Annotated in this window: 51 protein-coding genes and 1 pseudogene (2 of these 52 only partly in view); 26 read left to right on the top strand and 26 right to left on the bottom strand. The window is 54.4% G+C overall.

Features of this window, described 5'->3' with window-relative positions; translation table 11 throughout:
• Both METLA_RS0104315 and METLA_RS0104310 read right to left on the bottom strand, forming a co-directional pair.
• On the bottom strand, positions 1-411 hold the 5' end (the start) of the coding sequence (locus tag METLA_RS0104315) for an ISAs1 family transposase (protein ID WP_029646412.1). Its footprint begins 681 nt before the window's first position; the window shows 411 of its 1,092 coding nt (coding positions 1-411); the start codon lies at positions 409-411; the stop codon falls past the left edge of the window.
• An 84-nt stretch (positions 412-495) separates the two neighbouring features.
• Positions 496-930 carry an Hsp20/alpha crystallin family protein gene (locus METLA_RS0104310; protein WP_024297387.1) on the bottom strand — a complete coding sequence of 145 codons (435 nt, stop codon included), beginning with the start codon at positions 928-930 and terminating at the stop codon, positions 496-498.
• Between the two features lie 326 nt (positions 931-1,256).
• Between METLA_RS0104310 and METLA_RS0104305 the strand changes: the two genes are divergently transcribed.
• Positions 1,257-3,950, top strand: a complete 2,694-nt coding sequence (locus tag METLA_RS0104305; protein WP_024297386.1) for an MGH1-like glycoside hydrolase domain-containing protein — start codon at positions 1,257-1,259, stop codon at positions 3,948-3,950.
• Positions 3,951-4,167: 217 nt separating this feature from the next.
• Here the strand turns inward: METLA_RS0104305 and METLA_RS0104300 are convergent, their stop codons facing one another.
• The 4 genes from METLA_RS0104300 to METLA_RS0104285 form a co-directional block, all read right to left on the bottom strand.
• Positions 4,168-4,860, bottom strand: a complete 693-nt coding sequence (locus tag METLA_RS0104300; RefSeq protein ID WP_024297385.1) for a response regulator transcription factor — start codon at positions 4,858-4,860, stop codon at positions 4,168-4,170.
• On the bottom strand, positions 4,857-7,394 hold the full coding sequence (locus tag METLA_RS0104295) for a PAS domain-containing protein (RefSeq protein ID WP_161635382.1): 2,538 nt from the start codon (positions 7,392-7,394) through the stop codon (positions 4,857-4,859). The genes METLA_RS0104300 and METLA_RS0104295 overlap by 4 nt, the downstream gene beginning before the upstream one ends.
• Positions 7,395-7,961: 567 nt before the next feature.
• A complete protein-coding gene (locus METLA_RS0104290) occupies positions 7,962-9,476 on the bottom strand; it encodes a zinc-ribbon domain-containing transport protein (RefSeq protein ID WP_084480059.1) in 1,515 nt (504 codons plus the stop codon).
• Positions 9,473-10,096 carry a hypothetical protein gene (locus METLA_RS0104285; RefSeq protein WP_024297382.1) on the bottom strand — a complete coding sequence of 208 codons (624 nt, stop codon included), beginning with the start codon at positions 10,094-10,096 and terminating at the stop codon, positions 9,473-9,475. The genes METLA_RS0104290 and METLA_RS0104285 overlap by 4 nt, the downstream gene beginning before the upstream one ends.
• 64 nt (positions 10,097-10,160) lie before the next feature.
• On the opposite strand from METLA_RS0104285, the gene METLA_RS0104280 reads away from it, so the two are divergent.
• Complete coding sequence (locus tag METLA_RS0104280) at positions 10,161-11,156, top strand: SPFH domain-containing protein (RefSeq protein WP_024297381.1); 996 nt, start codon at positions 10,161-10,163, stop codon at positions 11,154-11,156.
• A gap of 90 nt (positions 11,157-11,246) precedes the next feature.
• Here METLA_RS0104280 and METLA_RS0104275 read toward each other — a convergent pair whose 3' ends face one another.
• On the bottom strand, positions 11,247-12,548 hold the full coding sequence (locus METLA_RS0104275; RefSeq protein WP_036281428.1) for a hypothetical protein: 1,302 nt from the start codon (positions 12,546-12,548) through the stop codon (positions 11,247-11,249).
• Positions 12,549-12,582: 34 nt separating this feature from the next.
• Positions 12,583-13,587, bottom strand: coding sequence for an Lnb N-terminal periplasmic domain-containing protein (locus tag METLA_RS0104270; RefSeq protein WP_024297379.1), 1,005 nt, complete (start codon positions 13,585-13,587; stop codon positions 12,583-12,585).
• 441 nt (positions 13,588-14,028) lie between these two features.
• Here METLA_RS0104270 and METLA_RS20550 point away from each other — a divergent pair, with 441 nt between their 5' ends.
• Both METLA_RS20550 and METLA_RS0104260 read left to right on the top strand, forming a co-directional pair.
• The gene (locus METLA_RS20550) at positions 14,029-15,888 is read left to right on the top strand and encodes a PAS domain-containing sensor histidine kinase (RefSeq protein WP_036281424.1); all 1,860 of its coding nucleotides are present in this window, start codon (positions 14,029-14,031) and stop codon (positions 15,886-15,888) included.
• Positions 15,885-16,532 (top strand): response regulator transcription factor, encoded by a 648-nt coding sequence (locus tag METLA_RS0104260; RefSeq protein ID WP_024297377.1) that lies wholly within the window; start codon positions 15,885-15,887, stop codon positions 16,530-16,532. Before METLA_RS20550 ends, METLA_RS0104260 begins: the two co-directional genes overlap by 4 nt.
• Positions 16,533-16,549: 17 nt before the next feature.
• Here the strand turns inward: METLA_RS0104260 and METLA_RS0104255 are convergent, their stop codons facing one another.
• The 8 genes from METLA_RS0104255 to METLA_RS0104220 all read right to left on the bottom strand — a co-directional run bounded on the left by METLA_RS0104255 (position 16,550) and on the right by METLA_RS0104220 (position 30,859).
• Positions 16,550-17,914, bottom strand: coding sequence for an FAD-dependent monooxygenase (locus tag METLA_RS0104255; RefSeq protein WP_245598727.1), 1,365 nt, complete (start codon positions 17,912-17,914; stop codon positions 16,550-16,552).
• Complete coding sequence (locus tag METLA_RS0104250) at positions 17,911-20,154, bottom strand: terpene cyclase/mutase family protein (RefSeq protein WP_024297375.1); 2,244 nt, start codon at positions 20,152-20,154, stop codon at positions 17,911-17,913. The genes METLA_RS0104255 and METLA_RS0104250 overlap by 4 nt, the downstream gene beginning before the upstream one ends.
• 79 nt (positions 20,155-20,233) lie before the next feature.
• Positions 20,234-20,803 carry a nuclear transport factor 2 family protein gene (locus tag METLA_RS0104245; protein ID WP_245598845.1) on the bottom strand — a complete coding sequence of 190 codons (570 nt, stop codon included), beginning with the start codon at positions 20,801-20,803 and terminating at the stop codon, positions 20,234-20,236.
• A 16-nt stretch (positions 20,804-20,819) separates the two neighbouring features.
• Entirely contained in the window at positions 20,820-22,487 is a 1,668-nt protein-coding gene (locus METLA_RS0104240) for a cytochrome P450 (RefSeq protein WP_024297373.1), read from the bottom strand.
• Between the two features lie 216 nt (positions 22,488-22,703).
• A complete protein-coding gene (locus METLA_RS0104235; RefSeq protein WP_024297372.1) occupies positions 22,704-25,085 on the bottom strand; it encodes a tetratricopeptide repeat protein in 2,382 nt (793 codons plus the stop codon).
• Positions 25,086-25,215: 130 nt separating this feature from the next.
• Entirely contained in the window at positions 25,216-26,661 is a 1,446-nt protein-coding gene (locus METLA_RS0104230; protein ID WP_084480058.1) for a carbohydrate porin, read from the bottom strand.
• Positions 26,662-26,751: 90 nt separating this feature from the next.
• Positions 26,752-28,284 (bottom strand): DUF1254 domain-containing protein, encoded by a 1,533-nt coding sequence (locus tag METLA_RS0104225; protein ID WP_198408445.1) that lies wholly within the window; start codon positions 28,282-28,284, stop codon positions 26,752-26,754.
• A 208-nt stretch (positions 28,285-28,492) separates the two neighbouring features.
• On the bottom strand, positions 28,493-30,859 hold the full coding sequence (locus METLA_RS0104220; RefSeq protein WP_024297369.1) for an arylsulfatase: 2,367 nt from the start codon (positions 30,857-30,859) through the stop codon (positions 28,493-28,495).
• 441 nt (positions 30,860-31,300) lie between these two features.
• Between METLA_RS0104220 and METLA_RS23900 the strand changes: the two are divergent.
• Positions 31,301-31,408 (top strand): annotated as a pseudogene (locus METLA_RS23900) (IS982 family transposase); the annotation flags it as partial.
• 49 nt (positions 31,409-31,457) lie between these two features.
• On the top strand, positions 31,458-32,006 hold the full coding sequence (locus tag METLA_RS0104210) for a hypothetical protein (protein WP_024297367.1): 549 nt from the start codon (positions 31,458-31,460) through the stop codon (positions 32,004-32,006).
• On the opposite strand, the gene METLA_RS0104205 is transcribed toward METLA_RS0104210, so the two are convergent.
• Positions 31,985-32,374, bottom strand: a complete 390-nt coding sequence (locus tag METLA_RS0104205) for a cupin domain-containing protein (RefSeq protein ID WP_024297366.1) — start codon at positions 32,372-32,374, stop codon at positions 31,985-31,987. The genes METLA_RS0104210 and METLA_RS0104205 overlap by 22 nt on opposite strands.
• Positions 32,375-32,571: 197 nt before the next feature.
• On the opposite strand from METLA_RS0104205, the gene METLA_RS0104200 reads away from it, so the two are divergent.
• Positions 32,572-33,921 (top strand): cyclic 2,3-diphosphoglycerate synthase, encoded by a 1,350-nt coding sequence (locus tag METLA_RS0104200; protein WP_024297365.1) that lies wholly within the window; start codon positions 32,572-32,574, stop codon positions 33,919-33,921.
• Between the two features lie 21 nt (positions 33,922-33,942).
• Here METLA_RS0104200 and arcC read toward each other — a convergent pair whose 3' ends face one another.
• Complete coding sequence (arcC, locus tag METLA_RS0104195; RefSeq protein WP_245598726.1) at positions 33,943-34,953, bottom strand: carbamate kinase; 1,011 nt, start codon at positions 34,951-34,953, stop codon at positions 33,943-33,945.
• 93 nt (positions 34,954-35,046) lie between these two features.
• Here arcC and METLA_RS0104190 point away from each other — a divergent pair, with 93 nt between their 5' ends.
• The 4 genes from METLA_RS0104190 (at position 35,047) to METLA_RS0104175 (ending at position 37,419) form a co-directional block, all read left to right on the top strand.
• A complete protein-coding gene (locus tag METLA_RS0104190) occupies positions 35,047-36,018 on the top strand; it encodes a protoglobin domain-containing protein (protein WP_024297363.1) in 972 nt (323 codons plus the stop codon).
• Positions 36,015-36,392, top strand: a complete 378-nt coding sequence (locus METLA_RS0104185; protein ID WP_024297362.1) for an STAS domain-containing protein — start codon at positions 36,015-36,017, stop codon at positions 36,390-36,392. Before METLA_RS0104190 ends, METLA_RS0104185 begins: the two co-directional genes overlap by 4 nt.
• Complete coding sequence (locus METLA_RS0104180; RefSeq protein WP_024297361.1) at positions 36,385-36,786, top strand: anti-sigma regulatory factor; 402 nt, start codon at positions 36,385-36,387, stop codon at positions 36,784-36,786. The genes METLA_RS0104185 and METLA_RS0104180 overlap by 8 nt, the downstream gene beginning before the upstream one ends.
• 114 nt (positions 36,787-36,900) lie before the next feature.
• Positions 36,901-37,419, top strand: a complete 519-nt coding sequence (locus tag METLA_RS0104175; RefSeq protein ID WP_024297360.1) for a PP2C family protein-serine/threonine phosphatase — start codon at positions 36,901-36,903, stop codon at positions 37,417-37,419.
• Between the two features lie 60 nt (positions 37,420-37,479).
• On the opposite strand, the gene uvrB is transcribed toward METLA_RS0104175, so the two are convergent.
• Positions 37,480-39,489, bottom strand: coding sequence for an excinuclease ABC subunit UvrB (gene uvrB, locus METLA_RS0104170; protein ID WP_024297359.1), 2,010 nt, complete (start codon positions 39,487-39,489; stop codon positions 37,480-37,482).
• 88 nt (positions 39,490-39,577) lie between these two features.
• Here uvrB and METLA_RS0104165 point away from each other — a divergent pair, with 88 nt between their 5' ends.
• The gene (locus tag METLA_RS0104165; RefSeq protein ID WP_024297358.1) at positions 39,578-40,759 is read left to right on the top strand and encodes a pyridoxal phosphate-dependent aminotransferase; all 1,182 of its coding nucleotides are present in this window, start codon (positions 39,578-39,580) and stop codon (positions 40,757-40,759) included.
• A 49-nt stretch (positions 40,760-40,808) separates the two neighbouring features.
• Here the strand turns inward: METLA_RS0104165 and METLA_RS0104160 are convergent, their stop codons facing one another.
• Both METLA_RS0104160 and METLA_RS22445 read right to left on the bottom strand, forming a co-directional pair.
• A complete protein-coding gene (locus METLA_RS0104160) occupies positions 40,809-41,783 on the bottom strand; it encodes a DUF3137 domain-containing protein (protein ID WP_245598725.1) in 975 nt (324 codons plus the stop codon).
• Positions 41,784-41,811: 28 nt separating this feature from the next.
• Positions 41,812-42,123 carry a hypothetical protein gene (locus METLA_RS22445; RefSeq protein WP_152539365.1) on the bottom strand — a complete coding sequence of 104 codons (312 nt, stop codon included), beginning with the start codon at positions 42,121-42,123 and terminating at the stop codon, positions 41,812-41,814.
• Here METLA_RS22445 and METLA_RS0104145 point away from each other — a divergent pair.
• Positions 42,115-42,558 carry a ferritin-like domain-containing protein gene (locus METLA_RS0104145; protein WP_024297356.1) on the top strand — a complete coding sequence of 148 codons (444 nt, stop codon included), beginning with the start codon at positions 42,115-42,117 and terminating at the stop codon, positions 42,556-42,558. The two genes, METLA_RS22445 and METLA_RS0104145, sit on opposite strands and share 9 nt — an antisense overlap.
• 64 nt (positions 42,559-42,622) lie before the next feature.
• On the opposite strand, the gene METLA_RS0104140 is transcribed toward METLA_RS0104145, so the two are convergent.
• From METLA_RS0104140 to METLA_RS21285, 5 genes are all read right to left on the bottom strand, one after another.
• Positions 42,623-43,432 carry a L,D-transpeptidase family protein gene (locus METLA_RS0104140; protein WP_245598724.1) on the bottom strand — a complete coding sequence of 270 codons (810 nt, stop codon included), beginning with the start codon at positions 43,430-43,432 and terminating at the stop codon, positions 42,623-42,625.
• A gap of 21 nt (positions 43,433-43,453) precedes the next feature.
• A complete protein-coding gene (locus tag METLA_RS0104135) occupies positions 43,454-44,299 on the bottom strand; it encodes a cytidylate kinase family protein (RefSeq protein WP_024297354.1) in 846 nt (281 codons plus the stop codon).
• A gap of 17 nt (positions 44,300-44,316) precedes the next feature.
• Positions 44,317-44,742: a protoporphyrinogen oxidase HemJ gene (hemJ, locus tag METLA_RS0104130; protein ID WP_024297353.1), complete on the bottom strand. Its 426-nt coding sequence runs from the start codon at positions 44,740-44,742 to the stop codon at positions 44,317-44,319.
• Positions 44,743-44,745: 3 nt separating this feature from the next.
• A complete protein-coding gene (locus tag METLA_RS0104125; protein ID WP_024297352.1) occupies positions 44,746-45,249 on the bottom strand; it encodes a peroxiredoxin family protein in 504 nt (167 codons plus the stop codon).
• 160 nt (positions 45,250-45,409) lie between these two features.
• Positions 45,410-46,075 carry a helix-turn-helix transcriptional regulator gene (locus METLA_RS21285; protein ID WP_024297351.1) on the bottom strand — a complete coding sequence of 222 codons (666 nt, stop codon included), beginning with the start codon at positions 46,073-46,075 and terminating at the stop codon, positions 45,410-45,412.
• Between the two features lie 397 nt (positions 46,076-46,472).
• Between METLA_RS21285 and serA the strand changes: the two genes are divergently transcribed.
• The 13 genes from serA to ybgF form a co-directional block, all read left to right on the top strand.
• Complete coding sequence (gene serA / locus METLA_RS0104115; protein WP_024297350.1) at positions 46,473-48,056, top strand: phosphoglycerate dehydrogenase; 1,584 nt, start codon at positions 46,473-46,475, stop codon at positions 48,054-48,056.
• Positions 48,053-48,694: an HAD-IB family phosphatase gene (locus METLA_RS0104110; RefSeq protein WP_024297349.1), complete on the top strand. Its 642-nt coding sequence runs from the start codon at positions 48,053-48,055 to the stop codon at positions 48,692-48,694. Before serA ends, METLA_RS0104110 begins: the two co-directional genes overlap by 4 nt.
• Positions 48,695-49,050: 356 nt before the next feature.
• Entirely contained in the window at positions 49,051-49,800 is a 750-nt protein-coding gene (locus METLA_RS0104105; RefSeq protein WP_024297348.1) for a YebC/PmpR family DNA-binding transcriptional regulator, read from the top strand.
• A gap of 15 nt (positions 49,801-49,815) precedes the next feature.
• Positions 49,816-50,334 (top strand): crossover junction endodeoxyribonuclease RuvC, encoded by a 519-nt coding sequence (gene ruvC, locus METLA_RS0104100; RefSeq protein WP_036282095.1) that lies wholly within the window; start codon positions 49,816-49,818, stop codon positions 50,332-50,334.
• Positions 50,331-50,930: a Holliday junction branch migration protein RuvA gene (gene ruvA, locus METLA_RS0104095; RefSeq protein ID WP_024297346.1), complete on the top strand. Its 600-nt coding sequence runs from the start codon at positions 50,331-50,333 to the stop codon at positions 50,928-50,930. Before ruvC ends, ruvA begins: the two co-directional genes overlap by 4 nt.
• The gene (gene ruvB / locus METLA_RS0104090) at positions 50,930-51,961 is read left to right on the top strand and encodes a Holliday junction branch migration DNA helicase RuvB (protein ID WP_220096017.1); all 1,032 of its coding nucleotides are present in this window, start codon (positions 50,930-50,932) and stop codon (positions 51,959-51,961) included. Before ruvA ends, ruvB begins: the two co-directional genes overlap by 1 nt.
• Before the next feature lie 42 nt (positions 51,962-52,003).
• A complete protein-coding gene (gene ybgC, locus METLA_RS0104085) occupies positions 52,004-52,429 on the top strand; it encodes a tol-pal system-associated acyl-CoA thioesterase (protein WP_029646400.1) in 426 nt (141 codons plus the stop codon).
• Positions 52,419-53,096 carry a protein TolQ gene (gene tolQ / locus METLA_RS0104080; RefSeq protein ID WP_024297343.1) on the top strand — a complete coding sequence of 226 codons (678 nt, stop codon included), beginning with the start codon at positions 52,419-52,421 and terminating at the stop codon, positions 53,094-53,096. Before ybgC ends, tolQ begins: the two co-directional genes overlap by 11 nt.
• On the top strand, positions 53,093-53,536 hold the full coding sequence (gene tolR, locus METLA_RS0104075; protein WP_024297342.1) for a protein TolR: 444 nt from the start codon (positions 53,093-53,095) through the stop codon (positions 53,534-53,536). The genes tolQ and tolR overlap by 4 nt, the downstream gene beginning before the upstream one ends.
• 5 nt (positions 53,537-53,541) lie before the next feature.
• Positions 53,542-55,212, top strand: a complete 1,671-nt coding sequence (locus METLA_RS0104070) for an energy transducer TonB (RefSeq protein WP_024297341.1) — start codon at positions 53,542-53,544, stop codon at positions 55,210-55,212.
• A 108-nt stretch (positions 55,213-55,320) separates the two neighbouring features.
• Complete coding sequence (tolB, locus tag METLA_RS0104065; protein ID WP_024297340.1) at positions 55,321-56,595, top strand: Tol-Pal system beta propeller repeat protein TolB; 1,275 nt, start codon at positions 55,321-55,323, stop codon at positions 56,593-56,595.
• Between the two features lie 107 nt (positions 56,596-56,702).
• A complete protein-coding gene (gene pal / locus METLA_RS0104060; protein WP_024297339.1) occupies positions 56,703-57,278 on the top strand; it encodes a peptidoglycan-associated lipoprotein Pal in 576 nt (191 codons plus the stop codon).
• On the top strand, positions 57,279-57,671 hold the beginning of the coding sequence (gene ybgF / locus METLA_RS0104055) for a tol-pal system protein YbgF (protein ID WP_024297338.1). 483 nt of this gene lie beyond the right edge of the window; only the first 393 of its 876 coding nucleotides appear in the window; it begins with the start codon at positions 57,279-57,281; its stop codon lies beyond the right edge, outside the window.

The following is a 57,671-nucleotide window of genomic DNA, read 5'->3' as shown; positions in this document are numbered from 1 at the left end:
CTGCCCTAAAACCAGGTTATTTTGTTGCGCCCATGCGCTGACCATATAGATCGCGGCTTTTTTTGAGGCTTTGTCCACGCTCCGCCTTAAGCACTTGCCGTCGATCGCAATGACTTCCCCGTCGGTGAGACGGGCTAAATCAGATACCCAACGGGAAAAGCAGTCGCTAAACTGGTCGGTATCAATGGCCGCATACACTTCACCGAAGGTGTCGTGCGAAGGGATGCCATGCTCTAATCCCAGCAATTCAGTGAACCAGTCCTCTTTGGCTAAGCCAAATTCTTCAATCGCAACCCAGTTATCCGCTCCGCAAATCACTGCGCAGAGGCTGATAAAGAATATATCTTGCAGTTGATGCTTCTTTTGCCGGTTAACCCTAGGGTCTTTAATGCTCGGAAAATGCGTTAAGATAGGCTTTGTACCCTCACGAAGCCTATCTAACCATCCTAAAGAGGCAAGCCGATTAAGCCAGAAAAAATTGGCTTGCCCGTTGCATCACTCAATAGCTTCAACACTGATTTTCTTTGGCTTGACTGCTTCACGCTTCGGAATCACAATCTCCAATACGCCGTTTTTCGATTTAGCACTGATCGCTTCGGCATTGGCGGTATCGGGTAGGCTGAAACGGCGGTAGAACGAGCCGTAGATCCGCTCGACGCGCTTATAACCTTCCTGTTCGGACTGGGTTTCGTTCTTTTTTTCGCCCTTGATCGTCAACACGCCGTTTTCCATGCTAATGTCGATGTCTTCCGGTTTGACGCCCGGAATATCTGCATAGAGCACGAATTTTTCATTGTCTTCTTTGATGTCGACCGCAGGCGTCCATTCGGCGGTCGCGATAGAACCCTCGCCTGCGCCGCCCTCATGCGCGCGCTCAAGCTCACGTTGCAATTGATTTAACAAACTCCAGGGTTGGTAATGGTAGGCCATCGTATTCTCCTCGTTAATTAATTAATCAAATTGATCTTGTCGATGATAAACCGGATGTCCGGTTTCATGCCCTTACAATAGGGTTAATCCGTTAGCTTTTCAAGTGGGCATCCTGTCATGCAAGAACAAAATAATATCCCTCATCTTCGATCACGTTTCACGCTCCGGTTACGGATATTGCCGGACCCATGATGATGGCGTCATGAACCATGGCGTTGAAAATTTGTCATGGGATAATCCTGGTGGCGTATTCGAGGAATATGGGCATGGTGCTCATGTGTTTAATAAGACTCTATTATTTGATAATAGATAAAAGGAGAGTTAGCATGATTGACGATAAAACCAATGCCGAACAACAACGGCTTGAGAATCAACGCCAACACAAAGAAAACTGGCGCTTGTGGGGGCCTTATCTATCCGAACGGGCCTGGGGCACGGTGCGCGAAGACTACAGCCCGGACGGACGCGCCTGGGAACATTTTTCGCATGAGCAGGCGCGCTCCCGCGTTTACCGCTGGAACGAAGACGGCCTGGGCGGCATTTCGGATGAAAAACAACGCCTGTGTTTTGCCTTGGCCTTATGGAACGGCAAGGACCCGATTCTAAAAGAACGCCTTTTCGGCCTGACCGGCAACGAGGGTAACCATGGCGAAGACGTCAAGGAATATTACTTTTATGACGATGCGACTCCGAGTCACAGCTACCTGAAATATCTCTACAAATATCCGCAAGCCGCTTTCCCCTATATCCGCCTGGTGGAGGAAAACGCAAAGCGCGGACGCGATCAGCCGCCTTACAATCTGTTGGATACCGGCGTCTTCGCCGACAAGCGTTACTGTGATATTGGCATCGAGTATGCCAAAGCCTCCACGAATAAAATCCATATCCGCATATCGGTTTGCAACCGGGGGCCCGATCAGACCACTGTTCATATTTTGCCGACGCTATGGTTTCGCAATACCTGGAACTGGAGCGGCGAGCATAGCGATAAACCCGTGCTGAAAAGAGAAAACGGGAGCCGATGCGGATGGGCTATCCAAACCTCTCATCCGGAGCTTGATCACTACCGTCTCCATGGCAGGCAAGGCGCGGAACTGTTATTTACTGAAAATGAAAGCAACAGCGCCCTCCTTTGGGGGGTTCCGAATGCCCTGCCCCACGTCAAGGACGGCTTTCACCGCTGGGTGATAGATCAGGACATCGCCGCGGTCAATCCCAAACAAACGGGCACCAAATGCGCCGCATGGTATGTGCTGACCGTTCCGGGCGGCGGCGAGCAGATCATCGAAATGGTGCTGACCGCACAGGACGAGGCCGATCCTTTCGCCGATTTCGATACCGTTCTTGCACAACGCCGACTGGAAGCCGATCGATTTTATGCCGATCTGCTGCCGAATGCCGACGCCGGCGATCTTCGAATTTTTCGTCAGGCCATGGCCGGCATGATCTGGTCCAAACAGTTTTTTCATTATGACGTGCTGCGCTGGCTGCAAGGCGATCAATTGCCGCCTCCGGAAATCCGCAAGGCCGGACGGAACGCGCGCTGGAAACATCTTCGGGCCGCCGAGGTGATCTCGATGCCGGATGCGTGGGAATATCCCTGGTTTGCGGCCTGGGATCTGGCCTTTCACTGCATCGCGTTTTGCTCGATCGACTCCGATTTTGCCAAGCATCAAATCGAAGTCTTGCTGAAAGAAACCTATTTTCATCCGAGCGGCCAGATTCCGGCTTGCGAATGGTCCTTCAGCGACGTGAATCCGCCCGTGCATGCCTTGGGCGCGTTGCAGGTTTTCAGGATGGAACGGCAACAGCGCGGCCATGGCGACCGCAATTTTCTGCAGCGCGTTTTTCACAAACTGTTGATGAATTATGCCTGGTGGATCACCAGCAAGGATCGCGACGGCCTGAACGTATTCGAAGGCGGTTTTTTGGGGCTCGACAACATTTCGGTGTTCGACCGCTCCGGGCGCTTACCGGAAGGCTATAAACTGAAACAGTCGGATGCGACGGGCTGGATGGCCATGTTTGCGCTGAACATGACCGTGATGGCGCTGGAGTTGGCGACCGAAGATCCCGATTATGAAAATGCGGCCATACAGATTTATACGCAGTTTCTGAATATCGCCAACACCCTCGCCGGCCATGCCGGAACCGGGGTTTCGCTTTGGGATCCGGAGGACGGTTTTTTCAAGGATTTGCTGGTGGAGCCCAACGGCAAGCACCATCGCGTGAACGTCTATTCCTGGGTCGGACTGATTCCTCTATTCGCCTGCGAAATCATCGACAATCGCTTGTTGAAGAACGTCCCTCGATTCCGCGCCTTGCTCAACCAGCATAGCGGCGGCGTGTTCCACGGAAATGCCATTTGCGCATGCCCCGCGCGTAAAAACGGCCGCGGCGAACACCTTTTGTCGCTGGTCGATCACACCATGCTGCCGGCGATCATTCGCCGCCTGTTCGACGAACAGGAGTTTCTCTCGCCTTACGGAATCAGGAGCGTCAGCCGCGTCCATGCCGAGCACCGCGATTTGGGCGTTTTGCCGGGCATCGGTCAGGCCATGATCGAGTACGTGCCGGGCGAGTCGAATTCCGGCTTATTCGGCGGCAATTCGAACTGGCGCGGCCCGATCTGGCTGCCGACCAATTACACGCTGATCCTGGCGCTGGAAAAATTCCACCGTTTTCTCGGCGACGCTTATACCGTTTCTGCGCCAGGACTCGGCGACAAGGCGTTGACCCTGAGCGAAATCGTCGGCTGCTTGTCCCGCCGGATGGCCAATCTTTACCGCCCCGATGCCGACGGCCGCCTGCCGGCCTTTGCGGCCGATAGCCCCTGGCAGTCCGATCCCGACTGGCGCGAACATCTGTTGTTCTTTGAATATTTTCACGGCGACAACGGCCAGGGGCTCGGCGCCGCGCATCAAACCGGCTGGACCGGACTGCTGGCCAATCTGGTCATGCGTTGTCACGGATATGATATCGCCGGTTTTGGTGTTGGGAGTGACGTCCCCCCCGTGTAGCGGGTTACGCTCTATCTTTTTGGTATTATTGACAAAATCCGAAGCATTAAGAAAATTTATGGCTCGTTGATTCGTTTCCAGTGGCGCTGGCGAAGCAATGCCGGTATCATCATTTTTTCGGTTACTGCCGACGGTTAGATGAAAGGCAACGACCAACCAAGCCTCCATATTTTTGGTTGACGATGACGAGGCCGTGCTTGACGCCCTCAGTACTTCGTTATCGTTGGATGGCTTTAACGTCGAGATTTATGTTTCCGGTCTGGATTTTCTGGCCGCCTACCACGGGAATCGCCCTATCGGAAGGCAACTTGCTCTGCTCGCAGAGCTGTGCAAGCTCAAGCAGATTGCCGGCGCCGGTCTTTTCCATTACCCGCGCGCGGTGAATTTCGACGGTACGGTGGCTGATACTCAATTGTCGGGCTATTTCCTTATTGGTAAAACCTGCCACAACCATTGACATCACTTCCCTCTCCCGTGGAGTCAAATCGTAAATTCGAACACAAAGTGGAGAATTTGGATTTACCTCGGCGCGCTTGAGCGAATCTTGCTGAAAGATAGATCTAATGCGCTCGATCAGTAGTCTACCTTTGATCGGCTTGATCATAAAATCGACCGCTCCGGCTTTGATCGTCTGAACCGTCATCGGAATATCGCCATATCCCGTCAGAAATATGATTGGCAACTGTATTTTTCGCCGGGCGAGTTCGACTTGTAGCTCCGGCCCGTTCATTCCCGGCATGTTGACATCAAGGATCAAACACCCCGGTTTTCCAGGGGAATACTGCTTTAGGAAAGCTTCGGCACTCTCATAAGTTTGAATAGGAAAGCCGATAGTCTCCATCAGTAAAGTTAAGCTTTCCCGTACCGACGGATCGTCGTCGATCAATAAAACGTTGGGTTGATTGTTCATGGCTCAAAAGGTAAGTTAATGTGAAAAAACAAACCGGAATCGTTGCTTTGTTCCGCCCATAGCTTTCCTCCATGCGCCTCGATCAAGGCTCGGCTAATCGCGAGCCCCATCCCCAATCCTTTGGATTTGGTTGAAACAAAAGGTTGAAAAATAACACTCAGTTTATCCGGATCGACGCCTTTGCCGCTGTCATGTACCGTGACTCGCGCCATGGTCTTATTGTCATCGGCAACACCGGTCGTTATCGTCAGCGTACCGGAAGTCATGCCGGCGCCTTGCATGGCGTCCAGGCCATTGCGCAATAAGTTAACGAACACTTTTTCGACTTGCAGCGTGTTGGCCTGGACCGGAGGCAGCTGGGGAGCGAGACACAGCTCGATGTTGAAATCGCCCAGATTAGATTCGGCCCTGATGAGGTCGCAGGCTTCATGAACCACGTCATCGAGAACCACTGGCTCGCTGGTTATTTCATCCTTTTGCAGCATATTCATTAACTGCCGTATGATCTGGCCGGCACGCTCTACTTGCTCAGAACTTTTATTCAGCACATGGGCGAGTTTCTCAGGACTCGGGTTGCCAACCTCCTCCACCAAATGCAGCGCAATGTCGGTATAGGATGCAACAGCCATAAGCGGCTGATTAACTTCGTGAACGAACGCGGCGGCCGTCTGAATGGCGATTTGATGCCGGGTTGCTTCATCCATTTTGTTGCGCCGTTCGTTAAGTTCCACGGCTTTTTTATAGCAGGTGATATCCAGATTCAACCCCAGTAACCGGCAAGGCTGGCCTTTGGCGTCATATAACAACGCTCCCCGCGTATGGATCCAGCGATACGATCCGTTCTTGTGCCGCAGGCGATATTCCAGCTCATAAGTCGGCAGCCGTTCTTCAAAACAGTCACGGGTCATGGTCAGGACGCGTTCCCTATCGTCGGGATGCAAACGCGTCTCCCATTCCTCCCAGTGATTCGACAACTCGTCAGGCAAGTAGCCGATTTGCCGTTTCCATTCAAGCGAGAAATACACAGTGCCAGTGCTCAGATCGTGATCCCAAAGCGCGGCGGCGGCGGCTTCAACGGCTAGCTTAAGGTGCTGAGAGATTTTGCGATGCGCATTTTCAGCTACTTTTCGCGCCGTGATGTCGCGGCTCACGGTGGCAAGTCCTATCGGCGCGCCTTGGGTATCTTTAATATGGAACACATTGTGGATCACCCATAAGGCGGCCCCGCTTTTGAAATGGCGCAGACGGATTTCCATTTCGGCACTGCCCTCGCGGATCACCCTGGGCAAAAAATGTTCCGAAATGTAATCTTGGTCTTCCGGAAAAAAGAATTGCTGAGCGGGGATTTGCAAGGCTTGCTCAAGGCTGTCGAGCCCAACCATTTGCATGCCGGCAGGATTCATATAAAAGGGCATTAAATTCATATCGCACATGCCGATAAACTCCTTGCTGTTGTTGGCCAGCATGACGAATTTTTGCCGTTCCGCCTCGGTTTTTTTACAGTTGGAGATATCGATATTCACTCCCGCCGCCATCAGCGGTTCGCCTTGGCTGTCGCGTTGATAAACCTGGCCGCAATTCAATACCCAGATCCATTCTCCATTTTTCTTCTGTAGGCGATGTTCGCTCCGATAAAGCGGGGTCTGCCCCCTCAGATGATTGGCAAGAGCCGCCTTAACTTGCGGCAAATCGTCAGGGTGGACGCGTTTTTCCCAAGCACTGATATGCGGTTCGATTTGCTCGGGCCGGCAGCCCAGCATCGAAGCCCATAGATCATTGAAATCGGCCGCCCCTGTTTGCACGTTCCAATGCCAGGAGCCCAGCTCGGCGCTGCGCAGAATCAGCAAAAGCCTTTCCTCGCTGGCCGCCAGCGCGGTTTCAGCCTGCTTGCGCTCGGTAATATCCTGCGCGGTTCCGAACCAGCTCAACGGCTTTCCATTGCCGTCGACTTGCAGCTCGGCCCTGGCGCGCAGCCATTTGATCTTTTCCTCCACGATCACCCTGTGTTCGATATCGTAAGGCTCTCCACGCAGACCTGCCCGCCACATCCGGTCAACGTATTCCCTGTCTTCAGGATGGACGCAGGAAAGAAAAGTCTGGTAGGTCAGCGGCGTTCCTTTGGGAATACCGAATATCAGAAAATTCTGTTCTGACCAGTGCAATTCGTTTTTTTGCACATTTAGAACCCAACTGCCGATTTGTCCGATAGCCTGGGCGTGATTCAAGTCCTTTCGGCTTTCCCACAGCGCCAGAGTAAGCTTGCGATGAGAGGCCGTGGCATAAATGAGGATACCCGACGCTGCAACTAATCCGACGTTTAATAGAAAGACGTCATGAAGCCTGTAATCCTCGCCCGGAAATAACATTGGAGCATTGAGGGCAAGCAGCGATACGATCGCAGCGCAATAACCTGGAGCGCGGCCGAATAGCAACGTCGCGTAAAAAACAGCGAGCAAAAACAAAAAGCCCCTGCCTTCCTCGCCGATTACTTGAATATATTTTGTCGCAAAAGCGGCAATCACGACCAATAACACCGACGCGCCGTATCTCAATAAAGGCGGCGAAAGTGCGCTTAAAAATAAGGCATTCTGTTCTATTTTGAATTCTGTCTGCATGATCACTCCCGAATTCAACTTTCAGGGCGCTGAAAAAAATCCATCGCACGATCTCATTTTTTCTTCGCGGTCTTGATCCTGTCGGCGGATTCTGCATCGGCCTGGAGAACTGCGGCCATCTACAGAAATATTTTTCTTAATATTACCATAAGACTGCGAATCTAGAACTCAAAAACTCCAAATAAAATTTGTTAGGGTGAGAGCGCCTCCTGCCTATCTACAATAAGATCTAGTCAAAAACCTGAAGAAAAGCCATTATGCCTTATCAAAAACACCGATAATAATCAGTTATTTATATCTTAACATTGAATAGCGATTGAACTGGGCAGTAGGCATACCGAATGGCGGTATCGAAGTCACATAAGCCTAAGCCATAGCATTCTTCAGTGCGGTTGCAAACATAATAGGACTCGCTAAAACCCAACGCGCGCCTATGGGAAACGGATGCGCTAAGCGGCTGCTCGGGGCAGAGAAAGCCTCGCCGGCTTATCCCTCATAAGCCTCATCCTGCATCATCAAAAATAACACCCAAGAAAACTCGCCGGTGCTGATTTTGGCGCCGCAATAGCCGCAGACCGCGGTTTGACCGATATTATCGGCGGGCGCGCCGCATTGCGGACATTGGTTGATGCTATAAGGCGCGCTGCTTTTTTCGGCGCCGATGCGGCGCACGAAGGTCCAGTATTCGCTGTAACGGCGCAGAGAACGTTTGGAACCGCCGATCAATTTTCCGCCGGCGTCCTCGGTGTAGTCGTAGCAGGATGCAAATATCCGTACCGTGATTGCCTCGTAAAACGGGTCGAGCTCGATTTTTACCACTTCGGCCAGCCCGATATTTAAATCGTCCAGGCGGTTGAACCAATTTTGTTCGGCATACAATTGCTGCCAGAATAAATTGGCTTCAAAAAGCCTGTCCGACAACAAATGCCGCGCCCCCTGCCAATCGCGATGACTCCAGGCACTGTAAATGGAGATGAAATAAGCCCTCACGACATCGTCCACAAACGGCCGCCAAAAATCCTCCCAGTCCGATAGGCCATGCTGTTGCTGAAAGCGCAGCATTTGCTCGGGCAAGTCGGCCTGTTTGATTGTCTCCAGATGGGTGCCCTGCTCTTCCGCGTAAGAGACGGCATCGGCGGCGGCAAGCGCTGTGGTCTCCAGCACCGCGCGCCGGGCCAAATACCACTGCCTGTCGCCTTGATGAATCACCCGGGCGCAGTATTCGCATAAGCCGGCATCGGTGAATTGCGCCGGCGCGCCGCAGTGCGGACAACAGAGCGATTGCATCTTCTCCGGTTCCGGAGAACGCAGGCCTTTCTTGCGTTTGAACTGCCAACGTTCGGTGACCGCGTAACGGGTCCGTTTGCCTCGCAGGTCCAGGGTGTAATTCGCATCGATCACCAGACAAATCGTCTCGCCGTTAGGATCTTCGGTATTGATCTCCTGCCACTTGATGCCGTTGATCACGACCTCGGTGATCGTCCACGGTCCGGCCCGATCGAAATGCCGTTGCAGATCGGCACCCAGAAACGGGCTCAGGTAGCGAAATTCGGGATGCGTGGAATAGCTGTAGAACTTGCTGTACAACGAATGCACGAAATCCAGGAACAAGATGCCTGAAAAATTCGGATCGCTTTGTTTGAGCAGCGCCAACTGCTGTTTGACTTGATCCTGCCGTCTGGCGCGGATGACCGGCGTCGGCATCGAGGCCAGCGACGAGTCCGCATTTCGCCTTTTTTCCATCATTTTAATGAGGATGAAGACAATCACGATGATCAGAAAAATCACCAGTTCCTCATTGCTCATCGGACGGGAACTATGCGAAGAGGAACCGTGCGATGAGTAAGAGCCGTGCGAAAACGAACCATGTGACGATGAACTGTGCGATGAAGACGAGTGGTGCCCGGAACTCGAATGCCCGCCGCCGGGTCTCGCCTCCGCCGAATTCAACCACGATAGACTGACGATCGATAATGCCAAAAGCAGAATGAACGCCCTCATAAGTCGATTTCCACGTTGTCCGGCAGTTCATTCATGTCGCGCGCGACAGGAGGCAGATAGCGATTGAAAAGCGGGCGAGCTTGATGCAATTGCTCGAGCAGCCTTTCTCGCGGCTCGCCGCCTGAAAAAACGGATTGCAAGCCGGCGCGTAAGGTCTGCCACTCCTCCGCGGGCAACGCCATTTCGGCGCCTCGGTCGGGCAGGATGTAAACCATTTTTTCGAGCCATGAACAGTAGATCAAAACCCCGGTTTTGGCCCGCGTGTGCTGAATGCCGCCCTTTTGAAACAAGGCTCTCGCGATGATTTCAACATTCCTTCGAAGTCGCGCTTGCGGTATGCTGAGCCGTGTCAAGCATGGGATATTCGCGATCAAATAGCCGACCACAAACGCGAACAGCGGCGCATCGTAAATCAGCCAGTCCTCGAACAGTTCGGGCGCAAACATCAGATAAGTAAAACTGAGCCACGCGGCGACAATGCCCCAGAGCAACGCAATGTCGCGGTAATGCTCCGAGCGCGGTCGAATGACCACCACCACTTCCACCCGTGAATCCTGCTCGATCGCATTAACGGCTTCCCATAGCCGTGTTTGAAATTCAGTCGTCGATTTTTTTCTCATAAGCCGGTCCAGCCATCATATATAATCATTACAATCCCTCATCCCAGCAACACGGAGCAACACCATGGCACTTTTTGACGGTTTAAAACGCCAACTGCGTTCGGTCATCGAATGGGAAAATCCTAGTCCAAATGCGCTGTTCGAGCAATGGACCGATAACGGCGACGAAATCAAAAATGCCTCCAAGCTGATCGTAGGTCCCGGGCAGGGCTGCATCTTCGTCTATCAAGGCAAGGTGCAGGCCGTTTACGAAGACGAAGGCCTGGTCGATCTGAAAACCGACAACATCCCGTTTTGGACCACGATCAGCAAATTCATGCAGTTTTTCGAGAGCGAGCATAAGGTCGGGATCTATTTTTTCCGAAAGACCGTGATCCTCGACCAAAAATGGGGGACCACATCGGTCATCAAATACCTGGACCCGCTCTATAAATTTCCGGTCGGCCTGAAAGCGTTCGGTAATTATAGTTACCGGATCCACGAGCCCGGCAACTTTTTTGTGAATGTGGTCGGCAGCCAAAACAGTTTTTTGATTGACGACTTGAGACAGGTGATCGGCGCGCGGCTCGGCCAACCGCTGGGCGATTTTTTGGCGACCAGCCGCTTCGGCTATGTTGATATCGACGCGAACCGGGAAGAAATCGCGGCTGGAGTCCGCGAAAAATTGACTACTCTGTTCGCCGAACTCGGTTTCCAAATCACCGATTTTCGGATAGAAGGCACCGATTTCGATGAGGATACCTCAAGACGCATCAACCGGATCGCCGACATGACCGCCGAGGCGCAAGCCGCCAAGGAAGTCGGACTGGATTATGCGAAGATTCAGCAGCTCGAAGCGCTGCGCGAAGCGGCAAGGAACGAAGGCGGCGGCGCGGGAATGGGCATGGGACTGGGCGCCGGCATCAGCTTCGGCCAAAACATCGCGCAGGCGATGAACAGCAACAATGCAGCCGCCGGCCCCGTCGAAAAGCTCGCGCAACTGAAAAATATGCTCGACGCCGAATTAATCTCGGCTGAAGACTATGCGGCAAAAAAGCAGGCGATTCTGGATGCATTTTAACAAAAATGGCATTCGTCAGCGTTGAACAGCCGTCTCGCATCGGCGAGGCTGCACCGCAGCCTTGCCTCGCACCCCGCCGGTTTCAGTCGTTCATTTAACCGTTTTGGTAAATTCACAGCGCTGCTTAATCAGCGGTGATGTTTGCTGATTGCCAATGCCATGGGCAATCAGCGCAATCACCCGATCATCCTGACCGTAGCCCACATGCGCTTCCAGGGGATTGGCGACATCGGTGAGGCCAAAGGCATCCATCACTTTGGCGACATTGATATTCACATTGGTGATACTGGCGCATAATCTCGAATCCAGATATTTGTCGCTATAGCCGGGAGGTATGCCGTAACTTAACAGGTCATTGGGATCGCTGAAGGCGATGAGCGACGTTTCGCTGACCATACGCTTGTGATAATTAGTGCCTTTAGGATCACAATAACTGGCTTGCTGTCCAGCCACTTCCGGAAGCTCCCGGCCCATTTGCAGCATCGGCAGCTGGTTGGACAACATGAAAATGGGAATGCGCTTGTTCTGGAGCGCCGCCATGGATTTTTCCGTGGCCGCCACTTTTATAGTTGCCGTGGCATATTTTGATTGATTGGCCAGAAGATGCGCAATGCGCTGCATGCCGTCAATCACGATACGACTGCCCAGGCTATGAGAGATCACCACATAATCATCATTCGCGATATGGTCAATGGCGGAATCATCCAGGCCCAAACAAACATGTTCTCCGCTGCTGGGAAGCTCTTCCCAATCGCGGCTAGCCATCCAGCAAAATGACTGCGCGTAGGCCGCCAGAATCGCCTCTCTGCTTTGCCCCAAGTAAATAATCGGATCTGGGCCGGTATCATTGCTGAACCTTTTCAGCATGCTGTTGACCCTGGCCCGCCGGAAGTCATATTCTCCGGAATTATCGAAGTCAAGCAACGCTTTTTCTTGCCGGGTAATTTCGGACCAGGTGAGCTCATAAAACGTCAGCTCTTTGCCGTTTTCTTCGTTCAAAAGATGAGCGATACGCAAATTGCCAAGCTTCTTGCCAGGAACCAAAGGCGCAGCCAGTTCAATATTTTTCTGGCTTTCCGAACGCACACTCAAGTTTAACGCTTTGGCCAATTTCTCCAGGAATTCTGTGGTATAACCTGGAATGTGATCGCCGACGCCATGCACAAACAGCATCTTGGTTTTACCTTTACTCTTGACCAGATTCACATCGATGCCGGCAAAAGGTTTTCCCCAAACCTGGCACACTCGGGTATCTTCCTGTTCGGTTTTTTCCAGAATGGCTTCGGTCACGCCTTTACCAATGCCGGCGCACCCTGATAATAAAACGGCTATTGACAGAGATGACAGTAAGCATCCGGTTTTGATCGTGCAGCATTGAGTAAAAATATTCATGATATAGTTATCCCCGGTATTTTATAAAAGAGAATTACCTTATAGGCACACGGATACGCGTTGAAAAATCAGACGCCAGATCGGCAGCCTGAGCCCGGCTATTGATATGGGCCCGCTGCTGTAATTCGGAAAAAGGAATGCGTGAATCGAGCCTATGGAATTCGTACAGGTATTCCGGCAGGTAACCGCTCAGCAGAATTTTCCAGGAAAACGGCAGGTGTTCCGGATTGATCCTTGTATTAAGCCAGATCACCGTGGTGCAATTATCCAGCAAGGTATTGTAGAATTCCGGCTCGACATTCAACGCATTGATCTTTCTCATATACTCCAGAAACAGGCGCCTGGCGTTTTCAAGCGGCCCCTGTAATCGATAAAGATAAACCTGCTCCGGAGGGTCCTTACGATAGTTGGTACGCAGGCGTATCACATCGCGTTCATCGGCCACGATGTAGATCAATTCAAACTGACGGAAAAAACCTTTGATCGTCGAATAACCTTCATTCTGCTCTTTACGCGCTTCGATCGAAACGGCCAGATGTTCATTGCCGCCGAAACAGAAACTCAGAATCGTATGCGCAATGGCGGGGCCCATCCAATAAACCGCAATCAGGTCCATACCCTCCAGCCTGTTCAAGTCATAAGTTTTGGTGTAATAGGCAGGCTGATAATCAAACTCGCTCCGGTAGGCAAAATTGCGGATATTATGCACCGTGATTTTGTCGCCATTGAAAGTGGCATAGGCCAACTTGGCGACATCCGGTTGCCATAAGCGTTCATTGGAAGGGCGAATCAAAACCCACCACGTCAGAATGGACCCGAACAGAATCGCATAAGCCGGTAATACTCGCGGGCGCCAATGCGGAAATCCCAAACAGATCAACGTCGCCAACCCGCACAATAAAAACACTAATGCTACGGCAGTCTGGGCAATGCCGTTGCCGGAATCGCCAAAATAGACGGCAAAGGCTCCCCATAGGGTGGTTCCTAACAGGGTCAATCCCATCAATATCGTCTTGATCCACTTCCCCATACGATTCATTGTGTTAATTGATGCTTATCGAGATGCAAGATCTCCGGAAAACAGTTCTTACCAGCTTGAAAAAAATGACAAAGATCGGTTCAACCATTTCTCAATCTCTACGTCTATACTGAACATGCAGCACGACTAACTCATGCTCTCATGGTTTATTAAAATTGAATTACGCATTTTTTTCATGGTATATTACTTGCGATTACAATTCGCGGCTATTGGACTTTAGGCTTAGTTTATTTGAATCGAAACACAAAGTTCCTGGTCGAACTAATTGTTCAATGGACACAACAGAACACGTCCTTCTCAGGCTCCGTGTTTCGGCATGATGCTTTCATTGCAAAAAATGTGTTCATTCACCCATTGGATAATCTGGATGGCATTTCCGCTCCTAATTGCCTCGCTTAGGCATCCGGTCACCGGAATGAACTTCAATTCGGCGGTCTTTCGATGAGCTGGATTACAGTGCTATGGTCCATGCTGGCGTCGACTTCCCTGACCTTTGCACTGCTGCACCTATTCTTATGGGCTAAGGGCATCAAGCCGTGGGCGAATTTTTCTTTCGCTGTCGCCGCCGTCGCTGCCGCCGTCATCACCGGCATGGAATTGATGGCCATGCGCACGACTTCCATTGAACAAATGGCGTTCATTCTACGCTGGAGCCATCTTCCCATTCTGGTGCTTTGGGTGGCGATTGTGTGCTTCGTACGCTGTTATTTCGATGCCGGCCGCGCCTGGCTGGCCTGGACGGTGGTCGTTCTGCGCGTGCTGGCGCTAACCCTGAGTTTAACCACCGGACAGAACCTGTTTTTCGACGAAATCACCGGCCTCAAACAGATCACGGTTTGGGGCGATGAAACGGTCTCCCTCCCTCTGGGCTTGCTCAATCCCTGGTATTTCGTCGGCCCGCTCAGCGCCCTGGTTCTCGCGGCTTTTGTGGTGGATGCGGCATTCACCATGTGGCGCGGAGGGACGGACACGGGCCACCGCCGCGCCGTCATTTTCAGCGCCAGCATCACCATTTTCCTGCTCACAGCGGTCGGCCATACCGCGCTGGTGAACGCCGGAATTATCGACTCGCCCTATATAGGCGGCCTTTCCTTCATGCCGATTCTTCTCGCCATGTCTTATGAGCTGAGCTGCGATATGTTGCACTCGGCACAACTCTCTCAACGGTTGCAGGCCAGAGAAGCCGAATTGCGCATTAGCAAACAACGCATGAGACTGGCGGCGAGCGCCGCGGAACTGAGGCTGTGGGAGTGGGACATCGTGCATGATCACATTTGGAGCACGGATAAAACGCTTACCTTGTACGGCATCTCCGAGCCACAGAAAATCAGTTTCGGCAGCTTATTGAGCATCATTTATGACGAGGATCGCGAGCAAGTCAGGTTGGCAGTGGAAAAATCAATGATGGGGAACGGCAATTTTGAGAGCGAATACCGCCTTAAGATGCCGGATGGCCAGATTCACTGGTTTCACTCCCGCGGCCGCATCGAATTCAGCGATGATAATCAACCGCTGCGAATGCTCGGTGTTTCGATCGATATTACCCGGCGCAAACACGCGGAACTGGAGGTGCAACAGCAACGCAATGAGCTAACGCACCTTTCGCGAGTGACCCTGCTAGGCGAGCTATCCGGTTCGCTGGCGCATGAATTGAACCAGCCGCTAACGGCCATTCTCAGCAATGCCCAGGCCGTCCAGCGTTTCCTCTCTCGCGACGTCGTTGATCTTGCCGAGGTTCGTGACATTTTGAACGACATAGTCGCCGAGAACAGGCGCGCCGGCGATATCATCCACCGCTTGCGCCTACTGCTCAAGAGGTGCGAGATAGAACACCTGCCGGTCGATCTGAATAAGGTAGTACGCGATGTCCTGAAACTCCTACACAGCGATTTGGTGAATAACAATATTGCAGTGAGCGTTGACCTCGATCAGCAACTTACTGCCGTCATAGGCGATCGCGTGCAGCTCCAGCAAGTGTTGCTAAACCTGATCATGAATGCCTGTGAAGCGATGTCGTACACAGTAGCAGGCCAACGCCGACTATTTGTCCGCACCCAATTAACCTGCAATAATAGCGCCCAGGTATCCGTCGTCGATCAAGGTCCGGGAATTCCCACTGAAAATTTGGAAAATATCTTTGAACCGTTCTTCACGACCAAATTGCATGGCATGGGCTTGGGACTTCCTATTTGCCGGACCATCATCACCGCCCACGGCGGGCAACTCTGGGCCACCAACAAAAACGACAGAGGCGCGGTCTTTCATCTGACGCTGCCTTTATATTCTGGAGAGAACGCATGAACGAGCCCGCTCCGATCGTGTTTATGGTCGACGACGACCCTTCCGTATTGAAAGCTCTGGCGCTGCTACTGCGCGCGATGGAATTGAAAGTGATGACATTCGGTACGCCGTATCAGTTTCTTGAACAATACGAACCGGGAACCCACGGCTGTCTGGTGCTTGATTTTTCGATGCCCGATCTCAATGGACTCGAGTTGCAAAAGGAACTTGCCGCTCGAGGCATCGAATTACCGGTCATTTTTCTGACCGGGCGCGGCGATATTCCGGTGAGTGTCCAGGCGATGAAACAGGGCGCCGTCGATTTCCTGACCAAACCCGTGAACGGCCAAGACTTGGCCGCCGCCATCCATGCCGCCTTCGAAAAGGACCTTATGAGCCAGCAGGCTCGCGCCGAATGGGGTGAAATCCATCAGAAACTCGCGACGCTGACTCCGCGCGAGCGGGAAGTCATGGAACACGTTGTTGCCGGCAAGCTCAACAAGCAAATCGCCGCCGACCTCGGTACGGTCGAAAAAACGATCAAGGTCCACCGCGCTCATCTAATGACGAAACTCAAGGCCCGTTCATTGGCCGATCTGGTACGCCTGGCCGAACGCGCGGGAATTATGTCAAAAGCGCCGGGGCGAAATGACTATCAAACTTGAATAACCGGCGTTGTCAGCTACCAAAGCTCATTTTTAGCCAAGGGCTTGATGATGGTGAACGCATCCGAGAGGATTTTTATGGCCTTGGGAAGGTTCGCACTACTTTCTCGCACCACGTCGTAGGCGCCGAACACCGCCACCGAAAAGAACTGTTTAATCAAAGAGAAATGATGTTTGTTTAAGCCGGCCAGGATAGCAATCGATTCCTGCGCGTTGGCGCCGCCGCGCTGAAGGTATTTGAAAACAGCCGTTTTAAGCAAGTCATTCGACATCACCCCATATAGCGCGTTCGCAAGAATATTAAGATTAGCATTGGCCTTCTTCCTGTCCCTGTAATAAGCTTCGATTTTTTGATGAATCAAATCGGTATTATTGAAATCAGGCATCGCTAATAAATAGGCGCTCAATATCTGTATATCCGAGAATACCGCAGTCAATCCGCCGCCGGTTAACGGGTGGCGCATATTCAGCGCATCGCCCAACATCACCGCGCCTTTCCTGATGATCGGTTTAGCCGCCATATAATGATTGGGCATGACTTTAAATCCCTCTTCCTGCAAGGCCTGCTCATAGCTGCTGCGCATCCCTTCGGGAATATAAGGCGTAACGTTCGCATCCAAATGCGCTTGCAGAAGCGATTTTCTGGGGAGTTGTCCACCCGGAAAATCGATTAAAATCCTGACTTCAAAGCTCGAAATGGGATAGCAAATGAACGGCGTCGGTCCCGATAAAAACACATGGCCATGCTTCGGAAAAGGCATTTCACAATCTTTTAAAATCAACCCGATAAAGTAAGACGTCACGGTTTTTTCATTATTGCTGAGATGCTCTCTAAAATTTGAAAAGAACCCGTCGCTGGTAATGGTTAAGGGCGCATGAATGGTCTTTATCTCGGACGTGAGTGACTCCCTATAACTCACGCCGATTATTTCCTGCCGCTCATTTTCCAGCAGTTGCAATGCCTTGCCGTCTATTTGTTTAACCGATGCATTTTGCAGAGCCGAGGCTCTAATCCGCTGCAACAACCGGCCATTATGCAAACCCGTCCCTTTAAAGTGATCCGGATAGGGAACGGTTATTTTTTCATCACCTTTCAGCAGCGAATAACCTTCAACCGGCTGCGCATCAAAACCCTCCAGACACTGCCCGAGCCCCATTTGCATAAGCGACTGCACCGCTCCGGGTTGCAGCAATTCACCGACGATGCGCTTTTTTTCCTTAAAGCACTGATCGATTAACGCGATCTTGATGCCTTTGGGTGCGAGATAAGCGGCAATGGTGGCACCCGCCATGCCGGCGCCGATAATGCAGATGTCAAACTCTGGTTTCATACTAAGCCCCCTGGATACGAGTGCTTTAAACTGCGCTGCTTCATTGGTCATCCCTGAATAGTCCGTCTGTAGTATCGGTTCAACGCCCAGATAGGAAAAGCATTCCTGTAATTGGCATAGGTGATCATGCAGTTATAGTTAAAAACGCCGGAAATGCTTTCCTGCGGCCAATCGCCGATGCGGCTTTGTCTACTCAACAATACCTGGATGCCTGCTTCGATCACTTCCTTTTCGCCAAACTCAGCGGCCATCAGCGCCAGCAACGCCCATGCGGTATTAACCACTTGAGATGTCTCGGCCTCGGTGTAAACCAAGGTTGAACAGGATTTAAACGTTTCTCCCCAGCCGCCATCCGCTTTTTGTTTACCGACTAAAAAGGCGCAGGCTTTGCTGATGCTGGCCGCTAAGGCCGCATCGTCATAGTATCCCTTACCCTTGGCCTTGCTGAGCGCTTCCACGCCGAACCAAGTCGCATAGGTAAAACACACCGCCCAGCCGCCATACCAAGAACCGTCGGGCTTTTGTTGTTTAAGGATAAAATTGAGTCCTGCGCTGATCGCTTGGCGAATTTCGTTGCTTCTATAAGCGGGATCAGTTTCCTGAATTTCGAGTAACGAAATCACACAGGCCGCCGTACATTCGGTCCAGGAATAATCGATCATGATGTCGGCAAACACTTCAGAAGGATTGAGCTTTTCCAGCCACTTGGGCGCGCGCGTCAATTCATAGGTTGCCCAGCCGCCATCATCGTTCTGGTAAGAGAGTATAACATCAACGGCCTTTTTAATACGCGTCGCATCGATCGTCGGTCTGATCAGGCCAGAATGATGAACGGCTAACGCGGCGCTTAAGCCTTCCGCCGTGCAATCCGCAACCGGCCAGCCGTTTTCGGCGGTTGAAAAGGGCCAACTGCCGATCATCGGATGCCGGAAAAACTCGGCATGCGTCGAGTGCTCGCTTTGGATTTGCGAGAGTTCGATAAAGCGATAACTTTTTGCAATCGTCGCCGGAAACAATTTGCCGAGGTCACTCTCCAGCATAGCGCGGGTTGCAAAAGCGGTATCCCAAAGCTGCGAACCGTTGTAGCCACTCATTTTCATGCCGTCTTCGGCAACCCATAAATAATCATACCAGCGCGCCACATGCCGTTTAAATGGCTCGGAATCCTTGCCGCAAGCATGCCACATACAAATCGAATTAATCGCTTGATTGACGGGGCCTATGTTGATGTAGTGGGTTTGCTGATCTTCCGCATGGAGATACTTTAAAATATAGTCTATAGACTTTTTTCTCAACCAAGAGCATTTGAATTTCTCATAGTTATTGGTAAAAAAGTTCATCCACTTCAGCACCGGAGACGGCGTGGTATAGCAATCTTTTTCGCACACCGCATTGCGCTGCTTCGGCCAATCAATAGCGGCGAAATCTTCGTTATAAATTTCCTCTCTTAACGACAAAATCAGTTCATTTTCGGGCGCCTTAATCCGCTGCGCATAGCAATAGGCCATCGGCAGGTAAACCATGCGCGTGTGGCACCAATAGCGCCAGGGATGCACCGGCAGCCACTTCGGAAATAACCACATTTCCGGAAACAGGCTGTTAAAACCTTGCCAGTCATACAGATTCAAAACAGCCAGATAAAACTTCCCCCAAGAAGGAATGCCGGTTGCGCCGCCATGACTTTTGATCCAATTTCTGGCTTCGACCAGTTGCTGATGATTTTTATCCACTCCCAGAAGGCGCAATGACACATATTGCATCACGGTACCGAACATGGTCGATTCGCCTTCAATATGCATGCCCCAGCCGGCATCCTTATTTTGATGATTGAATAAATACAGCTTCATCATTTCCCGGTGCGCTTTGGGAAACGGCGTCTCGGCAAGATAGGAAGCGATCAGCAGGCCTGGCAACAGAAATAACGGGCCGCCGTAATCACCCGGCCAATGACCATCCTCACTTTGAAGCGTGGAAAAGTAATTGATGCCCTTGATCAGCGCCTCGATGACTGTTTGCTCTTCGGGGTTTTCTGCTTGCGGGATTTGTCCGGTAAACTCCTGGAACTTCGCGTTAATCGCTGCGTGCCGGTAGACCTTATCGGCAGAATTTGGGTTATTGAATTTGTCGAACTGAAAATCTTCGGCAAATTGTGCTATTTCTTCATCCGAGATGGCATCGGCATTTTGTAGATGCGTATCGATAGGGTTCGAACCGGACTTGAATGCCCAAATGTGCCGGCCCTTTTCTGTGAGCAGTTGCCAGTTTTTCCAAGCGGGTTTTACATGCAGCATAGATTATTATGATGTGCCTTTTAGCGGTGTTGAGCAACAGATGCGATCCTTTGTTAGAAGCGTATCATGCGTTTCGGAATCATTGATTAAACAGGGCAATACGTACCATGGCCAACAACCCTTTCAGTTTTTTGAATAATCCGGGCGGTTTGCGCAAACGCTGATGGCCGGGCAGTAACTGACCTTTAGCCAATTTGCCTATTTTTCTTTTGACGGCCGGGTCGAGTTTGCCGTCGGCGGCCAATTCAAAAAACAGGGCTTTCACATTGCCTAAATCAAAAAAATCACGTTGCCACTCCCATTTATAATTGCCGCCGTAACGAAACCACGAGCCGCCAATGCCTGCGACTTCATAATGTGTGCCATCCTCTCTTAGCGCAGGCGACACCTGGCGCCACAAGCCAATCACCTCCCCCTGTTTTTCATCGATTAAAATGCGGTGGTACGGATAGCGCCATTGTTCGAAGCCTTCCATTTGCACACCTAAAGCCCATTCTTCTATCTCCTTGCGGCTGCGCGCGACAAATTCTTCATTGGGTCCGATATTCCAGCGATATTCTGCGTCATCGGTATACATCGCCCCCAAATATTTAGGCCAGTTGCCTTCTTTTTCAGCGTCACGATTCGCCTGCAGCCAACGTTCAACCATTTCTTCCAATTCTGCTCTAGGATATGAGGCCATTCTTCGACTCTTTTGGGTTCTGATTCAGTTCAATTTTAATTGCCTTGCTTGGGCAATATTTTTCGGCTTGCCGGGCTTTCGTCAGTAAATCTAAAGGCGGATTATCTTGTAAAACGGTCACGTTGCCCGCATCGTCTACGTGAAAGAGTTCAGGCGCTTCAGTCATGCAGGTTGCGTGGCCTTGGCAAAGCTCCCTGTCGATTTTAATTTGAAAGCCAGGGCCAGTATGCGCGCCGGCTTGCGCGGCATTTCTCGCCGACTCGGCAGCGGCTTCTTTAACGGCCAAGCGTTTGATGTAACGAACACGACAGGGTGATACGGGTTGCACCACCATCTGGGTGAAATCATCCTGATAAGCGTCCTTGTCGTCGATCAGTTCAAAGGTATAGCGGCGCAACAAAATGCTGAAAATGGCTTTGAGTTGCAGCATCGCAAAAGCGTTGCCTGAACATTTATGTTTACCGCCGCCAAAGGCAATCCAGCTGAAAGGCTTGGCGTCTTCCTGGCGTGCTTCCGAATAGCGCTCAGGATCGAATTTTTCCGGGTCCGGGAAAACATCCGCGAGGCGATGCGATACGCGCGGCGAGGCGCAAACGTATTTTCCGGCCTTGACCGTATAGCCTTTGAAGTGAAAATCCTGCATCACTTTACGGATTAAAAAGATCAACGGCGGATGCAGACGCAAGACTTCTTTGATCACATTTTCGAGCAGCGGCGTTTCGCGTAACGATTGAAAGGTGACTTCGCCATCGACGCCGAAGTGTGTATCCAGTTCATTCAACACGCGCTGCATCTGTTCGGGCCGGCGCGCCAATTCCAGCAAGGTCCAGGCGGCCGTCCCTGCGGTGGTGTGATGGCCTGCGAAAATCGTACCGATCAGCATGCCGGTTATTTCATGGGCAGATAAGCGGCTGCCGTCGTCATAGCGGGCATCGATCAATAATTGAAACGCATCCTCACTCTTTTCCGGTTTCTGCGCCCTTTTGGCAATGATGCCGGTGACTAATTCTTGCAGCCTGGCGCGGGCTTTATCGCGGCGGCGAAAGACCGGCAATGGCAGGTAGGGAAAAACAAAAGCCAGAGGGTTCACGCCTTTTTCAAGATCGTGATAAATTTTCGCGAATTCTTCATTCAGTTCGTAACGGAACTCATCGCCGAGCAGACAGTGGCTGGACGTATAAATAGTCAGTTCTTTCATGAGCTCAAGCAAATCGATTTCGCCGGCATCGCCCCAGTCGGCAATCATTTGCTCAACTTCCCGGACGATCACTTGCGCGTAACCGCGCATCGGCTTATCGCGCAATACCGGCATCAGCATTTTAAGCTGCTGGTCTTTTTTATGCGGGGGCGCATCAAAAACCACGCCTTTGCCAAAAATAGGCGTCATGATTTTATACGCCTGGCTTTGATCCAGCTGAGCGTCGGGCGCGCGGAAAAAAGCTTCATTCGCTTCAGGGCCGGTCATCAGCACCATTTTTTGATGAAACATACGGAATTCACCGATCTCTCCCAGCGTCTTACGGAGTGTCATCATGTAGTCGAAAGGATTTTTACCGAATGCGAGCATGTGCCCTAAAAGCGGCAATGCACCTGGCATTTTCGGCGGCGCTTTGCTAGGCGAAACGTTTTTTTCGGTAGTCGTCGTATTCATAATTCGAGCTGGATAGGGGATTGCATTCAGGAACGCTCATGGTACATCCTCGTAGTTCCTCGAAGAGCATAATCCTTTGCATGCTACAGGCGGGGCGGGGCAACCTGCGATTTTACGCGGTGCCTGGCTAATGTACAAACTTTCTGAATGATCAACGTCTACCATACCAAGCCATAGTAATTGTTTTAATAGCATGAAGCTTCAGTAGAAAAAGGGTCATTTTGCTGTCGTCAACTGCTCGATTAGCGTCCGCAGTTGCGGGTTTTCCGGCAAAACCTCGGCGGCTTTTCGGGCATACGCCAGCGCCGCTTTGTGATCTCCCGCTTCCAGATGCAGCGAAATCAGGGCGTTCAAAATATCCGGATTGAATGAATGGCGTTTGTCAGCAGCCTTCAATATGGCCAGGGCCTGCTTCGATTTGCCCGCCGAGTGCAGGGCAACGGCATACACGTAGGCGTAACGGGCGTTTTCCGGGGCGAGTCTGGCGGCTTCGGCAAATTCAACTAATGCGGCGGATTGATCGAGTTTACGCACCAACAGCAAGCCCAAGGCATGATGCAAATCGGCGGCGCGCGGCAACAGCGCCAGACCTTGCCGCAAGTATTTTTCTCCTGCGTTGTCTTGTCCTAATTCGCGATAAGCATCGGCGAGATTGACGTAGGCGCCGGCAAACAGAGGATCGAGTTGCAAGGCACGTTGATAAGCGGCGATGGCCGCATCGGACTGACCTTGCCGCAGCAGAAGATTGCCTTGATTGACGTTTTCCGCTGGCCAATCGGCATTCAAGGTCAGATAGTTTTGGTATTCCTGCAGGGCGCAGGCTCGGTCGTTGATCTGATCGGAAGGAAACTGACTCTCCGGCACATCAGCCAGGATGCGCGCTGCCTCGATACGCACGCCACGCACCGGATCGTTGAGCAGCGGCGCTGCGGCCGAAACCCGACTCCCTGGATCAATGGCTTCGTAGAGACCGAGCGCCGCCGTGCGTACCGATGGATCGGCATCCTTCAACCATTTGCTGGCGGTGAGTAACAGTTCCGGATTCATCAGCGGCTCGCTGAGCTTGATCGCGGTCGCCCGAACAAGGGCCGGCTGACTGGCGTCTTGCGCCAGCTCGATTAGCGCCGGCAAGGATTTGATGCCTTGTGCCGCGCCATCATGAAGCACGGTGCCGTAATGCGGGCGATCTCGCCAGCGCTTGCCGTACCAACTATCCATCGCAGCGGCGGCCCATTCCGGCTTGCGGTTTTGATGACATTGAGTGCAGGCATTGGGGCTGCCCAATGGTGGAGATAAATCCGGACGCGGCAGCCGGAAGCTGTGATCATGCCGGCCATCGATCACCATGTAATTCTGTTCGGGCGCGTGACAGTTGACGCACTCTGCGCCTTTGGAATTTCGCGGATGAAAATGATGTTGTTCGGTATCGAAGGCTTCAGCGTTGTGGCAGCGCGTGCACAGGGCATTGCCTTCGGCGCGCAGTTTGAGCGCATGCGGCTCATGACAATCCATGCAGGTTACGCCGTTCTGAAACATCTTGCTCTGCCGGAACGAGCCCCAGGTGTAATCCTCGTCGCGTTGCTGACCATCGGCATGATAGGTGGGTGGGGTCAACAAGGACGGTCGATGGGTGTCTTCCAGCGGCAGACCGGGCGAACTGTTTTCGACCAACGTCGAGCGCCGGGCATGACAGGCCCAACAGGAGTTCATCAGGGACGCGCTCGCTGATTGGTTACGCTGCGCAAACCTGGCCGCGCCATCCTGAAACGTCCAGGCATCCTGCCAGTGGCTTTGCAGGCTGATCGACAAACCTTTGTCGGCATCGGCATAAGGCGGCCGGGCTTGTCTGGCCCACTCGACATGCAGGGAGGCAGGGCCGTGACATGACTCGCAGGCGACGTTGATCTCGCTGAACGTGGTTTTATAAGTATCGCTTGCCGCATCGTAGCCTTTCTTGAGATTCGTCGAATGGCATTCGGCGCATTGCATGTTCCAGTTCTGATAACGGCCCGTCCAATGCAATGGGTCTTTAGGGTCGATCTTTTCATCCGGATAAAGATCAAACCAACGCTGTCCGCCCTCGGCTTTGGGGCGACTGTCCCAGGCGATACTCAGCGCTTGAAAGCGCCCGCCTGGGAATGCGATCAAGTATTGCTGTAACGGTGTCACGCCGAAGGTATAAACAATCGGATAATCGGTCAATTTCCCGTCCGGTCCTTCGGTATGCACCGTGAATTTACCGTCTTGTTTGAAGAAGGTCGACTCCACGCCGTGGTATTTGAATTTCACGCTGTTGAAGTTGCCAAGCACGCTTTGATCGTTGGCTTCCTGCATCGCCAACGCATGATGCGAACCTTTCCAGGCTTCGAATTCGGCCTGATGACACTGCCGGCATTCGCCAGCGCCGACATAGCTTTTTTGGGCATCAGGCAGGTTAGGCGAGGGTTTCTTCGCGGGAGAAACCGATAGATTCTCGGTGATCGGCGGGTTAGTGACCCAGTAAATACCTCCCGCCAAACATCCCAGCAGGACCAATATCAGCAGTAAGAGGTAATAGGTTTTGCTTTTGCTGGCAACGGCTGGAAAAAGTCGAGGCATCGGGATAGGAGAGTTTGATGCAGAGTCCTATCGGCATGGGTTCAAAAATGAGTGCATGCCGATGGCGCTTGTGAAGTTAAAAAATGATTCAAAACGCTGTTGCCCCCTCTGATAAGTATCTGTGAGAGGCTCAAAATAGGATATTCATGCGCAGGCTGACCTCAACGGCTGTGTCCGTATCCTGCAACTGGTCATTTTTATTGAGTGCTTTATTTAGGCCGGAATTGATGACCTGAAGATTGGGGCTCACATTCAACCAAGGTGTGACCGCCGCAGTGTAGTACAACTCGATGGCATCTTCATGATCCAGTCCCAGACCCAGTCTTTCACGCAGCAACGGCACAAACTGATCACTAAACTGCGTGCGCGCCCAGCCGATGCCAAAAGTGTCGTGCGGTCGCCCGGAGAATACGCCTTTTCCGCCAATCCCCATCATATAGCTGTATTGAATGGGGTTGGGGTTGCCGTCAGTGGCGCCAAAACTGAAGAAAACACCGATCCCGCGCTTAGGATCGCCGTCGGGCTGCCAGAAATATTGATCGAAGCTGTAGATGACCGACCAGGTGCTGTTCTTGCGATTAGGGGGCTCGATCGGAATCAGCGCTTCCGGAAAAAATTTTTTGATAATCCGCTCCAGGACTGGGCCAGGGTTGCCGAGGATGGGATAACTCTCATTCAAAAGCGCGCGGCGGAAGTTGTCAGGGTCTTGCACAAGCGAGAAACGTGGCTTATCGCTCCAAACGCCACCCACGCTCTGATGGCCGACCAGCCCAAACAGCTTGGTATTGAACTTAGCTGCACTGACAAGCGTGACCCCGTCATCGAAAGCCTTGCTGATATCATTTTCCGTCGGTGTGCCGCTGGCATCCAACGCCAGAGCCATCAGTGTTATGTCTTTCGTCGGCAGGATAACAACGCCGCCGCCATAGGCAGACATCGGCACCATGGCATAGGCCAGGGACAAGTTCAGCCCCGTATTCATGAACTGGGTGCGATAGTCGCCGTAGAACTCGGCCGGGGTAAAATCGAACAGGTTCAATTTCCCCATCATGACGCCGAACTGGTGGCTCAAAAACTGCGTGTACGACGCCTGCATCAGACCGCTGCTTGCCTCGTTGAAGCTGGGATACAGCGAAGCCACATTAATGGGTATAAAAGCGCCGGACTGGTTTTGCAAGGTATTTCCAAAGCTGGAAACACCTTCAAACTTGAAGAAGCCGCCCGGCCACAGCCCCATTTTATCGGTATCCAGATTTAATGAGTAATCGACGTTTCCCCAAAATTCGGCGTCGATATCACTGCCCCCGGTTACGATACCGCCCGGCAGCAACACCATATTGGCGTCCAACACCACGCCTTTCTTGCCCATCTCATCCCTGACGCCGCCCCAATCGCCGGTTAAACGCTGACGTGAGGCCAAATCTCCACCCCAGGATTCCGGGACTTCAACGGGACCGAGTGCATTTGCGCTTGAGGCTAAACCCATCAATAAAACCGAGCCAAGTAGACTCAATGCCGCTCTTTTGATCCTAATATTCTGTTCAACATTCATTGAAAGACTAATGCTCTTCATCATTACATTTCCTCAATTGTCTAGAAATAGCTATTCTCGCCAAAGCAGCAGTTCGCCTTCGCTGGTTGGCGCGGCTTGGTTTTTCCAGGTGTGCTACTTAACCAGCTCAATCTCGCCCGGACGCCAGCTCTTGTCGAACCAGGGCTCGAGCGGACTGTACAGGCGCAGAATCGTGTTCCAGCCCTTGCCGGGAATGGTTTGCAACCAGTTGACTTTGCCGGGCGGCGCCTTGGGGCCGAAGTAGATGTCTACCGAGCCGTCGGCGTTGACCACCAGATCCGTGTTCTGGCTGCTGATACTGGGGAACTGCTGATCGGTCTGCAGCATGGAGCGGGTCTGATTGTCGTACAAAATCACCGACCAGAAGTTTTTGATCGGAATATTCGGCGGCAGGTGTAATTTATAGTGCTTGCCGCCATCGAGCGGCTTGCCTTTGGCATCCTTGGCGGTCCAGGCGTATTGCGAACCTTGGCCGACCATCTTCGACTCCATCGCGGGCGTGACGCCGGTGGCCATGAAGTAGTATAAAATGTAGCCGTCCAGGTTGCGTACCCCAGGTTGCGTCTCAAACTGGTATCCACCGACGAAGGGGAGTTGCCAGGAACTGCCTTCGTAATAAAAGGCTTCCTGCTGCCGCATCCTGAATGCAGTGGCGCGGGCAGTAGCGTCGCCGACGGTAGCCGCTTCGGTGAGGATTTTTTTCATGCGCGCGTCCGGCGCAAAGGGCTTGCCTTTTTGAATACCGATGGATGCGTAGTAGCCCAGCGTGACGGGATCGAGCGATTCGCTGGGTTCTTGCTGCACCACCTGGTTCAGATATTCCCAAAATTGGTAATCCGCCGGGGCGACCGTGCTGAAATCCTTGCCGGAGACATTGACAAAGTTCATCTGCGGGGGATTGGCCGCATCGGCCAGACGATAAACCCGGGTATGCTGTTTCACCAGATCCACGCCCGGCTTGGGATCGCCATCGACCACGAAACTGCGCCATGGCGACCACAAACTGAAGGTGGGCGACTTGACGACGATATAGCCCTCTGGGACCTCACCGCTATAGCCAGGCGGCAAAATCAGATACTTGCCGCCTGTGCCCTTATCCGGCCCGGTAAGGCCAATGTCGACTACCCAGCGAAACCACATGTCGTTGAGTGCACCCAGCACCTTCGGCGGCGCCTCCAGTACGATCGGGCCATCCTTCAGATCCAGCCACATCCAGCTGTACGGCGTTTCGGTATTGGGGGTCAGAAATAAAGACTTCGAATCCATGCGATTCTCGAAAATCGGCACCGTCGTGTTGGCCGGCCCCAACTTGAGTATCTCATTGCGATTGGCAAACTGACTGACGGCCGGCAAGGCCAGCAGGTAGGCCTGCACCGCGCGCTGGAAATCCAGGTTATCATACAGCTTTTCGACGCTGGCATCGTCCGGAAAACCATCAAAAAATTTGAGCGTGCCCAAACGCGTGTCAACCTGATCCGGCATCGCAATGCCGGCCGGAATTTCCGTGGTCATCTTGTAGTGCGCTGGCTTGGTCGGCTTGGCAAGCGCAGGTCCCGCCGACAGTCCGCACATCACAGCAATTGCCGTGGCTAGTTTGGTTTTTTGCATCATCAGATTAAGCTCCATGAGTCATTCAATAGTTTAGCAGCAGGCGCGCACCGATACACCTAATCCAACAAGTTAGTGTGAAAGTTGTGGGAGCGACGCCTACGTCGCGACTAAAGACTCCAATTCGCGACGTAGGCGTCGCTCCCACAAGCTGCTTTCCTTTGTTGGGGCGAATGAATTCGCCCTACATGCCATGTGTCATTCCAGAGGTAATTTTGGCCCAACCTTATTTCACCTCGATCGTCACTTTCTCTATCTTGCCGGTAAAGCGGGTCTGAGCGCCCAGGCCGATTCCGGCTACCACCGGCGTGGCGTCATCGATGCCCACATCCGCGGTTTCGTCGGCGGAGAAGGCCATCGGCTGGGTTTTATCGATACGGCCTTCGGCCAGTTTGCGGCCATCGACGGACAAGGTGCCGTTACCGCCCTTACCCAAGCCACCACCATCGTAGGCGAACTCGAATACCAGTTTGCTTTTGCCTTTCGGCAAGGCTTCCGCTGAACTGATGGTGTATTGGTTCTGATTGAGATAGTTATAGGTGTAAGCCGGTTTACCGTCCTTCAGATACAAGCACCAGCCGCCAAAACGGCCTCCTTGAGCCAGCACCACGCCATTGGCGCCACCCTCCGGAATATCCAGCTCGGCGGTGATGGTTTTGGACTTGTTCTTGACGTTGATGAACACGTTTTCGCTCATGCCGGTCATGCCTTCGGCCAGGGTCAGCGAGGTGCGGCCCGCCATCAAGTCGGGACGATTCACCAGATCCGCATTGATGCGTTCAAGAGTCCGATCGTCGATCGGCAGCACGTTGTTTTTCTTGGCCTCTTTCAAGAACAAGGCTTGCAGTTCCGTGAGTTTCTTGGGATTCTGCGCCGCCAGATCGTGTGTCAGGCTAAAGTCAGTGCGGGTGTCGTACAACTCCCAAATATCGTCCGCCAACGGACGGCGTACTTGTTTCTCCCAGGGTGCCCGGTGTATGGTGCGGGCAAACCAACCTTCATGATAGATGGCCCGGTTTCCCATGATCTCGAAGTACTGGGTGGTATGGCGCTCTTTGGCTTTGGCATCGTCGAAGCTGTAAAGCATGCTGACACCATCTATCGGCCGCTGTTTGACGCCGTTGACTATTTTAGGCTCCGGCAGGCCGGCGGCTTCCAGAATGGTTGGTGCGATGTCGATGACATGGTGAAATTGCGTGCGTTGCTCGCCCTTGGCCTTGATGCCTTTCGGCCAGCGTACCGCCATGCCGACCTTGGTGCCGCCGTGATCGGATGCCACCTGTTTGGTCCATTGATACGGCGTATCCAGCGCCACGGCCCAGCCAGCGGCCATGTGCGGATAGGTTTCCGGTCCGCCCCACTGATCCAGATGCTTGAGCATGTCGGCGACCTGTTCCGGAACCCCATTGAAGTAGGTGTATTCGTTGAACATGCCGTTGCGACCGCCTTCGGCGCTGGTACCGTTGTCACCGTAGACGAACAGCACCAGGGTGTTATCGAGTTGGCCAATGTCTTCGATGGCCTTGATCAACCGGCCGATTTCATGGTCGGTCATATCGATAAAACCGGCAAATACCTCCATCTGCCGCGCATACAAGCGTTTTTCGTCGGCCGACAGCGTATCCCAGGCTGGAATCGCCTCCGGTCTAGGCGCCAGCTGGGTGCCCGCTGGCACTACGCCACGTTGGATTTGCCGAGCCAAAATTTCCTCGCGCAGTTTGTCCCAACCCTGATCGAACTTACCCTGCCAGCCCGCTATCCAGTCCTTGGGCACGTGATGCGGCGCATGCACGGCACCTGGCGCGAAATAGGTAAAAAACGGTCTGTCGGGCGTCAGGGCCTTTTGATACTTGATCCAGGATACGGCCTGATCGGTCATGTCGGTCATGAAATGGTAGTTGGGGTTGTTTGGCAATTCGACCTGCTTGGTGCCGTCATAGATGAACGGTGCCCACTGGTTGGTTTCGCCGCCCAGAAATCCGTAAAACTTGTCGAAGCCCTGCCGGGTCGGCCAGCGATCAAACGGCCCCGCCATGCTGGCTTCCCAGGCGGCCGTTTCATGCCATTTACCGAATGCCGCGGTCGCATAACCGTTGAGGCGCAACATTTCGGCGACCGGTGCGACGCTGTTGGGAATCTGGCCGGTGTTGCCGGGAAACTGAGTACCCATCTCGATGATGCCGCCCATGTTGTTGACATGGTGGTTACGACCACTCTTGATGGCGGCGCGGGTCGGCGAACAAAGTGCGTTGGTGTGAAAGTTGTTATAACGCAAACCCTCGTTGGCAATTTGCTCGAAGGAGGGGGTGTTCACCGGTCCGCCGAAAGTGCTGGTACCGGCAAAGCCCAGGTCGTCGAGCAGCACCAGCAGCACATTCGGCGCACCCTTCGGCGCCTTCACTTCGAAACGCGGGGGCGCTTTGGCGTTGCGAACATCGAGTTCGGAAATCGGTCTGGTTTCGGGTTCCGCAATCGGCAATACGGTCCGATCGATGCCTTCCTTTTGCTTGGCTTCGTTTTTGGCTGCGGAGACTTCGAAAGTGACCAAAAACAAAGTCATTAAAGTGACAATCACGATAAGATTTTTTTTCATTGTTCTTCCGTATGGTTAAGAAAATTCCCAAGCCGCGGCTCAGTTACTGTCATCTAGAACTCGACACAATTCAATTCCGCTGTTACGTTTTTTGGCTCAATTAAGGGGTTTTGTTATTTTTAGGGGGGCCATCCATCATTGTTCTGCAACGATTCTATTCCATTTTCCAGAGTGTCACTATATTCCAGAGCATGCAGATCGCACTATTGGACTTTAGGCTAATGTCCAGGTTGAAAAAAATGAATCTTAGTTTGGACCAGTTCGCTCATGCGAAAACTAGAACTACTGATTCGTGGAGACGTAACGGCGCTCAAGCGCAACCGGCTATCCTGGGTAGACCAGAGAATGTCTACTCAATTCTCTATCAATGTATCATCTCAGTTTGAAGAAAATCACACCACATTGGGACGATATGTTGAGACTGGCTGGTTTTATGGTTATTACTTGGCGAATATCGTGGCGTGCTTAGTCGCTTACTCGTACCAAGAAAAAAAGCCTGCGCTTAATTTGAGGAACACTGATTTACTGACTTTTGTCGTAAACGCTTAAACCGAACTCAGGTTATATTATCCTTTCATTTCATACGACAAAGGCAATCATGCACGAACTTACAGACCGCGAGCTATATCAGGCAATTGAATATGCCAGAAGCCTCGACGAGAACGCCGGCCGGAAGATTATTGAGCAATTCCAGCTTGATCAAACCGCTTTGGCGCAAACCCTCTTCGGCATTTTTCCGGCCATCATCGCCGAGCAAAACCAGGACATGTCGCATCTGTTCATGGACCTTTGCTTCGACGTGATTTGCATCTATCGGAAGGCCTTCGGCCCCCTGCCCTCGCACAAAGACCTGGACTTCGACTTTCTTGAAAAGCAAGCGATGCTGCTGGATGCTGAGCTACAATCGTTGCTTGCGGATAAATTCATGGACGAGAAGATCAAGGAAAAACTTCAAGATCGCCTGCGGCAGCGTTCGCTCGATGAAACCGGGCAAATGGGGCTGGTCAATTTTGTGAACGCCGCGATCGATGATTTCGCTTCGGAAAACCCGGTTCGGGTGCCGGCAATCAAGACAGCCCAGACGCTGATTTCGGTTGTCATCCGGCTCTTCAACAACCTTTATAGTCACACCCGCAAAAAATCCTGATCCTCGTCGATATCTTCGTAAGCTTCGTTCCTGAAGCGCGGGCTACAAATGGCGAGAAAGATTAAATCGCCCGGCCCGATGTTGGTGATCCGCTGGCGATATGACGGCGGAATCAGCACGACATCGCCGGGCCCGACATCCTGAGGCGCAAGACTGCCGACCTCGACAAGGCCCTTGCCTTCAAGAATCACATAGCGCTCCGCGGTCTCTTTGACGCGGTGCCAGTGCGTCGTCACTCCGGGCGCCACGCGCGCCCTCGCTATCGACACCTCTGGATCATCCGGCGCATTGGACACTTCGATGATGAAGCATTTTTCGGCGGTATAGAACTCTTGGCTCGGATCGAACCGCTTGATTGCTGCTTTCATACCCACTCCATTTACCCTATCGACTTTAGGCTGATTGGCAGCCTTCGAATAATCTGACAACGGATTGTGCAAATAGGGACATCCCCAATAAAAATAGCGCTCGTAAATAAATTTTTGCCTGAACTATCCGTCATTATAATAAGAAGAACGCTTTGCCATACTGGATTCTCTGATCACCCTGTCAGGATGAACTTTCTATGTCCGTTACGAAACAACGCACCAAAGTCGTGATCATGGGCGCCGCCGGGCGCGATTTTCATAATTTCAATGTCGTGTATCGGGACGATCAGGACAGCGAAGTCGTCGCCTTCACCGCCGCGCAGATTCCGGACATCGCGGGCCGCCGCTATCCGGCCTCACTGGCAGGACAGCTTTATCCCGAGGGCATCCCTATCGTCGACGAAGCGGAGCTCGCCGCCTTGTGCCAAACGCAGTGTATCGACCAGGCCATTTTCTCGTACAGCGACGTGCCGCATAGCCGGGTGATGCACACGGCTTCGATCGCACTCGCCCAAGGCGCCGATTTCATCCTGCTGGGTCCGAAGCGAACGATGCTCCAGGCTTCCGTACCGGTGATCGCCTGCTGCGCTGTGCGCACCGGCTGCGGCAAATCGCAAACGGCGCGCTGGCTGTCCAAACTGTTGAAGGCGCACGGCCTGAAAGTCGCGGTGATCCGGCATCCGATGCCTTACGGCGATCTGGAAAAACAGGCCGTGCAGCGTTTCGCTGCGAACGCCGATCTGGATGCGGCCGGCTGCACGGTCGAGGAACGCGAGGAATACGAACCGCATCTGGCGATCGGCAATGTGGTGTTTGCAGGCATCGATTATGCCAAGATCGTCGCGCGCGCCGAACGGGAAGCCGACATCATTGTCTGGGACGGCGGCAACAACGATTTTTCGTTCATCCGTCCCGATCTGAACATCGTATTGGTCGATCCGTTGCGGCCGGGCCACGAAACCTCGCATCATCCGGGCGAGACGGTTCTTAGGATGGCCGACATCGTCCTGATCGGCAAGGTCAATTCGGCCGCGCCAGCCGATGTGCAGCGCGTGGAAGACAGCGTGCGGCAAACGAATCCCTGCGCACAGGTCGTGCGCGGCGCATCCATCGTGCAACTGTCCGATCCCGAGCGGGTGCGCGGCAAACGCGTGCTCGTGGTCGAGGACGGCCCGACCGTCACACATGGCGACATGGCCTATGGCGCGGGCTATGTTGCAGCATTGGAAGCCGAGGCGGCGGAGATTGTCGATCCGCGCGATTTTGCGGCAGGCGAGATCGCCGAAGTTTACCGCCACTATCCGCATATCGGCAAGGTGCTGCCGGCTGTCGGCTATCATCCGGCACAACTCCGCGCCTTGCAAGAGACGATCAATTCGGCCGAGGCCGATGTGGTCGTGACCGCGACGCCGTGCGACCTTGGCGCACTGATAGAGATCAACAAGCCGGTCGTGCGCGCGAGTTACGAATTCGCCGAAATCGGCAAGCCGTTGTTGAGCGGGCTGGTGGAAGCATTTCTGCAAGAGCAGAATTTGCTTTCGGATTGAACGCGCAAGGAAACCCTCTGATCAATCCCACCAGCCGATATCCGCATCCGGCGCGATCGTCGTGCCGGCGGTTCCCGCGAGAATATCGGCCACATCCTTGAGCTGTCCGATGCCGGCAATGCGGCCGGTTTTCTCGACAAATTCGCAAGCGGCCAGCATTTTCGGAGCCATCGAGCCTTCGGCAAAGGCCATTTCCCGAATCGCTCCGGGCGATATGCAGCGAACCGCGCGGGCTTCTGGCATTCCCCAATTCTGGTACACCGCATCGACATCGGTCAGCATCATGAAATGGTCGGCGCCTAACTCGATCGCCAGCAGAGCCCCGGCCAGATCCTTGTCGATCACCGCTTCAACGCCGCGCCAGTGGCCATCTACGTCTTTCACAACCGGAATGCCGCCGCCTCCCGCACAAATCACCACCACATTACGTATGATCAGTGACTTAATCACCTCGATCTCTACGATCCTTCGCGGCCTGGGCGACGGCACCACGCGCCGATAATATTCGCCATCCTTCGCGATGCGCCAGCGGTGTTGATTAGCGAGTTGTTCCGCGACGGTTTTGGAGTAAACGGGGCCGATCGGCTTGGTGGGTGAATCAAAAGCCGGATCGTGCGGGTCCACTTCGATTTGCGTTAGCAAGGTTGCACAGAGCCGTTCTGGCGGCAAATAATTACCCAATTCCTGCTCGATCAGATAACCGATCATGCCTTCGGTTTCGGCGTCGAGAATATCCAAGGGATAGCTTTCGTCAGACTTATAGGCCGCGCTTTGCAATGCCAACAGCCCGACCTGAGGGCCATTGCCGTGCGTGATGATGATCTGATGATCGCTAGCCAATGGCGCCAACGCGGCGGCGGCAATTTGAATATTGCGGCGCTGATTTTCTGATGTCAGCGCTTCGCCTCGGCGCAGTAGCGCATTTCCACCCAACGCAACGACTATTCTCATCGGTTTAACTCGGTGCAATCGGTCATGATAATTTTGCGGATCGGTCAGAGTGACCAGCAGGATCAGGGAACCCAGACTCATCATAACATTCTTAATTACAGGATGATAAGCGTCCTTCCCATCATTGCCCTTATGCAAGCCCAAGGTTTGCATCAAGAGCCGGAGGAAACCCAAATGACCGAACCCACGCATCAGGATTCAAAAAAGTCGCTCATGGAGGAAATCGGCATAACCGAAAAGGAAATCGACAAGCGCAGAGCGTTTCTGGAATTAGGCGATGAGGATACCCGGGAGCTGGTGAGCATCGATCCAGTCGCTCAGGCCTACGCGGACCCGGTCATCGAGGCTTTTTACAAACATCTGCTCGCCTTCGAGGAAACCCGGGTATTTTTTCAGTCCCCCGAACTCCTCGATCGCGTCAAACGCGCCCAGAAGATTTATTTTTCCAGGCTGAATCAAGGCAATTACGACAAGGCATATATCGAAGACCGCCTTAAAATCGGCGCGGTGCACGAGCGCATCGGCCTGCCGGTCAAAGCTTACCTGGGGATGTACAATTTCTATTTAAGAACCGTCGCCGATCACCTTTTCGATGCGTACAAAAGCGAACCGGGAAAAGCGCTCAGGACATTTATCTCGTTGTTGAAAGTGGCTTTTCTGGACATCGGCCTCGCGATCGACACCTACATCAACTGCCGGGAACAGCTGATAGGCAAACAGCAGGTCGCCATGCGCGAGCTTCCGACTCCGGTGCTGCAGGTCCGCGAGCGCCTATTGATATTGCCGGTCGTCGGCGCGCTCGAATCGTATCGCGCCCACCAGTTGACCGAGCAGTTGCTGGAAAGCATCAGCGCGACCCGCGCCAAGATCGCGATCGTGGATATTACCGGCGTTCCGCTTGTCGATTCCAAAGTGGCCAACCATCTGCTGCAAACGGTCAGCGCAGCCCGGTTGATGGGGGCGACCGTGATCCTGACCGGCTTGTCGCCGCAAATCGCGCAAGCGCTGGTCGCTATCGGCGTGGACCTGGGCCATGTCAAGACCACGGTAGACCTGCAAAGCGGCCTGGAGGTGGCGGAACGATTGCTCGGCTATCGGCTGGTTCCTGTCGCTGAAAGGATGCATTCCAATCAAGCTGATGTATGAAAACGCCCATTCTAAAACAGGGACCTTATCTGATCGCCTCCCTTCAGGCCGAACAGTCGGATACGGATTTGCTGGAGCTTCAAGAGGTCTTGGTGGAACAGGTTGGACGATTTCGTTCGCGTGGCGTCATTCTGGACGTAACCTTGCTTGATGTGATGGATTCCTTCGCGACGCGAACCTTGCGCAACATGGCCCAGGCGATCCGCTTGCGCGGCGCCGAAACGATCATCGTCGGCATTCGACCCGAAATCGCGTTTGCGATGGTGCAGTTGGGTCTGGACGTACGGCTGTCTGGCGTACAAACCACGCTGGACCTGGAAGAAGCCCTCGCGATCCTGGACCGTCAACGGCAGGAGGGGATGTGCCGTGACTGACGTCGTCCAAATAGCGATCCGCTCCGACTCCGACATCGTGATGGTCCGCCAACAGGCGCGCGCGTTAGCAAAGGAATTGGGATTTTCTGCCAGCGACCTGACCTTGATCGCAACCGCCCTCTCCGAGTTGGCGCGCAATATCGTCGAATATGCCCAGCAGGGAGAAATCATCTTGAGTCAAATCAAGCAAGGAGAGCTTCGAGGCCTTGTGATCGGCGCCCGCGACAGTGGCCCTGGCATCGCCGATATCGAACGCGCGATGCTGGACGGCTACTCGACCGGAAAAGGGTTGGGCCTGGGACTGCCGTGCGCCAAGCGGCTGATGGACGAGTTCGAGATCACCTCCTGCGTCGGCCAGGGCACGACTATCAAGGCAACCAAATGGGTTCACTGATAGAATACGGCATTGCCGAACGGATATTATCCGGCGAGGCCGTTTCGGGCGACCGTGCGTTGGTGAAGCCTTTTGCGCAGGGCAGCACACTAAAAGCCGAAGCCTTGCGAAGCCTTGCGCACCCTGCATATCCACCCCGAGTCGGGAAAGCTGGAAAAGGAGGCCGGAACCGGCGACATGCTGCGCGTGCTGAACGCCCTGCTCTATGACGACCTGAACAAGGCCGAGCTTTTCATCACGATGTTCTACATGAAATACAACCCCGCCACACGGCAACTGAGCTACGCCAATGCGGGACATAACCGCCCGCTGCTGTTGCCGGCCGGCGAAACGGTTTGCAATGAACTAGATGCCGAAGGCATCATCTTCGGAGTCACCAAGGAAATCGTATTCGAAGAAAAAAGCACCGTTTTGCGGCCCGGCGACCTGGTGCTGCTCTACACCGACGGCATCACCGAGGCGCAGAACCCGGAAGGCGAGTTTTTCGGCACCGAACGCCTGACCCGGCTCTTCTCCACCCAAGGCCCGAAGGCGCCGCAAGAGATCATCAACGCGATCGTGAAGGATCTGCAAACCTTTTCCGGCAGCCACACCTTTGTCGACGATGTTTCGATGGTGGTTCTTAAGGTCTAATGGTCCACGAAAAACACGAAAAGCACGAAAAATTTCATAGCGCAATCCGTTCAGCAGTTTTTAGACCAGCACCTGCTCTTGCAGACGCTTCAATTCGTCGCGGATTTTCGCCGCCTGCTCGAACTCCAGATCCTTCGCATGCTTGTACATCGCCTCCTCCAACTGTTTGATTTTTTTCGCCAGTTGCTTTGGCGTCAACGGTTTAGTGTAAGACGCGGCCGGTTCGGCGACGCGTTTTTGCGTGCTCGGGATCGCCAGGCCGGAACCGGGAATCGCGGTCTGCAGGATGTCGGTAACCGATTTATAGATGGTCGCAGGCGTTATATTATGCGCTTCGTTGAAGCTGCGCTGTTTTTCGCGGCGGCGCTCGGTTTCCTCCATCGCCTGCTGCATCGATTTGGTGATCCGGTCGGCGTACAGGATCGCCCGGCCGTGCACGTTGCGGGCGACGCGGCCGATCGTCTGCACCAGCGACACGGTCGAGCGCAGGAAGCCTTCCTTGTCCGCATCGAGTATTGCGACCAGAGACACTTCCGGAATGTCCAGTCCTTCGCGCAGCAGGTTGATGCCGACCAGCACGTCGAACTGGCCGAGGCGCAGGTCGCGGATGATTTCGACGCGTTCGACCGTTTCGATATCGGAATGCAGGTAGCGCACGCGGACGCCGTGATCGCTCAGGTATTCGGTCAAATCCTCGGCCATCCTTTTGGTCAGCGTGGTGACCAGGACCCGTTCCTTCAACTCGACGCGTTTGTTGATTTCGGACAGCAGGTCGTCGACCTGCGTGGTCGCCGGGCGCACCTCGACTTCCGGATCGAGCAGGCCGGTCGGCCGCACCACCTGATCGACGAACACGCCCGAATGCGTCCTTTCGTAAGGCCCCGGCGTCGCCGATACATAGATCCGCTGCGGCGACTTCAGTTCGAATTCGTCGAAGGTCAGCGGCCGGTTGTCGAGCGCGGACGGCAGCCGGAAGCCGTATTCGACCAAGGTTTCCTTGCGCGAACGGTCGCCCTTGTACATCGCGCCGATTTGCGGAACCGTGACATGGCTTTCGTCGATCACGATGATCGCGTTCGCGGGCAGGTAATCGAACATCGTCGGCGGCGACTCGCCGGGTCCGCGGCCGGACAGATAGCGCGAATAGTTTTCAATGCCGGAACAGTAGCCCATCTCCATGATCATCTCGATGTCGAACAGCGTGCGTTGCTCCAGGCGCTGCGCCTCGACCAGTTTATGCAGCGAGCGCAAGTGTTCGAGGCGCTCTTTCAGCTCGACCTTGATCTTTTCGACCGCATCCAGTAATTGTTCGCGCGGCGTCACATAGTGATTCTTCGGATACACCGTATAACGCGCGACATGGCGCAGGATTTCGCCGGTCAACGGATCGAACAGCGACAGGCGCTCGACTTCGTCGTCGAACAGTTCGACCCGCAGCGCTTGCGAGTCCGATTCGGCCGGATAGATGTCGATCACATCGCCGCGCACCCGGTAGGTCGCGCGCCTGAGGTCGACGTCGTTGCGGGTGTATTGCATTTCGGTCAGCCGGCGAATGATCGCGCGCTGGTCGATCAAGTCGCCCTTGACCAGATGCAGAACCATCTTGAAATAGGACTCCGGCTCGCCCAGGCCGTAGATCGCGGACACTGTCGCCACGACGATGGTATCCTCGCGTTCGATCAAGGCTTTCGTCGCGGACAGGCGCATCTGCTCGATGTGTTCGTTCAGCGAGGCGTCCTTGTCGATGAAGGTGTCGGACGCCGGCACATAGGCTTCCGGCTGGTAATAGTCGTAGTAGGAGACGAAATATTCGACGCTGTTTTCCGGAAAAAACTCTTTGAACTCGCCGTAAAGCTGCGCGGCCAACGTTTTATTCGGCGCCATGATCATCGCCGGACGCTGGACTTTCTGGATCACGTTCGCGACCGTAAAGGTCTTGCCCGAACCGGTCACGCCGAGCAGGGTCTGATGCACTTCGCCGTCGTTCAGCCCCTCAATCAGTTTTGCGATCGCGGCCGGCTGGTCTCCGGCCGGTTCAAAGCGGCTGTGGATTTTAAATTCTTTCTTCACTCGCTATTTCTCGAAAACCGTTTTTTGCAACGGATTATTAAGGGTATAATTTGGGGCAATTTTTGACATTGATTTTACACGGCGGAACATGAGCATCAAACTATCTAATAGAGTTCAGGCAGTCAAACCTTCTCCGACCTTGGCGATTACAGCCCGGGCCGCACAAATGCGCGCGGCCGGCAAGGATATCGTCGGACTCGGCGCGGGCGAACCCGACTTCGATACGCCGGAACACATCAAGGCGGCGGCCGTAGAGGCCTTGGCGAAAGGCTTCACCAAGTATACCGCGGTCGACGGCATTCCGAGTTTGAAAAAGGCGATCATCGAGAAGTTCAAAAAGGATAACGGTCTCGACTACCAGCCGAAACAGGTTCTGGTATCCTGCGGCGGCAAACAAAGCTCGTTCAATCTGACGCAGGCGCTGTTGAATCCGGGCGACGAAGTGATCATCCCTGCCCCGTTCTGGGTGTCTTATCCGGACATGGTGCTGCTCGCGGACGGCGTGCCTGTCATCATCGAAACGACCCAGGCGCAGCGCTTCAAGATTACCCCGGAACAATTGCGCGCCGCTATTACCCCGAAGACCCGCCTGATCTTCATCAACAGCCCGTCGAATCCCTCCGGCATCGCCTACACGCTCGATGAACTGAAGGCGCTCGGCGACGTGCTGAAAGAGTACCCGAACATCATCATCGCGACCGATGACATGTACGAGCATATTCTCTGGAAGCAAGGCACGTTTGCCAACATCCTGAACGCACATCCTGATCTGTATGACCGGACCGTCGTGATGAACGGCGTCTCGAAGGCCTATTCGATGACCGGCTGGCGTATCGGTTACGCGGCAGGCCCTGCCGACCTGATCGAGGCGATGACCACCGTACAGTCGCAAAGCACCTCGAACCCGACCTCGATCTCGCAGGTCGCCGCCGAAGCCGCGCTGACCGGCGATCAAAGTTTCATCAACGACATGTGCGTCGAATTCAAGAAGCGCCACGATTACGTGGTTGCCGAGTTCAACAAGATCGACGGCATCGACTGCATCGAGACCGACGGCACCTTCTACGTGTTCCCGAATATCGAGAAACTGCTTGCGCGACTCGACGGCATCGACGACGATCTGGGATTTTCGGAATATCTGATCGAGCATGCCGGCGTTGCGCTGGTGCCGGGTTCGGCCTTCGGTACCCCGGGCCATATCCGGATTTCGATCGCGACCAGCATGGCGAATCTCGAAAAAGCGCTGGAGCGGATCAGAAACGCGGTTTGATCGCCCCGTTTGCCTCGTTCTCGCGCAGACTGCGCGGGAACGGTCATTCTTACACCTTCCCCCAAATCCTCAGATTCAGATTTAGGTCGTCAACGATCCCCGCAACCAACGCGAGGTAGCGGAAATAATCCCGCAAACAGGCGGACTGCACGCCGCTCGAAAAAATCTTCGGTTCGAACAGATTCTTGTTGACCGGAAGCGCCACGCACACTTTCGAGTTGATGAAGGAAAGGTGAACCGGGGTATCGGCCTTGCTCCTGAAATGGACCAGGCTGTCCATCATCGACGATGACAGGATATAACGCGCCTCGACCTGATCGGTACCGTAGACGGTAAACAGCGCGTCAAACTCGGGGTTTTCGAGTTCGACGATGTCGCCGCGGCCGAAGCTCCATTTTTCGAACAGCTGCCCCAATCCTAAGAAGCTGCCACGCGCATCGGGCACCACGTAAGTTTTGCCGTGAAAATGCTTGTTGAAGTCGGCGATGAAAAAGAGGCCCTTGAAGACGATCTCCCAGCGCGTCTGTCTGCGCCCCTTCGCATCGGTCGATTCGTGCTGTTCTTCGTGTATCAGTTCGGAGAAGAAAAAATGGGTCGCGCCGAGCGCCCCTTCGACCAGATCGCCGCCGCGATAACGGTCGATTCGATGCCTGAAGAGCTCGGACTCCCGGTAATCCTCTTCGTCGATATGGCGGTGTGGAAAATAATTGAAATGCGGGTCTATCAACGCGGCCAACTCGCGGATCACGCAATTCTTGAATACGTCAGCATAAGCCAGCTTCTTTTGCTTGAAACGATAAAACGGGTAGACCGCAACGATCACAAACGGCGCGGCCGCCAGTAAATACACCGGCTGACCTGAACGCAACAGCAGCATGAATCCGGGCGCACTCGCGGCCAGCAACGCGATGCCTGTCCAAAACAAGAGCAGCAACGCTTTCCGCTCAGGCTCCAGATCGCGTAATATCGGCGCCAAATTATTGCTATAGAGTTTGATAAAGTCGTCGGCCGATTTCATAGGCATCCAGCGTGTACGGGTTGGCAAATCAGATTCAGCTTCTGAGCAAATCCCTGGCGCTGAGGCTCTTCTTTTCTTCTTCCACTATTTCGATAGGGGTTTTGAGCGAAAAATTCATCATGCCGGCTAAAATATTCGCCGGCAACTGTCCGCAGACGTTGTTGTGGCTCAGCAGCATTCCGAGCCATACGAAGATCATGGAAAAACATCCAACAGATTCAGGAGCCAATAGCGAACCATGATAAAGAATTCCTTGTCTATCAAACCGGGCAGAGTCGGAAAATTCGGCCAAACCCGATATAGTAAAGTTTTCTTCTTTTTGCCTCTGGAGGCTGCCATGGCTCACAACGGATTCGATAAAGACGAAGTCATCATCGTGCTGAACAAGATTCTGGAAACCGAATTGGCCGGTGTCGTCCGCTATACGCATTATGCCTTGATGGTGGTCGGCTACGGACGCATACCGATCGTCGACTGGATGCGCGCGCAGGCCACCGAATCACTGCAGCACGCGAACGAAGCGGGCGAGTTGATTACGCTGCTGGACGCGCATCCTTCGCTCGGCATCGGCCCATTGCTCGAAACGCACCGGCACGACATCGGCGACATCCTGCGCGAATCGCTCGATCATGAAATGCTCGCGCTGTCGGCCTATAACACCCTGCTCGATCTGGTCAGCGGCCATCATGTCCTGCTGGAAGAGTATGCCCGGAGAATGATCGCCCAGGAGGAAATGCATGTGGGCGGCGTACAGAAAATGTTGAAGAAGCCCGGTAATTGAAAGGCGTTGAAGCGACTGAACCGCTTTCCCTGTGGGGCTGGCTAACAAAATCCAGTTTTGATGGTCATAATCCGGTTTTTACCGACTTCACCCCAGATGACAGGGCTTTGATTTCGCGGGAGATGAGCGAATAAAGCCCAGAAGTCCATTCCGGAAGGTCTACGGAGTTAGCCTTAAGAGGGAAGGTTCTAGGGTCGTGCGGGGCAATCACGACTTTCACATTTTCGGCGCCCACTTGCGCGGTGAGGACGAAAAGTTCCTCTATCGCTTCATCGCCCATGGCCAGGCAACCGATGGAGTTGGCTCTGCCATGGATGAAAATGTCCGACCCCAGATCGGCGCGCCCGTCCATCTCGGCATGGAAGAGGTCGAGTGCGTTGGGGTAATTTAATTTCATCGACAAGTGATAATGGCTGTTGGGATTCAGTTCCTCGATCCGGTAAATGCCTTCCGGCACCTGCTCGTCTCCTTGGCGCAATTTGGGGCCGGTCACGCCGCTGGCGGCCTTGATGCGATAGTCGCGGATGAAGCGGAATTCGCCGTTGTCCCTGGCCCAGAGCTCCAGTTTCATTTCCTGTTTCAAGGCGACGAAGGTGACTTCCCGAGGGGGGTAGGACACCTTGGCCTGGGCGAAATAGGGATTGAGTTTACGCGTCGCGTATTCGCCGTAAACGTGCAGAACATCCGCCACGGTCCGTTGGCCGGGCAGCCTGGGAACCGGGATGTAATACATTGTCCGGTCGACCTGGGCTTGGGGTTTGACGGCGGCGGGGATGGCCTTGGTAATGGGAGCGGGGGACTGGTGCCCGGAGCACGCGCCGAGCAATCCAGCCAAGGCCAAGCCGGCAATGATTTTGGTTGTTAATTTCATCATGTGCGGACGTTTACCGTCATATCAACCATTGACATCCATCGCGGCTTCCCAGGCCTGCCGCATTGATGGAGATACGGCACCGGCGAGTTCACTGAAACTCGCCGCATCTTCGGTCAATATGCGGGCAGAAATCAGGTCGAGGCCGGCCTTGCGCGCGGCCAGCGTTTTTTGATGACCCTCGGCGATATAAATCAGGCCGTCATGCACAAACACCGAGATCGGCTGGCCGAAATCGAACGCGTTATTCTCGCCGGCTTCAAGCTCCAACTCTTGCGTGGGCAACAACCGCCGAGGGTCCAGCCAAAGCTCAGGAAACGCCCCGCCCCGGTTCCGCTGTTCAAAACAGTCATAAATCTTGCGGGCGATCGTTTCGGGCGCGGTATAAGAGGTATCGACGATCAGGTCGTAATTGTCGTAGCGCCGAAAATGCACGTCGTACAATTTGTAAAAACGCTGATCCTCGGAACTCTGACGTTTCAGGTTGTTTTGCAGCGTCGCTTCCAGCGACGGATTGTGCTCGTCGCTGCGGCCGGCGTTAAAAACGCGTTCCGCGCCGATCATCGCATCGACCGACAGATACACCTTGAACGCGGCCGGGATGAAATGCCAGGCCAGCCGCGAATCGATGATCAGATCATCCCGGGTTTTGCCGATTTCGATCACATAATTGTCGATCTCGTCATCGACGCTGCGGTCGGTTTCGGAAATCTTGTTCAATTCGAGCGTGGTCAGCCCGCGCCGCTCGGCGATCGCGCGCTGAATCTTGCCGGTGCCGATGATGTCGTAGGCGGTCAGTTTTTGCAGTTCCGCCGCGACCGAGGACTTGCCGCTGCCGATGTCGCCGGACAGGGTGATGATGTGTTTCATGAATTAAAAAATAGCTATTAAAAAGGTTTAACCACGGCCAGAATCACGATGCCGAACAGGAACAACACCGGCACTTCATTCATCCAGCGGAAATACACATGACTATGGCGGTTGCGGTCATGTTTGAAATCGAGGAGCCACTTGCCGCACAGGCCATGATAGCCGACCAGCAACGCCAGCAAGGTCAATTTCGCATGCAGCCAGCCGCTGCTCCGGTACATATCCCAGGCGTAATCGGCCAGCATCCAGACGCCGAACAGCAAGGTCAGCAGCATGCCCGGCGTCATGATGCCGTAATACAGCTTGCGTTCCATGATCTTGAAGCGCTCGCGGCTGACGCTATCCGAACTCAGCGCATGATAGACGAACAGGCGCGGCAGATAAAACAGCCCGGCGAACCAGGTGACCATGAATATCAAATGAAACGCTTTTAACCAGAGCATCGCTCATCCTTTGTTCAACATTGCGGCAATTCGGCTTTGCCAGGATGGATAATCGAAAACGCCGACCGATTTTTCGGCGATCTTGCCTTCGGGACTTATCAAAAAAGTCGTCGGGGTAAATTGTACCTCGCCAAACGCCAACGCATGCGCCGAATTCAAATCCAGCGCCACATGATAAGGCAATTGCCTGGCGCGCGTCATTTCGACGACATGATGGGGCGGATCGTAAGCCATCGCAACCGCCACCATTTCGAGACCCTGGGGGTGAAACTGCCGATATAAATCGATCAGATGCGGAATTTCAAGCATGCACGTGGGGCAATCGGTCGCCCAAAAGGTCACGATCGCCGGCTTGCCGCGCCACTCCCGCAATGCGACTTGCTTGCCGGTAATCGTGGTAAAGGTGACCTCCGGCGCCGCTCCGGTCATCCGGGGCACGGCCTGCCAGGCGATCCACACGGCTAAGGCGAACACCGGCAGCGCGAATAATAATTTAGCCCTGGACAACCGCTCCCCTTCCTCGCCAGGCCGTCATCACAGACGGCGGGCAATTTTTGTTTAAAACACCGGATTATACCAAATCGGCTCGCTATCGGATCGAACAAAAACACAAGAAATCGAATACAAGACTTTCGATTAGAAAAATAAGGGAGAAATAGAATTAAATCTAATTATTAATGATGCCATGGTAAATGAGCGCCAACTGGAAACGATCGGTAACTTGCAGTTTTTTAAAAATATTGCTCAGGTGATTTTTAACCGTATGCGGAGAAATATTCAGATCGCGCGCAATCACTTTATCGCATTTTCCCTGAGCGACATGGGTGGCAATCTGCTCTTCCCTGGGGGTCAGCGGTGTACCGCTCAATCTTATATCACTGTCGGCATTCTTTCTTGCTTTATCTAGCATCAGCCTGCAGATCAGGTAGCTGATAAATTGTCGCCCTATCCAGAGTTCGCCATGGTTGACGGCTTGAATCGCTTTCATCAGCAACTCATCGTTGATCGATGAATGGCAAAAGCCGCGCACACCGAGTTCCATCAAGGGATATAATTTTGCCGGATCCTGTTCGTCTGTCATCACAACGATCCGTTGTTCAAATCCTTTTTTAAGAATTTTTGCGACCAGGGGATGAGTGACATCGTCGTTAAAGAGCGCCAAATCCACTAATAGCATCGCGCCGAGACTATCCCGCAAAATTAACGCCAATGCTTGGGGATTATCCGCCAGAATAAGCTCGGCAGGTTTTTTGTAACACCGCAAAACCTGATCGTAAAGTCTATTGCCGGTTAAAATAATTACGGGGTTTTCAAAGCCTTCACTATTATTCATTTCGATGCCCTTTAAAAAACTGAAATTCTTAGCCTTTGGCTAAAATGCCGACAGGTTCAACTACATCTAAGCTATGCCGCCAACAAGTACTGAACAGGCTGATTTATCCGCTGGACTTCACCAGTCTTCCCGCCTTGAACACAATCCTTCTTCAGCCGCAAAAAAAGAAACAGGGCTTTAGCATCAAATCTTAATATAGCATTAAATATTTTATTAAGGTGATCATATAAAGAACATCTCACGGCAGCTTAGGACCGGAAATGTCTTATCGTCACATCAACCCCGAACCTAATCCACCCTACCGACTCTCCTAATCTCTTTCACGCCCATACCGGGAAACGGTCAAACCTGTTAAAATAGGAACTTTTTTAGCAAGCCTCACTGCGGCCAACAGCATATGAAGAAAATCCTGATCTCCGACAAATTATCCGAAGCCGGCATTAATTACCTGACCGAGCAATCCGGGCTCCAGGTTCACATCCAGACCGGGCTCGACGAAGACGGCTTGTGCGGGATTATCGGGGATTACGATGCATTGTTGATTCGCAGCGACACCAAGGTCACGCCGAAAGTGTTGCAGGCCGCCAAGCGGCTCAAATTGATCGGCCGCGCCGGCATCGGCGTCGATAACGTCGATATTCCGGCCGCGACCGAAATGGGCGTGATCGTAATGAACACGCCGGATGCGAACGCGACCACGACCGCAGAGCTCGCGATCGCGCACATGATGTCGCTGAGCCGCCGCCTGCCGACCGCCGACAGCTCGGTCCGCGCCGGCAAATGGGAGCGCTCCAAGCTGATGGGTGCGGAAGTCGCGCACAAGACTTTGGCGATTCTCGGCTTCGGCACGATCGGCCGCATCGTCGCGCAGCGCGGCCACGGGCTCAAAATGAAAGTGATCGCCTATGACCCGTTCGTCGCACCGGAAATCTTCGCCGATCTCGGCGTCGAATCGGTCAGCCTCGACGACCTCGTCAGCCGCGCCGATTATCTGACCCTGCACTGCCCGCTGATCGAAAAAACCAAGAACATCATCGGCGCTGAGCAGTTCGGCATGATGAAAAAGAGCGCGCGGATCATCAATTGCGCGCGCGGCGGCCTGATCGACGAAAGCGCGTTGTATGACGCGCTGAAAAACGGCAAGATCGCCGGCGCGGCGCTCGACGTGTTCGAAAACGAACCGCCGGTCGGCTCGCCCCTGCTCGAACTCGACAACATCGTGTTCACGCCGCATCTGGGCGCCTCGACGACCGAAGCGCAAGTCGCGGTCAGCGTCGAAATCGCGCGCCAGGCGGTCACCTTTCTGCAAACCGGCGAGGCGATCAATGCAATCAACCTGCCGAGACTCTCCGCGGAAGAACTGAAAAAATCATCCGATTACATGAACCTTGCGACCATTCTGGGCAAGGTCGTGGTCGGACTCGCGACCAAGCCGCTCGAAAAACTCGAAGTCGCGCTGTTCGGCCGCGCCGCCGAAGTCGAAGCACGGCCGGTGTCGGTCGCGGCGCTGGTCGGCGTGTTGGGCGGCCAGTTTTCGACGCCGGTAAACCGGGTCAATGCCGAAAACATCGCCAAACGCCAGGGCATCTCGCTGATCGAATCGAAAACGGCCGAAACCGAAGATTATGTATCGCTGATCAAGGTAACCGGACACAGCGCAGACGGCGATATCAGCGCTTCGGGCGTACTGCTCGGCGGCCACCATCCGCGGCTGATCTGCATCAACCATTTCGACATCGAAGTGGTGCCGGAAGGCACATTGCTGATCACCCGCCACGATGACCGTCCAGGCGTGATTTCCGCGATCAGCTCGGTGCTTGGCAACGCGAACATCAACATCACCCGGATGCAGGTTGGTATGGCCGACGGCCAGCAACAGGCGATGGCGGTCATCAGCGTAACCGAACCGGTCAGCGAGGATTTGCTGAAACAATTGCATGACGTACAACCGGTGCATCAGGTCACCCAGATCCGCTTATGAGTTTCGGCATCATCTGCTTCGATTGCGACAGCACCCTGAGCCGAATCGAAGGCATCGACGAACTGGCCGGCCGCGTCGGCCTCGGCGAAGCGATGGCCAAGCTGACCGATGCGGCGATGAACGGCGAAGTGCCGCTCGAGGCGGTTTATGAAAAACGGCTGTCGTTGATCCGTCCGGATGCGGACAGCATCGACTGGCTGGCCGGGCTGTATATTGCTGCTTTGGTCGAAGGCGTCGCGGACGTATTCTCGGCGCTCTCGGCGCACGGCAAGGAAGTGCATATCGTCAGCGGCGGCCTGCGTCAGGCGATCCTGCCGCTCGCGGGCTTCCTGGGCGTGCCGGAAAATCATGTGCATGCCGTCGACATTTATTTCAATGCCGACGGCAGCTACCGGGATTTCGACCAGACCTCGCCTTTAGCCAGAACCGGCGGCAAGGCGCAGATCTGCCGCGACCTGAAACGGCCGGAAAGCCCGCTGTTGATGATCGGCGACGGCAAGACCGACATGGAAGCCAAACAGGAAGGCGTCAGCGTGATCGGCTTCGGCGGCGTGGCCGCAAGGCCGATCGTCCGCGAACTGGCGGATCATTTTGTCGAGGGGCCGAGTTTGGCGTCGGTGTTGACGCATATTCTATAGGGTACGCTTTGCGTATCTTTTTTCCTGGTTCCCATGCGTTGCGTCACTGCCATTACGTTAAGGATGGCCGGTCCCTTCTCCCTCCGGGAGAAGGCTAGGATGAGGGGATCAAAATAAAGTATTTTTCCTTATTTTATTCCCCTCACCCCGACCCTCTCCCGAAGGGAGAGGGAGATAACCGCCTTAATTTAATGGCAGTGATGCGTTGCGCGGGAACGAGAAAAGTTTGTTTTTAGTTTTGTTAGGATACGCATCGCGTACTTTAGCAAACGTCGAGTCTAGAAGACTCAAAAAGGTACGCAAAGCGTACCCTACGAGTGTTGTTTATTTAAGAGATACGTTTTTAGAGAAAGATAATGGCTGGACACAGTAAATGGGCTAACATCAAGCACCGCAAGGCCGGACAGGACGCCAAACGCGGTAAAATCTTCACCAAGCTGCTGCGCGAAATTACCGTCGCGGTCAAATCCGGCGGCCCCGATGCAGGCACTAACCCGACCTTGCGCACCGCGATCGACAAGGCGCTCGGCTCGAACATGCGCCGCGACACGATCGACAACGCGATCAAAAAAGCCTCCGGCGCGCTGGAAGGCGTGAACTATGAAGAAGTGCGCTACGAAGGCTACGGCCCCGGCGGCACCGCCGTGATGGTCGAATGCCTGACCGACAACCGCAACCGCACGGTCAGCGACGTGCGCCATGCCTTTACCAAGGCGGGCGGCAACCTCGGCACCGACGGCTCGGTCGCCTATCTGTTCACCAAGACCGGCATCATCAGCTATGCGGAAGGCGTCGACGAAGACGCGCTGATGGAAGCGGCGCTGGAAGCCGGCGCGAATGACGTGATCACTAATGACGACGGTTCGATCGACGTGATGACCTCGCCCGAAGAGTATCTGGCCGTCAAAACCGCGCTGATCGCGGCGGGCTTCGAACCCGATAACGCCGAAGTCACGATGCAGGCGTCGACCAACACCGAACTCGACGCCGATGACGCGGAAAAAATGCTGCGCCTGATCGACCGTCTGGAAGATCTCGACGACGTGCAGAACGTGTATTCGAACGCAGACATCAGCGAGGACATCATCGCGCAGTTCGCAGGCTAACCGGCATTGAATCCCATTCATACGGATAGTCAAACCACCCGGATACTCGGCATCGACCCCGGCTCGCGCATCACCGGCTACGGCATCATCGAGCAGGGGCCGAAAGGCTGCCGCTACATTGCCAGCGGCAGCATCCGGGTCAAGGCCGATTATTTTCCGGACCGACTGAAACAGATTTTCGATTCGGTACGCGAAGTCGTCGAGCTTTACCACCCGGAGCAAATGGCGATCGAGCAAGTATTCATGCATAAAAACGCCGATTCGGCGCTGAAGCTCGGCCAGGCGCGCGGCGCAGCGATTTGCGCGGTGCAGACCGCGGGCCTGCCGGTCTTCGAGTACGCGGCCCGGCAAGTCAAGCAGGCGCTGGTCGGCAAGGGCAGCGCGGAAAAAACACAGGTACAACACATGGTCAAAATTCTGCTCGGCATACAGGGCGAACTGCAAATCGACGCCAGCGACGCGCTGGGGCTGTGCCTGTGCCATTCGCACTACCGGCAGACCGCGCTGCGGATTGAAAGGAGCCTGGCGCGATGATCGGTTTCCTGCGCGGCATTCTGGCCCATAAGGCGCCTCCCCTGTTGCTGCTCGACGTGCATGGGGTCGGTTATGAAATCGAGGCGCCGATGACCACGTTTTACGACCTGCCGGCCGTCGGCACGGAAGTCAAACTGCATACGCACCTGGTCGTACGCGAGGATGCGCAGATTCTGTTCGGCTTTGCGGCCGAGGCCGAACGCGCCCTGTTCAGAAGCCTGATCAAAGTCAGCGGCGTCGGCCCGAAGCTGGCATTGACGCTGCTGTCGGGGCTAACGGCGGAACAATTTCAACGCGCGATCCAGGACAATGATACGCTGGCCTTGGTCCGCCTGCCGGGCGTCGGCAAAAAAACCGCCGAACGCCTGATCATCGAAATGCGCGACCGCCTGCCCGAGTTCGGCGGCGGCGATGCGCCGGTCGTCAGTCTAAACCAGTACCCGGTGACGAATACGCCGAAGCAGGAAGCGATCAGCGCGCTCTGCGCGCTGGGCTACAAACCGCAGGATGCGGCCAAAATGGTGCAGAACGTCGCCAGCGAAGACAAACGCTGTGAAGACATCATCCGGCTGGCCCTGCAAGGCGCGGCGCGATGATCGAAAAAGACCGCCTGATCACGCCGCACAGCCGGCTCGATGAAGAGCGTCAGGACCGCGCGATCCGGCCGAAAAGACTGGCCGACTATATCGGCCAGGAAGAATTGCGCACGCAGATGGACATCTTCATCCAGGCCGCCACCGCGCGCCGGGAAGCGCTCGACCATGTGCTGATTTTCGGCCCGCCCGGCCTCGGCAAGACCACGCTAGCGAACATCATCGCGGCCGAAATGTCGGTGAATATCCGCCAGACTTCCGGGCCCGTGCTCGAAAAAGCCGGCGATCTTGCCGCCATGCTGACCAATCTGGAGGCGCATGATGTGTTGTTCATCGATGAAATCCACCGCCTGAGTCCGGCAGTCGAGGAAATCTTGTATCCGGCGATGGAAGACTATCAGCTCGACATCATGATCGGCGAAGGCCCGGCCGCCCGTTCGATCAAGCTGGATTTGCCGCCGTTCACGCTGGTCGGCGCAACGACGCGGGCGGGGCTGTTGACCTCGCCGCTCCGCGACCGCTTCGGCATCGTGCAGCGGCTCGAATTTTATACGAATGCCGAACTGGCGCAGATCATTACCCGTTCGGCCACCATGCTGAACATCCTGATCGAGCCGAAAGGCGCCCAGGAAATCGCCAAGCGCGCGCGCGGCACGCCCAGGATCGCAAACCGCCTGTTGCGCCGGGTGCGCGATTTCGCCGAGGTCAAAGGCGGCGGCATCGTGTCCGAACAGATTTCCATTCAGGCTCTAGACATGTTAAGGGTGGATCATAATGGCTTCGACGCGTTGGACCGGAAATTGCTTCTCACGATGATAGAAAACTTTGCCGGCGGACCGGTCGGCCTCGATACCTTGTCCGCCGCGATCAGCGAGGAACGCGGCACGATCGAAGACGTGCTGGAGCCGTATCTGCTGCAGCAGGGCTTTATCATGCGCACGCCGCGGGGCCGGGTCGTGACGCCGAATGCCTACCTGCACTTCGGCCTGAAACCGCCCCAGTCGATGGGCGTTTCGCAAGATTTGTTTGAATAGCCTCGATAAATTAGGCTTGAATCCATAAAATTTAACCTTATCATGGTGCAAACCGCTCAACCGATCAAAACATTCACCTGGCCGATCCGGGTGTATTACGAAGACACCGACGCCGGCGGCGTGGTGTTCTACGCGAACTATCTGAAATTTTTCGAACGCGCCCGCACCGAAATGCTGCGCGCGCTGGGCCATGAACAGGACGCCTTGATCGCCGATTACGGCGTGATCTTTGTCGTGCGCTCGGTGCAGGCCGATTATCTGAAGCCGGCCCGCTTCAACGACATGCTGCTTGCCAGCGCCAAGGTCATCGAAGCGAAAAAAGCCAGCCTGGTCTTCGAACAAGAGATCACGCGCGGCGACGATGTTTTATGTAAAGGGATCATCCGCATTGCCTGTCTCGATGCCGGCACGATGACCCCCAAAGCGATTCCTCAACATTTGTTAGAACCACTGAAGCATGAACACTGATTTATCGATTCTCCATCTCATCAAGGAAGCCAGCGTTGTCGTCCAGTTCGTGATGGTGCTCTTGGCCTCGGCCTCGCTCGCCTCCTGGACGTTCATCTTTTCGAAGCGCAAGGATCTTAACCGTGCGATCAAGATTACCGACGAATTCGAGGCCGAGTTTTGGTCCGGCGTCGCGTTGGCGGAACTGTACCGCAAACTGACCGCGAAGGGTTTCGAACCCGAAGGCATCGAAAAAATCTTCCTGGCCGGCTACAAGGAATTCTCCCGTATGCGCCAGGCCGGCAATATCGAGCCGATGGTCCAGGTCGAAAGCGCGCAGCGGGCGATGCGGATCGAACTGTCCCGCGAACTCGATCGGCTCGACGAACACCTGCCCTTCCTGGCCACGGTCGGCTCGACCAGTCCTTATGTCGGCCTGTTCGGTACGGTCTGGGGCATCATGAACTCGTTCCGCTCGCTCGGCAATGTCAAACAGGCAACCCTGGCGCAAGTCGCGCCGGGCATTGCCGAAGCATTGATCGCGACCGCGATCGGCCTGTTCGCCGCGATTCCCGCCGTTATCGCCTATAACCGTTTCTCGACGAATCTGGACCGCCTGATCGGCCGCTACGAATTGTTCGTCGAAGAATTCGTCGTATTACTGCAAAGACAGGCGCACCAAAAATGAGCAGACAACGAAAAAGCCGGCGCAGAAAGCCGATGGGCGAGATCAACGTCGTACCCTATATCGACGTCACCCTGGTATTGCTGATCATTTTCATGATCACGACGCCTTTGTTGCAGACCGGCGTCAAGGTCGATCTTCCGGAAGCCGAATCGGCGGTCGTCGAGCCCAAAAACGATCCGCCGCTGATTCTTTCGATTAAAAAAGAAGCTGACGACAGCTATAAGTATTACATCACCTGCTGCGAAAAAGACCAGGAGCCGATCGAACCCGAAGAAGTCGGCGGCAAGGTGTCGGCGGTATTGGCCGAAAAACCCGATACGCAAGTGCTGATCGAAGCCGACAAAGACGTCGATTACGGCACGGTGGTCACGATGATGGCCGGCCTGAAGAATACCGGCGTGCCGAATGTGGGCTTATTGACCCGACCTGAAGAAAACTGAGCGGGATGGACAGAAAAAAATATTCATGGCCGTTCGTACTGGCCCTGACGCTGCATCTTTCGATCGTGCTGTTGTTCATCCTCAGCACGCTGTTCAAGTCGTCGGATGAGGCGGCGCCGCCTGCCCCCGAAATCATTCAGGCCACGATCGTCGAACAACCGGCCAGCGAGGCAACATCCAAGCCGGCTCCGGAGCCGACGCCGGAACCTCCGGTCGAGCAGGCCAGCGACGTGCAGAAACAGGCAGCCGCAATAGCCCAGGCACAAGCCGCTAAAGCCAAGGCCGCCGCGGAAAAGGCAACGGCAGAAAAAGCCGCCGAGGAAAAAGCGGCCGCGCTGAAAGCCAAACAATCGGCCGAGGAAAAAGCCAAAGCCGAAGCGAAAGAAGCGGCACTGCAAGCCAAAAAACAGGCCGAGGAAAATGCCAAAGCCGCAGCGGAAGAAGCTGAGCTGAAAGCCAAAAAGCAGGCCGTCGAAAAAGCGGAAGCCGCCGCCAAAGCCCAGGCCGATGCCGAAAAAGCGGCCGAAGCCAAGGCGCAAAAACTCGCGGCTGAAAAAGCCGAAGCGGCCGCGAAGGCGAAAAAAATCGCCGCCGAACAGGCGGAAGCCGCCCAGAAGGCAAAGACCGAAGCTCAAAAAACCGCGGCCGAAAAAGCGCAAAAATTGGCCGCCGAAAAAGCCGAAGCCGCCGCCAAGGCTGAAAAAGCCGCCGCCGCGAAAGCCAAGGCGGAAGCCGAGAAACTGGCGGACCTGAAAGCGAAAAGACTCGCGGCAGAAAAAGCCGAGCAAGAGAAAGCCGCGGCGGCGAAGGCCGAGGCCGAAAAGACGACGGCCGAGAAAGCCAAAAAATTAGCCGCTGAAAAAGCCGCCGAAGAAAAAGCCCAAAAACTCGCCGCTGAAAAAGCCGAAAAGGCAAAAGAAGCCGCGGCCGAGAAGGCCGCTGCGGAAAAAGCCAACAAGCTGGCCGCGGAAAAAGCCGCCGCCAAAGCGAAAGCCGAATCCGAAAAAGCCAAAAAACTGGCAGCCGAAAAGGCCAAAGCAGAAGCCGAAAAGGCATCTGCCGCAAAAGCCGAAGCGGAAAGGGCTGCGGCGGAGAAAGCCAAAAAATTAGCGGCCGAAAAAGCCGCCAAGGCTAAAGCGGATGCCGAGGCAAAAGCCGCCAAGGCGGAAGCGGAAAAAGCCGCCGCCGTAAAAGCTAAAGCAGCCGCCGAAGCGAAAGCAAAGGCCGAGGCGGAAAGAGCCGCCGCGGCAAAGGCTAAAGCGGAAGCCGAGGCGAAAGCGAAGGCCGAAGCTGAACGCTTGGCCGCCGATACGAAAGCGAAGGTAGAGGCGCAAAAATTAGCTGCGGCTGAAGCCGCTAAAGCCAGAGCAGCGGCTTCAGTAAACGAGTTAAAAAGATTACAAGACGCCATTAGACTTAAGGTCAACAGAAGCTGGATACGGCCGATGTCGATGAAGCCTGGCTTGAAATGCCGAATCCGGGTCAGGTTGATGTCCGATGGCAGCGTGATCGATGCGGAGGTAATCGCCTCCAGCGGCGATGAAATTTTTGACCGTTCGGCCGAAAATGCGGTCAATAAGGCATCGCCATTGCCGGTGCCTCAGGATAGAATTCTATTTGGTAAAGAGTTCAGGTCGTTTACGTTTACCTTCGATCCGGACCGCGGCGCTTATTGATGGCCTGGAAAATCCTGGCGTGGGTACGCGCTGCGTACCCATGCGAGTGCGATAAAAACAAATAATGCAAATCATGATTTTTAAAATCTGTTTTTTAGAGGTCTGCGCGTGAAGAAAATAAAGAAAATCATCATCATCGGTCTGTTGGGCCTGTTTGCGCCGTTGCTGCGCGCGGAAATGGATATCGAGATCACCGAAGGGATCGAGAGCGCGTTGCCGATCGCGATCGTGCCGTTCGCCCAGCAAGGCGGCGCGGTCAGCATCAGCAACGTCGTAAGCCATGATTTGGGCGGCAGCGGCTATTTCAGACCGATGAACGAACAATCCATGCCGAGCCATCCAACCTCTCCCGAGGCAATCCAGTTCGGCGAATGGAAATCAGTCGGCCAGAACTACATCGTGGTAGGCCAGGCGGTTCCGGCCGGCGGTCAGTACAATGTGCAATTTCAGCTGTTCGACGTGAATAACGGCAGCCAGTTGCTCGGCTACCGGATGGCTTCGAGCGCGCAGGATCTGCGCCGCACCGCGCATCACATCAGCGATCTGATCTTTGAAAAGCTGATCGGCAAAAAAGGCGTGTTCAGCGGCCGCATCGCCTACATCACCAGCAGCGGCCAGGGCCGCTCGGCGTCGCACCGCTTGCAGGTCGCCGATGCGGACGGTTTCAATCCGCAAACGATCGCGACCTCGTCGGAACCCTTGATGTCGCCTTCCTGGTCACCCGACGGCCGCAAAGTGGCCTATGTGTCATTCGAAAGAAAAACCGCCGCGATCTATGTGCAAACGCTGGCGACCGGACAGCGGGCAAAGGTCGCCGAATTCCCCGGCATCAACGGCGCGCCGTCCTGGTCTCCCGACGGCAACAAGCTCGCGCTGACCCTGTCGAAGGACGGTAGCCCCGATATTTATGTGCTGAATCTGGGCAGTAATTCCTTGATCAGAGTCACCAACAGTTCCGCGATCGATACCGAACCGACCTGGTCACCCGACGGCGGCACCATCGTGTTCACCTCGGACCGGGGCGGCAAACCGCAGCTGTACCGGGTGTCGAGCCAGGGCGGCGCGGAAAAACGGATTACTTTCTCCGGCGGCTACAATGCGCGTGCCAGCTTTTCGCCGGACGGCAAGAATATCGCGATGGTGCACGGCAACGGCAATGACTACCGGATCGCGGTGATGGATGTCGCGAGCGGAGCGATCAACGTGCTGACCAGCGGCCCGACCGACGAATCCCCCAGTTTCGCGCCGAACGGCGACATGATCTTGTATGCCTCGCAACGCGGCAGCGGCGGCTTCTTGGCGGCCGTCTCGCTCGACGGCAAGATGCAGCAAAAGCTGGTCTTCGACAGCAACGCGGTGCGCGAGCCGTCCTGGGCGCCCTAAACCCTCGACCGGCCATCCGAAGGCAGGGCTAACATAAATGCCCTGCCCGATTGGCACGAGCCCTTTTTTTTTGTAAAATTATTACCTTATTTTTCGGGACCTTAACGATGAAACTGAACAAAACACTCTTAGCTTTGGCAATAAGCGCCATGTTTTTGACCGCTTGCAGCGATGACGAAGCCGATCAGGCCTTGACCGACGGCTCGCAAATGGGCGCCAGCGGCATCAACGATGCATCGACCGGCGGGCTGAATAACGGCGCAGGTCTCGGCGGTTCGCAATTCGGTGCGGGCGGTTCTGGAAATTATCCCAATAGCCGCTTGGGACCCGAATTTTCCGATCCGAACAACCCGCTGTCCAAATCAACGATCTATTTCATGCTGGACAGCAGCCAGATTCAACCGGATTTTGAACCGGTGATCGCCGCACACGCCCGTTATCTGGCCAGCCATCCCGGCCAACGGCTTGCCCTGGAAGGCCATGCCGACGAACGCGGCTCGCGCGAATACAACATCGCTTTGGGTGAAAACCGCTCCAAATCGGTCGCGAACCTGATGCGGGCGCAAGGCGCCTCCGACAGCCAATTCGACCTGGTCAGCTATGGCGAAGAGAAACCGGCCGCCTTCGGCAGCGACGAGTCTGCGTGGGAACTTAACCGCCGCGTCGAACTGGTTTACAAATAAATGAGCATACGTCCCTTGCTGCTGTCGGCGCTGGTCGGCAGCCTCTCTGTAAACGCCTGGGCGTTGGCTCCCGTGGTCAACGATCCCAGCAATCCGGCAGGGGTTCCGATCCCGCAGGCGGCTGCCTCCAGCAAGACCCTGTACGAGCTGATGAGCCGCATCGACCAACTGCAAAGCGAAGTGCGCGAACTGACCGGCAAGGTCGAGGAACAGGCCTATCAAAACTCCGAACTGAAAAAACGCCTGAGCACGATGTATTCGGATTTTGACGAACGCGTGCAAAATCTCGAAAACAAGTCCTCGGGCGGCAGTCCGGAGGCGGCGGCCCCAGCCGGTGAAAGCGCCGGCGATGCCGCGCCGCCTGCCGATTTGGACAATCTGCAGCCTTCAAGC

Source organism: Methylomicrobium lacus LW14 (assembly GCF_000527095.1).
Lineage (GTDB): Bacteria > Pseudomonadota > Gammaproteobacteria > Methylococcales > Methylomonadaceae > Methylomicrobium > Methylomicrobium lacus.
Note: the sequence above shows the minus strand (reverse complement) of the source record. Positions and strands in the feature narration are given on the sequence as shown.

Excerpts from the sequence above, each read along its gene's own strand:
- METLA_RS0104310 (WP_024297387.1), bottom strand. The coding sequence starts at position 930 with ATGGCCTACCATTACCAACCCTGGAGTTTGTTAAATCAATTGCAACGT.
- METLA_RS0104305 (WP_024297386.1), top strand. The coding sequence starts at position 1,257 with ATGATTGACGATAAAACCAATGCCGAACAACAACGGCTTGAGAATCAA.
- METLA_RS0104300 (WP_024297385.1), bottom strand. The coding sequence starts at position 4,860 with ATGAACAATCAACCCAACGTTTTATTGATCGACGACGATCCGTCGGTA.
- METLA_RS0104290 (WP_084480059.1), bottom strand. The coding sequence starts at position 9,476 with ATGAGGGCGTTCATTCTGCTTTTGGCATTATCGATCGTCAGTCTATCG.
- METLA_RS0104285 (WP_024297382.1), bottom strand. The coding sequence starts at position 10,096 with ATGAGAAAAAAATCGACGACTGAATTTCAAACACGGCTATGGGAAGCC.
- METLA_RS0104280 (WP_024297381.1), top strand. The coding sequence starts at position 10,161 with ATGGCACTTTTTGACGGTTTAAAACGCCAACTGCGTTCGGTCATCGAA.
- METLA_RS0104275 (WP_036281428.1), bottom strand. The coding sequence starts at position 12,548 with ATGAATATTTTTACTCAATGCTGCACGATCAAAACCGGATGCTTACTG.
- METLA_RS0104270 (WP_024297379.1), bottom strand. The coding sequence starts at position 13,587 with ATGAATCGTATGGGGAAGTGGATCAAGACGATATTGATGGGATTGACC.
- METLA_RS20550 (WP_036281424.1), top strand. The coding sequence starts at position 14,029 with ATGAGCTGGATTACAGTGCTATGGTCCATGCTGGCGTCGACTTCCCTG.
- METLA_RS0104260 (WP_024297377.1), top strand. The coding sequence starts at position 15,885 with ATGAACGAGCCCGCTCCGATCGTGTTTATGGTCGACGACGACCCTTCC.
- METLA_RS0104255 (WP_245598727.1), bottom strand. The coding sequence starts at position 17,914 with ATGACCAATGAAGCAGCGCAGTTTAAAGCACTCGTATCCAGGGGGCTT.
- METLA_RS0104250 (WP_024297375.1), bottom strand. The coding sequence starts at position 20,154 with ATGCTGCATGTAAAACCCGCTTGGAAAAACTGGCAACTGCTCACAGAA.
- METLA_RS0104245 (WP_245598845.1), bottom strand. The coding sequence starts at position 20,803 with ATGGTTGAACGTTGGCTGCAGGCGAATCGTGACGCTGAAAAAGAAGGC.
- METLA_RS0104240 (WP_024297373.1), bottom strand. The coding sequence starts at position 22,487 with ATGAATACGACGACTACCGAAAAAAACGTTTCGCCTAGCAAAGCGCCG.
- METLA_RS0104235 (WP_024297372.1), bottom strand. The coding sequence starts at position 25,085 with ATGCCTCGACTTTTTCCAGCCGTTGCCAGCAAAAGCAAAACCTATTAC.
- METLA_RS0104230 (WP_084480058.1), bottom strand. The coding sequence starts at position 26,661 with ATGATGAAGAGCATTAGTCTTTCAATGAATGTTGAACAGAATATTAGG.
- METLA_RS0104225 (WP_198408445.1), bottom strand. The coding sequence starts at position 28,284 with ATGGAGCTTAATCTGATGATGCAAAAAACCAAACTAGCCACGGCAATT.
- METLA_RS0104220 (WP_024297369.1), bottom strand. The coding sequence starts at position 30,859 with ATGAAAAAAAATCTTATCGTGATTGTCACTTTAATGACTTTGTTTTTG.
- METLA_RS0104210 (WP_024297367.1), top strand. The coding sequence starts at position 31,458 with ATGCACGAACTTACAGACCGCGAGCTATATCAGGCAATTGAATATGCC.
- METLA_RS0104205 (WP_024297366.1), bottom strand. The coding sequence starts at position 32,374 with ATGAAAGCAGCAATCAAGCGGTTCGATCCGAGCCAAGAGTTCTATACC.
- METLA_RS0104200 (WP_024297365.1), top strand. The coding sequence starts at position 32,572 with ATGTCCGTTACGAAACAACGCACCAAAGTCGTGATCATGGGCGCCGCC.
- arcC (WP_245598726.1), bottom strand. The coding sequence starts at position 34,953 with ATGAGTCTGGGTTCCCTGATCCTGCTGGTCACTCTGACCGATCCGCAA.
- METLA_RS0104190 (WP_024297363.1), top strand. The coding sequence starts at position 35,047 with ATGACCGAACCCACGCATCAGGATTCAAAAAAGTCGCTCATGGAGGAA.
- METLA_RS0104185 (WP_024297362.1), top strand. The coding sequence starts at position 36,015 with ATGAAAACGCCCATTCTAAAACAGGGACCTTATCTGATCGCCTCCCTT.
- METLA_RS0104165 (WP_024297358.1), top strand. The coding sequence starts at position 39,578 with ATGAGCATCAAACTATCTAATAGAGTTCAGGCAGTCAAACCTTCTCCG.
- METLA_RS0104160 (WP_245598725.1), bottom strand. The coding sequence starts at position 41,783 with ATGCCTATGAAATCGGCCGACGACTTTATCAAACTCTATAGCAATAAT.
- METLA_RS0104145 (WP_024297356.1), top strand. The coding sequence starts at position 42,115 with ATGGCTCACAACGGATTCGATAAAGACGAAGTCATCATCGTGCTGAAC.
- METLA_RS0104140 (WP_245598724.1), bottom strand. The coding sequence starts at position 43,432 with ATGATGAAATTAACAACCAAAATCATTGCCGGCTTGGCCTTGGCTGGA.
- METLA_RS0104135 (WP_024297354.1), bottom strand. The coding sequence starts at position 44,299 with ATGAAACACATCATCACCCTGTCCGGCGACATCGGCAGCGGCAAGTCC.
- hemJ (WP_024297353.1), bottom strand. The coding sequence starts at position 44,742 with ATGCTCTGGTTAAAAGCGTTTCATTTGATATTCATGGTCACCTGGTTC.
- METLA_RS21285 (WP_024297351.1), bottom strand. The coding sequence starts at position 46,075 with ATGAATAATAGTGAAGGCTTTGAAAACCCCGTAATTATTTTAACCGGC.
- serA (WP_024297350.1), top strand. The coding sequence starts at position 46,473 with ATGAAGAAAATCCTGATCTCCGACAAATTATCCGAAGCCGGCATTAAT.
- METLA_RS0104110 (WP_024297349.1), top strand. The coding sequence starts at position 48,053 with ATGAGTTTCGGCATCATCTGCTTCGATTGCGACAGCACCCTGAGCCGA.
- METLA_RS0104105 (WP_024297348.1), top strand. The coding sequence starts at position 49,051 with ATGGCTGGACACAGTAAATGGGCTAACATCAAGCACCGCAAGGCCGGA.
- ruvA (WP_024297346.1), top strand. The coding sequence starts at position 50,331 with ATGATCGGTTTCCTGCGCGGCATTCTGGCCCATAAGGCGCCTCCCCTG.
- ybgC (WP_029646400.1), top strand. The coding sequence starts at position 52,004 with ATGGTGCAAACCGCTCAACCGATCAAAACATTCACCTGGCCGATCCGG.
- tolQ (WP_024297343.1), top strand. The coding sequence starts at position 52,419 with ATGAACACTGATTTATCGATTCTCCATCTCATCAAGGAAGCCAGCGTT.
- tolR (WP_024297342.1), top strand. The coding sequence starts at position 53,093 with ATGAGCAGACAACGAAAAAGCCGGCGCAGAAAGCCGATGGGCGAGATC.
- METLA_RS0104070 (WP_024297341.1), top strand. The coding sequence starts at position 53,542 with ATGGACAGAAAAAAATATTCATGGCCGTTCGTACTGGCCCTGACGCTG.
- pal (WP_024297339.1), top strand. The coding sequence starts at position 56,703 with ATGAAACTGAACAAAACACTCTTAGCTTTGGCAATAAGCGCCATGTTT.